50 protein-coding genes and 1 pseudogene (2 of these 51 cut by a window edge) are annotated in these 57,671 nt (G+C 54.7%); 31 read left to right on the forward strand and 20 right to left on the reverse strand.

Features of this window, described 5'->3' with window-relative positions; genetic code table 11:
* On the reverse strand, positions 1 to 1,061 hold the 5' end (the start) of the coding sequence (locus tag GOV87_RS15430) for a DUF3141 domain-containing protein (RefSeq protein WP_171212386.1). The gene continues 1,363 nt to the left of window position 1, outside the view; the window shows 1,061 of its 2,424 coding nt (coding positions 1–1,061); the start codon lies at positions 1,059 to 1,061; its stop codon lies off the left edge, out of view.
* Between the two features lie 517 nt (positions 1,062 to 1,578).
* Between GOV87_RS15430 and GOV87_RS15435 the strand changes: the two genes are divergently transcribed.
* The 4 genes from GOV87_RS15435 to GOV87_RS15450 all read left to right on the forward strand — a co-directional run bounded on the left by GOV87_RS15435 (position 1,579) and on the right by GOV87_RS15450 (position 5,165).
* Entirely contained in the window at positions 1,579 to 1,848 is a 270-nt protein-coding gene (locus GOV87_RS15435; RefSeq protein WP_371808189.1) for a potassium channel family protein, read from the forward strand.
* 173 nt (positions 1,849 to 2,021) lie between these two features.
* Positions 2,022 to 3,101: an AI-2E family transporter gene (locus tag GOV87_RS15440; RefSeq protein WP_171212387.1), complete on the forward strand. Its 1,080-nt coding sequence runs from the start codon at positions 2,022 to 2,024 to the stop codon at positions 3,099 to 3,101.
* On the forward strand, positions 3,098 to 4,162 hold the full coding sequence (locus GOV87_RS15445) for an HlyD family secretion protein (RefSeq protein ID WP_171212388.1): 1,065 nt from the start codon (positions 3,098 to 3,100) through the stop codon (positions 4,160 to 4,162). The genes GOV87_RS15440 and GOV87_RS15445 overlap by 4 nt, the downstream gene beginning before the upstream one ends.
* On the forward strand, positions 4,152 to 5,165 hold the full coding sequence (locus GOV87_RS15450) for a DUF2955 domain-containing protein (RefSeq protein ID WP_171212389.1): 1,014 nt from the start codon (positions 4,152 to 4,154) through the stop codon (positions 5,163 to 5,165). The genes GOV87_RS15445 and GOV87_RS15450 overlap by 11 nt, the downstream gene beginning before the upstream one ends.
* A gap of 54 nt (positions 5,166 to 5,219) precedes the next feature.
* Here the strand turns inward: GOV87_RS15450 and GOV87_RS15455 are convergent, their stop codons facing one another.
* Positions 5,220 to 7,271, reverse strand: a complete 2,052-nt coding sequence (locus GOV87_RS15455) for a beta-propeller fold lactonase family protein (RefSeq protein WP_171212390.1) — start codon at positions 7,269 to 7,271, stop codon at positions 5,220 to 5,222.
* Positions 7,272 to 7,318: 47 nt separating this feature from the next.
* Between GOV87_RS15455 and GOV87_RS15460 the strand changes: the two genes are divergently transcribed.
* Positions 7,319 to 8,899, forward strand: a complete 1,581-nt coding sequence (locus tag GOV87_RS15460) for an ATP-binding cassette domain-containing protein (protein ID WP_254447387.1) — start codon at positions 7,319 to 7,321, stop codon at positions 8,897 to 8,899.
* Positions 8,883 to 10,193: an HlyD family type I secretion periplasmic adaptor subunit gene (locus tag GOV87_RS15465; RefSeq protein WP_171212392.1), complete on the forward strand. Its 1,311-nt coding sequence runs from the start codon at positions 8,883 to 8,885 to the stop codon at positions 10,191 to 10,193. The genes GOV87_RS15460 and GOV87_RS15465 overlap by 17 nt, the downstream gene beginning before the upstream one ends.
* Before the next feature lie 87 nt (positions 10,194 to 10,280).
* Here the strand turns inward: GOV87_RS15465 and GOV87_RS15470 are convergent, their stop codons facing one another.
* The 3 genes from GOV87_RS15470 to GOV87_RS15480 all read right to left on the reverse strand — a co-directional run bounded on the left by GOV87_RS15470 (position 10,281) and on the right by GOV87_RS15480 (position 14,491).
* On the reverse strand, positions 10,281 to 10,982 hold the full coding sequence (locus GOV87_RS15470) for a response regulator transcription factor (protein WP_171212393.1): 702 nt from the start codon (positions 10,980 to 10,982) through the stop codon (positions 10,281 to 10,283).
* A complete protein-coding gene (locus GOV87_RS15475) occupies positions 10,982 to 12,847 on the reverse strand; it encodes a PAS-domain containing protein (protein WP_371813525.1) in 1,866 nt (621 codons plus the stop codon). Before GOV87_RS15475 ends, GOV87_RS15470 begins: the two co-directional genes overlap by 1 nt.
* 111 nt (positions 12,848 to 12,958) lie before the next feature.
* Entirely contained in the window at positions 12,959 to 14,491 is a 1,533-nt protein-coding gene (locus tag GOV87_RS15480; protein WP_171212395.1) for a sulfatase-like hydrolase/transferase, read from the reverse strand.
* A gap of 239 nt (positions 14,492 to 14,730) precedes the next feature.
* Here GOV87_RS15480 and GOV87_RS15485 point away from each other — a divergent pair, with 239 nt between their 5' ends.
* From GOV87_RS15485 to GOV87_RS15500, 4 genes are read left to right on the forward strand one after another with little or no spacing between them, the layout of a single operon-like run.
* Complete coding sequence (locus tag GOV87_RS15485) at positions 14,731 to 15,855, forward strand: ABC transporter permease (protein ID WP_171212396.1); 1,125 nt, start codon at positions 14,731 to 14,733, stop codon at positions 15,853 to 15,855.
* A gap of 1 nt (position 15,856) precedes the next feature.
* Positions 15,857 to 16,672 carry an ABC transporter ATP-binding protein gene (locus GOV87_RS15490; protein WP_171123405.1) on the forward strand — a complete coding sequence of 272 codons (816 nt, stop codon included), beginning with the start codon at positions 15,857 to 15,859 and terminating at the stop codon, positions 16,670 to 16,672.
* 5 nt (positions 16,673 to 16,677) lie between these two features.
* A complete protein-coding gene (locus tag GOV87_RS15495; RefSeq protein ID WP_171212397.1) occupies positions 16,678 to 17,994 on the forward strand; it encodes an MlaD family protein in 1,317 nt (438 codons plus the stop codon).
* Entirely contained in the window at positions 17,991 to 18,641 is a 651-nt protein-coding gene (locus tag GOV87_RS15500) for an ABC-type transport auxiliary lipoprotein family protein (protein ID WP_171123408.1), read from the forward strand. The genes GOV87_RS15495 and GOV87_RS15500 overlap by 4 nt, the downstream gene beginning before the upstream one ends.
* Before the next feature lie 43 nt (positions 18,642 to 18,684).
* Here the strand turns inward: GOV87_RS15500 and GOV87_RS15505 are convergent, their stop codons facing one another.
* The 3 genes from GOV87_RS15505 to GOV87_RS15515 are packed head-to-tail and all read right to left on the reverse strand — an operon-like array spanning position 18,685 to position 22,797.
* Positions 18,685 to 20,622 (reverse strand): VWA domain-containing protein, encoded by a 1,938-nt coding sequence (locus tag GOV87_RS15505; protein WP_171212398.1) that lies wholly within the window; start codon positions 20,620 to 20,622, stop codon positions 18,685 to 18,687.
* Entirely contained in the window at positions 20,612 to 21,157 is a 546-nt protein-coding gene (locus GOV87_RS15510; protein ID WP_171212399.1) for an RNA polymerase sigma factor, read from the reverse strand. The genes GOV87_RS15505 and GOV87_RS15510 overlap by 11 nt, the downstream gene beginning before the upstream one ends.
* A gap of 59 nt (positions 21,158 to 21,216) precedes the next feature.
* On the reverse strand, positions 21,217 to 22,797 hold the full coding sequence (locus GOV87_RS15515; RefSeq protein WP_171212400.1) for an FMN-binding glutamate synthase family protein: 1,581 nt from the start codon (positions 22,795 to 22,797) through the stop codon (positions 21,217 to 21,219).
* A gap of 173 nt (positions 22,798 to 22,970) precedes the next feature.
* Between GOV87_RS15515 and GOV87_RS15520 the strand changes: the two genes are divergently transcribed.
* Both GOV87_RS15520 and GOV87_RS15525 read left to right on the forward strand, forming a co-directional pair.
* Entirely contained in the window at positions 22,971 to 23,384 is a 414-nt protein-coding gene (locus GOV87_RS15520; RefSeq protein ID WP_254447388.1) for a CrcB family protein, read from the forward strand.
* On the forward strand, positions 23,381 to 23,743 hold the full coding sequence (locus GOV87_RS15525; protein WP_171212401.1) for a CrcB family protein: 363 nt from the start codon (positions 23,381 to 23,383) through the stop codon (positions 23,741 to 23,743). The genes GOV87_RS15520 and GOV87_RS15525 overlap by 4 nt, the downstream gene beginning before the upstream one ends.
* Here GOV87_RS15525 and GOV87_RS15530 read toward each other — a convergent pair.
* The 6 genes from GOV87_RS15530 to GOV87_RS15555 are packed head-to-tail and all read right to left on the reverse strand — an operon-like array spanning position 23,740 to position 30,273.
* Positions 23,740 to 25,263, reverse strand: coding sequence for a DHA2 family efflux MFS transporter permease subunit (locus GOV87_RS15530; RefSeq protein WP_171212402.1), 1,524 nt, complete (start codon positions 25,261 to 25,263; stop codon positions 23,740 to 23,742). The genes GOV87_RS15525 and GOV87_RS15530 overlap by 4 nt on opposite strands.
* Positions 25,260 to 26,243, reverse strand: coding sequence for an HlyD family secretion protein (locus GOV87_RS15535; RefSeq protein WP_171212403.1), 984 nt, complete (start codon positions 26,241 to 26,243; stop codon positions 25,260 to 25,262). The genes GOV87_RS15530 and GOV87_RS15535 overlap by 4 nt, the downstream gene beginning before the upstream one ends.
* Before the next feature lie 32 nt (positions 26,244 to 26,275).
* Positions 26,276 to 26,602: a cytochrome o ubiquinol/quinol oxidase subunit IV gene (locus tag GOV87_RS15540; protein ID WP_171125178.1), complete on the reverse strand. Its 327-nt coding sequence runs from the start codon at positions 26,600 to 26,602 to the stop codon at positions 26,276 to 26,278.
* Positions 26,595 to 27,227, reverse strand: a complete 633-nt coding sequence (locus GOV87_RS15545) for a cytochrome c oxidase subunit 3 (RefSeq protein WP_171212404.1) — start codon at positions 27,225 to 27,227, stop codon at positions 26,595 to 26,597. The genes GOV87_RS15540 and GOV87_RS15545 overlap by 8 nt, the downstream gene beginning before the upstream one ends.
* Positions 27,224 to 29,314 (reverse strand): cbb3-type cytochrome c oxidase subunit I, encoded by a 2,091-nt coding sequence (locus tag GOV87_RS15550; RefSeq protein WP_171212405.1) that lies wholly within the window; start codon positions 29,312 to 29,314, stop codon positions 27,224 to 27,226. The genes GOV87_RS15545 and GOV87_RS15550 overlap by 4 nt, the downstream gene beginning before the upstream one ends.
* The gene (locus GOV87_RS15555) at positions 29,311 to 30,273 is read right to left on the reverse strand and encodes a cytochrome ubiquinol oxidase subunit II (protein WP_254447389.1); all 963 of its coding nucleotides are present in this window, start codon (positions 30,271 to 30,273) and stop codon (positions 29,311 to 29,313) included. The genes GOV87_RS15550 and GOV87_RS15555 overlap by 4 nt, the downstream gene beginning before the upstream one ends.
* Before the next feature lie 185 nt (positions 30,274 to 30,458).
* Here GOV87_RS15555 and GOV87_RS15560 point away from each other — a divergent pair, with 185 nt between their 5' ends.
* The 7 genes from GOV87_RS15560 (at position 30,459) to GOV87_RS15590 (ending at position 39,948) form a co-directional block, all read left to right on the forward strand.
* Positions 30,459 to 31,694, forward strand: a complete 1,236-nt coding sequence (locus GOV87_RS15560; RefSeq protein ID WP_254447390.1) for a lytic murein transglycosylase — start codon at positions 30,459 to 30,461, stop codon at positions 31,692 to 31,694.
* Positions 31,695 to 32,093: 399 nt separating this feature from the next.
* Positions 32,094 to 33,722 (forward strand): peptide ABC transporter substrate-binding protein, encoded by a 1,629-nt coding sequence (locus GOV87_RS15565; protein WP_171212407.1) that lies wholly within the window; start codon positions 32,094 to 32,096, stop codon positions 33,720 to 33,722.
* Between the two features lie 66 nt (positions 33,723 to 33,788).
* A complete protein-coding gene (gene oppB / locus GOV87_RS15570; RefSeq protein WP_171212408.1) occupies positions 33,789 to 34,712 on the forward strand; it encodes an oligopeptide ABC transporter permease OppB in 924 nt (307 codons plus the stop codon).
* A gap of 10 nt (positions 34,713 to 34,722) precedes the next feature.
* Complete coding sequence (locus GOV87_RS15575; protein WP_170389022.1) at positions 34,723 to 35,652, forward strand: ABC transporter permease subunit; 930 nt, start codon at positions 34,723 to 34,725, stop codon at positions 35,650 to 35,652.
* 1 nt (position 35,653) lies between these two features.
* The gene (locus GOV87_RS15580) at positions 35,654 to 37,459 is read left to right on the forward strand and encodes an ABC transporter ATP-binding protein (protein ID WP_171212409.1); all 1,806 of its coding nucleotides are present in this window, start codon (positions 35,654 to 35,656) and stop codon (positions 37,457 to 37,459) included.
* 314 nt (positions 37,460 to 37,773) lie between these two features.
* Complete coding sequence (gene galU / locus GOV87_RS15585) at positions 37,774 to 38,667, forward strand: UTP--glucose-1-phosphate uridylyltransferase GalU (protein WP_171212410.1); 894 nt, start codon at positions 37,774 to 37,776, stop codon at positions 38,665 to 38,667.
* 204 nt (positions 38,668 to 38,871) lie between these two features.
* Positions 38,872 to 39,948, forward strand: a complete 1,077-nt coding sequence (locus GOV87_RS15590) for a DUF2793 domain-containing protein (protein ID WP_171212411.1) — start codon at positions 38,872 to 38,874, stop codon at positions 39,946 to 39,948.
* A gap of 35 nt (positions 39,949 to 39,983) precedes the next feature.
* Here GOV87_RS15590 and GOV87_RS15595 read toward each other — a convergent pair whose 3' ends face one another.
* Together GOV87_RS15595 and gmd are read right to left on the reverse strand one after the other, a co-directional pair.
* Complete coding sequence (locus GOV87_RS15595) at positions 39,984 to 40,961, reverse strand: GDP-L-fucose synthase (protein ID WP_171212412.1); 978 nt, start codon at positions 40,959 to 40,961, stop codon at positions 39,984 to 39,986.
* 10 nt (positions 40,962 to 40,971) lie between these two features.
* Entirely contained in the window at positions 40,972 to 42,096 is a 1,125-nt protein-coding gene (gene gmd, locus GOV87_RS15600) for a GDP-mannose 4,6-dehydratase (RefSeq protein WP_171212413.1), read from the reverse strand.
* A 158-nt stretch (positions 42,097 to 42,254) separates the two neighbouring features.
* Between gmd and GOV87_RS15605 the strand changes: the two genes are divergently transcribed.
* A complete protein-coding gene (locus GOV87_RS15605) occupies positions 42,255 to 43,559 on the forward strand; it encodes a UDP-glucose/GDP-mannose dehydrogenase family protein (RefSeq protein ID WP_171212414.1) in 1,305 nt (434 codons plus the stop codon).
* Between the two features lie 7 nt (positions 43,560 to 43,566).
* On the opposite strand, the gene GOV87_RS15610 is transcribed toward GOV87_RS15605, so the two are convergent.
* Positions 43,567 to 44,451: a phytanoyl-CoA dioxygenase family protein gene (locus GOV87_RS15610; RefSeq protein WP_171212415.1), complete on the reverse strand. Its 885-nt coding sequence runs from the start codon at positions 44,449 to 44,451 to the stop codon at positions 43,567 to 43,569.
* 105 nt (positions 44,452 to 44,556) lie between these two features.
* Here GOV87_RS15610 and GOV87_RS15615 point away from each other — a divergent pair, with 105 nt between their 5' ends.
* Positions 44,557 to 45,447, forward strand: a complete 891-nt coding sequence (locus GOV87_RS15615; protein ID WP_171212416.1) for a LysR family transcriptional regulator — start codon at positions 44,557 to 44,559, stop codon at positions 45,445 to 45,447.
* On the opposite strand, the gene GOV87_RS15620 is transcribed toward GOV87_RS15615, so the two are convergent.
* Positions 45,420 to 46,502 (reverse strand): helix-turn-helix domain-containing protein, encoded by a 1,083-nt coding sequence (locus GOV87_RS15620; protein ID WP_171212417.1) that lies wholly within the window; start codon positions 46,500 to 46,502, stop codon positions 45,420 to 45,422. The two genes, GOV87_RS15615 and GOV87_RS15620, sit on opposite strands and share 28 nt — an antisense overlap.
* Positions 46,503 to 46,793: 291 nt before the next feature.
* On the opposite strand from GOV87_RS15620, the gene GOV87_RS15625 reads away from it, so the two are divergent.
* The gene (locus GOV87_RS15625; protein WP_171212418.1) at positions 46,794 to 47,816 is read left to right on the forward strand and encodes an Ldh family oxidoreductase; all 1,023 of its coding nucleotides are present in this window, start codon (positions 46,794 to 46,796) and stop codon (positions 47,814 to 47,816) included.
* Positions 47,817 to 47,880: 64 nt separating this feature from the next.
* Complete coding sequence (locus GOV87_RS15630) at positions 47,881 to 50,187, forward strand: Tex family protein (RefSeq protein ID WP_171212419.1); 2,307 nt, start codon at positions 47,881 to 47,883, stop codon at positions 50,185 to 50,187.
* Positions 50,188 to 50,216: 29 nt separating this feature from the next.
* Here GOV87_RS15630 and GOV87_RS15635 read toward each other — a convergent pair whose 3' ends face one another.
* Positions 50,217 to 51,476 carry a replication initiation protein gene (locus tag GOV87_RS15635; protein ID WP_171212420.1) on the reverse strand — a complete coding sequence of 420 codons (1,260 nt, stop codon included), beginning with the start codon at positions 51,474 to 51,476 and terminating at the stop codon, positions 50,217 to 50,219.
* Between the two features lie 578 nt (positions 51,477 to 52,054).
* Between GOV87_RS15635 and GOV87_RS15640 the strand changes: the two genes are divergently transcribed.
* The 6 genes and pseudogenes from GOV87_RS15640 to GOV87_RS15665 all read left to right on the forward strand — a co-directional run bounded on the left by GOV87_RS15640 (position 52,055) and on the right by GOV87_RS15665 (position 56,578).
* Positions 52,055 to 53,440: an AAA family ATPase gene (locus GOV87_RS15640; protein WP_171212429.1), complete on the forward strand. Its 1,386-nt coding sequence runs from the start codon at positions 52,055 to 52,057 to the stop codon at positions 53,438 to 53,440.
* A complete protein-coding gene (locus GOV87_RS15645; RefSeq protein WP_171212421.1) occupies positions 53,433 to 54,500 on the forward strand; it encodes a ParB/RepB/Spo0J family partition protein in 1,068 nt (355 codons plus the stop codon). The genes GOV87_RS15640 and GOV87_RS15645 overlap by 8 nt, the downstream gene beginning before the upstream one ends.
* A gap of 467 nt (positions 54,501 to 54,967) precedes the next feature.
* A pseudogene (locus GOV87_RS15650) lies at positions 54,968 to 55,057 on the forward strand (IS5/IS1182 family transposase); the annotation flags it as partial.
* Positions 55,058 to 55,199: 142 nt separating this feature from the next.
* Positions 55,200 to 55,451, forward strand: a complete 252-nt coding sequence (locus GOV87_RS15655; RefSeq protein ID WP_171123507.1) for a type II toxin-antitoxin system Phd/YefM family antitoxin — start codon at positions 55,200 to 55,202, stop codon at positions 55,449 to 55,451.
* Entirely contained in the window at positions 55,448 to 55,714 is a 267-nt protein-coding gene (locus tag GOV87_RS15660) for a Txe/YoeB family addiction module toxin (protein ID WP_171123509.1), read from the forward strand. Before GOV87_RS15655 ends, GOV87_RS15660 begins: the two co-directional genes overlap by 4 nt.
* Before the next feature lie 162 nt (positions 55,715 to 55,876).
* On the forward strand, positions 55,877 to 56,578 hold the full coding sequence (locus GOV87_RS15665; RefSeq protein ID WP_171212422.1) for an IS6 family transposase: 702 nt from the start codon (positions 55,877 to 55,879) through the stop codon (positions 56,576 to 56,578).
* A 336-nt stretch (positions 56,579 to 56,914) separates the two neighbouring features.
* Here the strand turns inward: GOV87_RS15665 and GOV87_RS15670 are convergent, their stop codons facing one another.
* Positions 56,915 to 57,139 (reverse strand): hypothetical protein, encoded by a 225-nt coding sequence (locus GOV87_RS15670; RefSeq protein WP_170560188.1) that lies wholly within the window; start codon positions 57,137 to 57,139, stop codon positions 56,915 to 56,917.
* Positions 57,140 to 57,356: 217 nt separating this feature from the next.
* On the opposite strand from GOV87_RS15670, the gene GOV87_RS15675 reads away from it, so the two are divergent.
* Positions 57,357 to 57,614, forward strand: a complete 258-nt coding sequence (locus GOV87_RS15675) for a type II toxin-antitoxin system ParD family antitoxin (protein ID WP_170418358.1) — start codon at positions 57,357 to 57,359, stop codon at positions 57,612 to 57,614.
* Positions 57,604 to 57,671, forward strand: the start of a protein-coding gene (locus tag GOV87_RS20460; RefSeq protein WP_170709393.1) for a type II toxin-antitoxin system RelE/ParE family toxin. 277 nt of this gene lie beyond the right edge of the window; the window shows 68 of its 345 coding nt (coding positions 1–68); its start codon is at positions 57,604 to 57,606; its stop codon lies beyond the right edge, outside the window. Before GOV87_RS15675 ends, GOV87_RS20460 begins: the two co-directional genes overlap by 11 nt.

Below are 57,671 nucleotides of genomic sequence, written 5' to 3' on the forward strand. Positions count from 1 at the left end.
TTCAGGATGAAATATCCGCCCCACCAGCGTTCGAAATCTATAAAGCGCTGTCGACCCCCGTCAGGATCCCTGTAGAGATCGAAGTATTTGCCAAAGTAGTTTCGGCTGGGATTTAGCTGCTCAAAGTTCATAACCAGATTGGCGCCGTCAAATTGACCTGCCCCCAAGTCCGACCAGAACATCGGCTGCCACGTCCCACCCAGAACCCCGGCATTATAGCGCATCGGGTTTTCCCCAACCGCCCCAGCCCAAGGCGCAACAGGCGCGCCGTTCAGAACCAACGGACCGTTTAAATCGGGATTGCACGCAGCCATTAGCAACGTCGCCCACCCGCCCTGACAATTTCCGGTGACAACAGGGTGCGGGCTGTTTGGATGGCGTGCACGCACGGTTCGAACAAACCCTGCCTCGGCATGCATGACATCCGCCAGAGTCTGACCGGGAACAGGATCGCGCCCAAAGCTGACGAAATAGACCGGGTGGCCCTTGGCCAGAGCAACACCAACCTGACTGTCATGCTTGAAGCCGCCGATGCCGCCGCCATGACCCGCGCGTGGGTCGATGATGATATATGGGCGCTTGTTATCTTCAACGGTAACACCCTCAGGCGGAAGGACGCGCAACAACTGATAGTTGCAGGGCCGTTTCAGGTGCCTACCGTCGGTGATTACCTCGTAATCATAGATAAGAACGGGCGGGCAGCCTGCAGCTTCGTGCTCGAGGAAGACATCTCCGCGTTCGCGCAAGGCATCCATGGTCAGGGCAACCCGTTGGCCTGCGTCTTTCAGGTATTCCCCCCAGTCTTTGACAATTGATCGGGATGCCACAAGCCGTTCGGAACATTCTGCCATTTTCTGAACCAACTGACGGGTCCGGTCCGTGTGGTCCTGCACGATCCTGCTGGACTGCAGCGCCATTGATTTTGACAGCAAGTTCCACTGAACTCTGGACTGTTCCAACGCGTTAGCTACGGCCCCGACAGTCCGTTCATTCACGGCAACCGCGTCCCTGGCCATATCAGAGCCAAACTGCAGGGATTTCGAATGAGCATTCGTAATCATGTGAATATCCTCTTTCAGACGGTGCTGAATCTGCCGACGGCAGAGCATGAACCAAGACATCCCTAGCCAGGTGAAACCCCTCGACAGATGTAACGACATCTCGCTGGTGCAAACCTTTCTTTGCGGCAAGAGCAACGATAGGACGAGTGTTTCCAACTGCCCCAGATTGTTGGCTGATCGTTAGCAATACCGGCAACCAGCGATTTCGCGCCTTCCAAACGGAACACGGTCGATTCTCTCGCATCTTTCTGCGGTGCAGCATAGCCTGTTTTGTTGTTTACCACAAACTTTCCACGGCGATATGAAACTTTGACGAAATCGCGCGCCCTTGTTGGGTGATCGGGAAAGGAGATTGGGCCTAGGCAATAAAGAAACCGGCGAAACAGCAGCAAATAGGGACTTTTTGAAATATTCAAAAATCTGATTACTATGCCGGCACAAAACACATAACGAGGGCACAATGAACTCACTTACCAGAATAACTCGGGGAATTGGCGTCGCATTCAAAGATGGCAGAGTGAAGGGTATATTGGCCTTCACGGTTGGCATGATCCTTTGGGCTTCGGTTTTTTATCACTTCGTCGAAGGCTGGAGCTGGCTTGATTCCATCTACTTTTCGGTCGTGACCATCTCGACCGTTGGGTTTGGGGATTTTTCGCCGGAAACAGCCGCAGGAAAAATATTCACGATGGCGTATATCATCGTCGGCTTGGGTGTCTTCGTTACCGCAGCGACCACAGTGGCAGACACAATTCTTTCACAGGACGACGACGAAAAAGACGGGTAGACAGCCGGAATCCTCTTCATTGAATTCAACGCAATCTCAGCCCGGGCGCCACTCGCGACCCGAATTTTTGATTTTTCAATCAAGCCGATACAGCACCTCCAGAACTAAAAAAGTGTACATATCCAGTTTTTTGAGGCTAATATCCAGATAAAAAAATATTTGGGAGGGATGGAATGGAAAAGACTCAAGACGCCAAGATCGTCGATCTGGCAATCCGCCTGCTGTTCTTAGGACTGTTTCTATATAGCGCACTGATAATGGTAGCCCCGCTTGCAAGCGTTGTGATCTGGGCGGCAATTCTATGCGTTGCGCTCTATCCTGTTTTTGACTGGCTCCAAGGCAAATTGGGCGGAAGAAAGTCGCTAGCGGCTACAATCTTGGTTCTGTTGGGTCTGTTGTTGACCCTGGGGCCTGTCGCCACCGCCGTTTCAGGGGCGGCTGAACTTGGCTCCGACTTCGCTGAACAAGCAGACCGCGGAGAACTTAAAATTCCACCTGCTCCCGAAGGCATCAAGGAATTGCCCTTGATCGGAAACAAGCTTGGCGAAGTCTGGACCATGTTTGAGCGAAACCTGGATGGCGCACTTGCCAAATACGGTGCTCAAATCCTTGAAGTCACAAAGTCCCTGTTTGGAAAGGTTCTGGGTATCGGCATTGGCCTTCTGGGACTTGCACTTTCAGTCATCATCATGGGGGCGCTATTCAAGCCGGGGCCGCAAATGGTTGAGGGGCTTCAACGGTTCGCCAACCGTGTCTTTGCCCCACGTGGTGGCGAGTTTGTCACCCTGGCGGGGGCAACGATCCGAAATGTAACCAAAGGAGTTATCGGAGTCGCCGCGATTCAGGCGATTGTTGTGTGGGTACTTTTGGCTGTCTTCGGGATTTCTTCGGCGGCAACTCTGGCCTTCGTGAGCCTTATCCTGTCGATCATTCAGATCGGCCCGGGCCTGGTTCTACTGCCCGTGATCATTTACGCTTGGAGTTCCATGTCAGGCGGCGCTGCATTGATCTTCACGATTCTCGCCATTCCGGTCAGTATCATGGACAGTTTCCTTCGCCCGGTCTTTATCTCGAAGGGGTTGGAAACCCCGATGCTGGTTATTTTGATCGGCGTTCTGGGTGGCATGATGGCTTATGGCTTGATCGGAATTTTCATGGGGCCCGTCCTGTTTGCGGTTTTCTATGAACTGTTCAAGGTCTGGATAGATGCGTCGCCAGAAACCTCGGATTCGACCGAAGGTGCGGCGGAATGAGGAAAACGATTTGGACAACGATTGCGGTTATTCTTCTGTTTCTGGTCTGGTATCTGGTCGCTGATCGCCAAACTCCGTTTACCGGCAATGCCAGGGTCAAGGCCGTTGCAACCCAGATTGTTCCTCAGGTCACCGGAACGGTGACCGAGGTTCTGGTGGAAAACGGACAGGTCGTTTCAGCCGGGGACGTTCTGGTACGCATTGATCGCAGGCCGTATGAAATCGAACGGGCCAAGGCCGAAGCCGATCTGGAAGCGGCCACTCAGGAAGTGGGCGCATCGTCGGCTGAAGTCAGCGCGGCACAGGCAAAATTGGCGCGGGCCCAGAGCGACCTTGATACGATGCGCATTCAGACAGAGCGCGTCTTTGCCTTGGAAAAAAAAGGGCTGATTGCTGTCTCGCGCGCCGACGATGCGCGCGGCCAATTGGCCGAGTCCGAAGCCAATCTGGAAAATGCCAAGGCTGATCTGGAAAAAGCCAAGCAACGTCTTGGGGATGAAGGGCTGGAGAACCCTAAAATTCAACGTGCACTTGCTGCTTTGGCCGATGCAGAGCTGAATCTGGAATGGACAGAATTGCGCGCACCTGCAACGGGCGTGATTTCGAACTTGCTTATTGCCCCCGGGACATATGCCCGCTCGGGTCAGGATCTTTTGACGTTCCTTGATGCAACCGATGTCTGGATCGAAGCTTATTTCACCGAAAACAACCTTGGCCGCGCCGTTGTCGGTTCTCCTGTCGAGGTTGTTCTGGACATGCATCCCGGTCAGATCGTGTCAGGCAAGGTCGAAAGCTTTAGCGCGGCTGTTTCCCTAAGCGGCGCTGATGAACCCGGCCAGCTTGCTAGCCCACCCAGTACCAAGGGATTCCTGCGCGAACCCGAACGGTTCCCGGTTCGGATCGTGTTGCCGGGCTATGAGGCCGGAAACGCCGAAGATGACCTTCGGTTCCAGCTCAATGGGCAAGCGGATGTGATCATGTACCTCAGCGACAATGCGCCTCTGAACTTGGTGGGTCGTACTTATATCCGCTTGGTTTCGATCCTGTCTTATGCGTATTGAAGACAAACACGCAGTACTCCGTCTGGCGCTTGGGGTAACGGGCGTTTTCGCCCTAGGTTTGTTTCTTGGATGGCCGCTGGCGGTTGTCGGCGCGGTGTTCACAGCTCTGTTCCTGCAAGCACCCGCAGCTTTGCCATTGGCCGCGTTTGGGAAGCTCTTCGTGTTTTCCATTGGACTGATGTTCATCTCGTTTTTACTGTCGTCAGTCTTTGCGCCTTATCCGGTTGTTTTCTTGGTCTTAATGGCGATCGGAATCATACTGTCCTTTACGTGGTCTGTTTCCGGGGCCGGGGTATTGCCGGGTGTCATCGCGCTAATGGGAGCGTTGATGATCCCAAATCTTGTTCTTCAGTCGCAGGATCTGGCTCTGGTATTGGTGTTTTGGATTCCCATGAACCTGTTTTTTGCGGGATTCGTATCCACCCTGATGTTCGTACTTATCCCAGCCGCCCCACCCGCCGAGGCGCAAAAGAAAGCTGTTGCTGATCAGGATTTTGATCCAAACCGGCGCATTTTTAGAATGTCTCTGGTGACAGTGCCGTTTGCGATTGCTTTCTTCCTTTACGGAGCGTCGGCGCTGCTTGTTCTGTTCTTTGTCGCGCTTCTCAGCCAACAGCTAGCAGCGATGCCTGCGGCCGGGAAAACCGTTGCCAAGGCGATGCTGACCGCGAACCTGCTGGGCGCGGCAGTTTCCATCATTTGCTATGAGATCAACGTTATCGCGCCCGTCATTCTGACACCTGTACTGCTGTGCTTTTTCTTTTGCATTGTTCTCGGGGCTCTTGGAAAATCGCAAACTCCGCTGGCTGCGGCAGCAGGATCGGCGATCACAACTGCCTTGATCGTCTACGGTGGATCAGTCGCCCCATTTTCGGATGAAGCGGATGTCAAAAGCATCACGCGCGTTCTGCAGGTCGCAAGTGCCGCATTCTTCGTTATCACAGCGTATGTGGTAGTGGATGAATTCTGGCCCGAACGAAAACAGCGCAACGCGCTTGGTTAGAACGGCTGCACGAAGTCGGGACAGCATTTTGACTTGCCTTAGCGTTACGACTGTTCAAACAGGCTCCAGATTACCAAGCAAGATAGATGTCATATCCGTCACGAAACCGCCGCCATCAATCATGACACCCACGCCTGTCTCGTAGTCGACATTCGATCTGGTAATACCCGAAAGGTCCGCGTCATCATCCAGAAACACCCATTGAGGCTTGTGCTGGGACGTTTGACCAACGGCTGTTTGCAAAATGGCCAGGGCATCTAGCGCATTGACTGTTCCATCCCGGGTTATGTCGGCAGCAATGATGTTTTCCGGTGCTGGAGCTCCCCATGTCGGGTTCAACCCGACGGACATTCGCAAGACCTGCAATGCGTCCAACGCATTAATATCTGAACTCGCCGTGGAATAGGTCTTTACGATATCCAGGTCGCCCGAGAACACTCCAGGCGGCAAACCCAAATCAAACCGTCCATCCTCATCCGTGCGCACACTGACCGTGCCGCCGCCATCCAGAGAAAACCTGACTTCAGCCTGTCCCAATGCGGGGTTTTCGGTTTGGGAATTAATGGTGACGGACCCCAGAACACCGTCCGAGCTTCCGGGGTCTAGACCGCCGAAATCTCCGAAATCGACTGGTATGTGGTCAGGCCCGCCAAAGCCCGCACCAAAGACTTGATCCGCTGTCAATCCGCCCCCCGACGCAGAGATCAACTCGACCTTTTCGTTAAGGTAACCGATCCTGGCGCCATGATGCGTAGAAGTGAACGTCAGTTGCCCCGGAGTTCGAAGAAGTGGGAAATCGTACATATCAAGACGATCAAGACCAGCTTGAAAATCGGTAATTGTCGTGGGATCGCTTCCGAATTGCATGACAAAGATATCCGCACCTGACCCGCCGGTCATGGTCGTCGATCCGGTGCCCGCTATCAGAATGTCGTCTCCCGCGCCCCCCAACAATTCTGTGTCCAGAATGCCGCCGCTCAGCTTGTCCGCCCCGGCTGTGCCATGGACGGTTCCAAACCCTTTGCGCACCGCACCCAAATCCGGCAGATCAACGGACAGTTGTGTTAACCCAGCATCCTGTTGCGAAGAGACAAGCACCTGCAACTCATCCCCGACATGCGCAAGACTCAACGCTTCGACATTTTGCAGACCGCTTTCTACCGTATCCGCAAAGCTGTCCAGATAGACAAATTGCCCGTTCGGAATCAGGGTGAATAACGAGACCCCGTCATCCCCACCCCCTGCCACGACAAACACGTGCCCATCTACATTGACAACGGAAATGTCCTGAACAGTTTCGAACCGCGTGTGCCGGGAATCCAAGACATGGTCTGTAGGGCCTAGGCGTCCATCGCTGGTCAGCTTCATCACACTCAGCGAGTTGCTCTCCGACCCAGCCACGATCACCCAGGACTGGTTATAGGCCTGAACGACCTCGATCTTAGTCGGTACTGCAATTCCCAGTGTCGCCAAGACCTCGCTATTGTCGACTGCACTGAGACCACCGGTCGTGTCATCCACGCTAAATGTCTTTACGGAACTTGAGGTTGAATCGGACGCGACGACAACGTGGTTTGCCCCAATCGTGACCGTCTGCATCGAATCTGCGGCGGCTGAGACCATTTGAACAAGTTGCAAATCCCCTTGCGCATCAACTGAGTACGTCGCGACTTGCCCAATGTCTTTCTGTGCCAAAACCAAGACGTCGCCAAAAGACGTCGGCACCTGCGCGACTGCAGACAGGTTGCCACCGCCAACAATGCCACTGCTTTCATGTAACTGTCCCAGCGTTCCATTCGGGTTCATCGCATAACCAACCAGACCGGATGCGTATCTGACGCTCAGGATCAATTGATCCTCTCCGGCCAAGGAAACAGGGAACCCCATACGCCCCGCGGTCGTAACCAAAGCTCCGCTGAAATAAACAGTGTCTGTCAGTTGCGGAATAATGCCCTCCGACAGCTTCCAGACAGCAACACCGCCGCCGGAACCGGTAACGCTGTACAGGTACGTGTCACCGTTAAATGTTTTTAAAGCCGTATCGCCGATACCTGAATCGAGCGCTGCGCTCCCCGTTGCAACCACTCTTTCGAACTGAAGCATCATACCAAATCACCCTGTGCCACTACTGGCGCCAACACCAGGATGACCTGATGCCCCGCCCCAAACCAAAGCGGGATTGTGGTGAAAACGCGGAGTTCGGTTTCAGTTTGCTTGGCTTTGACTTTTGTCTGAAAATTTTAAGAGCCGGATTTATTGATAGGGCCGGAAAAAAGGCCGATCTTCTCATAGGGCGGCGCGTCTTCGATCAGTTGCTGAACATTCGCATGAAGTCCCGCACTGGTTCTTCAGGCGCCATGGCAAATACCGTCAGAGAATTCGAAACACTGCGAGAGTTCTTTACGTCCGCCACTCTTGTTGCCGTCGTCGATCTGCCATTTATCGTCTTGTTTATCTTCGTCATCCACGCGATTGGCGGCCCACTTGCCATTATTCCAGCTCTGGCGGTCCCCGTTGTGCTGGCTACTGGACTGGTGGTACAACCGTTGCTGGCGCGGCTGGCCAAAAAAAGTTTTGCCGACGGGCAATCAAAGCAATCGGTTCTGATCGAAACGGTTTCCGGGCTCGAAACCATCAAAACGACGGCCGCAGCAAGACAGATGCGATCACGATGGGACGCTGCCATGGACAGGCAATCCACCCATGGGATGCGCAGTCGAACGATTACGCAATTCGCTTTGAACTTAACGGGTTTCACACAACAAGCCGCTCAAGTGTTGATCGTCTTTTATGGCGTTTTCCTAATTACCGACGGTCAAACCAGCATGGGCGCGTTAGTTGCATGTGTGATGTTGACGGGGCGGGCGCTTGCGCCACTTGGCCAACTCGCTCAGACTTTGACCCGCGCAAACCAGGCGAGAAGTGCGTATCGCAGTCTGAAGACTTTGATGGATGCGGAAAGCGAACGCCCCATGGGGCATGGTTGGATCAGCCGTCCCGATATCCAAGGTCGCATTTCGTTTAAGGGTGTAAGATTTTCGTATTCTGATCAACTGGATGAGACACTGTCAGGCATTTCATTTGATGTCCAACCCGGAGAAAAGGTTGCCATTCTCGGCCCAATAGGGTCCGGAAAAAGCACGATCGCGCGCCTGATGCTAGGGCTTTATCAACCTAGCTCTGGCTCGGTATCATTAGACGGCGTGGACATCCGTCAGATTGACCCTGGCGATCTCAGAAGGAACATAGGGTCTGTTCTACAAGACATCTGGCTGTTTTCTGGATCAATACGCGACAACATAGCTGCTGGCGCAAACAGGGCTCGTGATCAGGAAATAGTCGAGGCCGGGCGGATCGCGGGAGTAGACGATTTTGCCGCCCGAACTGCTGCGGGCTACGACATGCAACTTTCCGAACGCGGTGAAGGATTGTCTGGTGGTCAACGGCAGGCCATAGCCCTTGCGCGCGCGTTGATTGGGCGACCACCGGTTCTTCTGTTCGACGAACCGACAAGCGCCATGGACGTAAAGACAGAGTCCGAAGTCATTGAACGCCTGAAACAAGAAACGGCGGATACGACCATGGTGATCGTCACGCATCGCACCAGTCTTCTCGCTCTTGTTGATCGCGTGATTGTAATCGAAAACGGACGGATTTCAGCCGATGGCCCCAAAAGCATCCTGACCCAACACCTGCGTCCAACCGGAAGGAAACTGAATGCCGCGGCATCCTGACCTCGCAACACTGGCCATGGAAATGCGCGGACGGGCACCTTTGCGTAGTTCAATGTTGCTGTTGCTCATCGTGGCGTGTCTCGTCACAGCGGGGCTGTGGGCGTACCTGACAGAACTGGATGACGTGACTAGGGTAGATGGGCGGATCGTGCCTTCGGGTGACGTCCAGAGAATTGAGGCGACGGAGACAGGTGTTCTCAGGTCACTGCACGTTCTGGAAGGCCAAGTGGTAGAAAAAGACACCCTATTGATGGAGTTTGACACCACACAGATTGACAGCGAACTCAAACAGGAACAGCAGCGTGCCTTTGGTCTGATTGCACGCGCTCACAGGTTGCAAGTTGAAATCGACGGGGGAGATCTGGTCTTTGCCACGAACCTGATCGAGGGCGCGCCGGACGTGGTTAAATCTGAGACAGCTCTCTATCACGGTCGCCAAACCGAACTTCGTTCCGAAATTGCCATTCTTGAACGGCAGCGATTGCAGCGACAGCGGGAATTCGAAGAGGGCCTTGTCGATCAAGTCACCGCAGAAGAAACGCTCAGGGTATTGGCCGAAGAACGTGCCATCATGACACCGTTGGTGAAAAGGAAAATGGAGCCAGCGACTACTCTGTTGACCCTTAGGCGCAGCGAGGCGGAATGGTCGGGCAGAAAAACCCGTGCGGAGGCTGTAACAAATCGGTTGCAGACCGGTCTTGAAGAAATCGACGATCGAATTCGCGCAACGCGAATTCGGTTCCGCAGCGCCGCTTTGACAGACCTTGCGGTCACCACGGCAGAACTTGCGGCTTTGAAACCCGTCATTCCAGCCCTTGAAGACCGTGCAGACCGCGCGCAGATAAAATCTCCTGTTCGAGGAATCGTGAACCGAGTGCACCGCACGACAATTGGCGGCCTAGCGCGCGGTGGGGAAGAGCTTATTGAAATTGTTCCATTGGACGACACGCTTCTTGTTGAAGCTTATGTACCCCCAAAAGACATTGCATTTCTATACGCCGGGCAACCCGTAAAGGTTAAGATTACCGCTTATGATTTCGCTCGATACGGCGCTTTGGACGGAAACATAACCAGGATCGGCGCCAGCACTATTTCCCGGTCTGAACGGGATGACGAAGAAGTCTTCGTTGTTGAAATTAAAACGCGGCAGTCGTTTTTGGATGCAAACGGAGTGTCGATTGAGATCATTCCCGGTATGATTGCAGAAGTTGACATCCTTTTAGGGAAAAAGACCGTTTGGGAATATATTGTTCAGCCCGTGATCAAGATCAGGGATCAGGCTCTGCGCGAGTGAGCAATCCCAAACCAGGCCGATTTTACGGTGACATACGCAGCAAGACGATTGGTCTTTCTGCAAGTTTCAAGACCATCGCCCGCCGCGCTACAGCCAATCCACATCCCCAAGGAATATGTAGCCGGCACCATAGATTGTCTTGATCAGGCGAGGGTTTTTTGGGTCTTCACCCAACTTTGTACGCAAACGGGAAATTCTGACATCCATCGCCCTGTCAAAACTTTCACCCGCCGCTCCGCCTAACGCTTCTTGCATTTGGGCGCGGCTTATCAGCCTTTTTGGGCTTTCCAGAAACAGCCGCAAAACCTCACCCTCGGCGTGACTGAACGGTGTCTCTTGCCCGGCCTTATTCTCAAGGATGTAGCGGTCGAAATAAGCCGTCCATCCGTTAAACCGTGCTGCGTCCGACTGTGTGACTTGGGACCGTGGCGACCGCAGCCTTGCCCGGACGCGTGCAACGACTTCTGCCGGATCAAAGGGCTTGGTGATATAGTCATCCGCGCCAAGCTCCAGCCCTGTTACCCGGTCCTGCACTTGCGCACGGCCGGAAATGATAATCACCGCCGCACCCTGTTCCAGCGCAAGCCTGTGAACCAACGCAAGGCCATCGGTATCGGGCAAGGACAAATCCACAAGACAGACATCCGGCGTGACACGCTTCAGCGATGCCTCAAATTCGCGGGCCCGTGAAAAACTTTGTGTCTTGAATCCCGCATCTTCGAGCGCATCAGTTAAAATCCGGCGGATTTCAGGTTCGTCATCGACGATGGTTACCAAAGGTTGAGTCATCACGCAGCCTCCGCGCGGATCAGGGCGGACAATTGAGCCCTCGTAAAGGGTTTACGCAGAACCGGCGCAAGCGTCAGCGCCTTTCGATGCAAGGGGTCGGAGTAAGGTAAGGACGTCATCAGGATACATGGCAACTTGGCCTTTAACCGATCCAGAAAATCCAACCCGGTGCCTTCCCCTTCAAGACGGATATCAGAAAGCACCAGCACGATATCCTCGATATCTGACGCAAGCGCCAGGGCTTCATCCACCGATGTCGCCTCGATCACCGAAAAACCAAGATCAACCAGCATGTCACGGAACTGACTGCGCAGGTCGTCACTGTCTTCGACCAAAAGAACCATACCTTCCTGAACAGGTGGCGCCGGTCGATAGGGCAATCGCAAAACAACCGAAGCCCCCGACGGAGTATTGCGCAAGTTCAGATCACCACCGGCCAGTTTCACCGTGTCATACACCATCGGCAAACCCAGGCCTGACCCTTCGCTGCCCTTGGTGGTAAAAAACGGGTTCAATGCTTTCTTCAAGGCATCGGCAGAGAACCCCGGACCAGTGTCCGACACTGTGACTTCGACCCAAATCGAACCCACTGTATGGGCGCTGATCGTAATCTGACCCGTTTCGCCACACGCATCTCTAGCATTGAGAACAAGATTCAGTAGCGCATCCTGCAGCATTCCGGGATCCAGCATCAAAGCTTCGTCCGGAAGAGTGTTTACCACCGACAAACCGACCCCTCGCGGCAAAGAAGGTGACGCCAGAATGCGCAGGTCTTCCAGCAAACCACGCATATCGGTCGCCTTTGGCTGAGGTGTCCGGCTACCCGTCATATCGGCGATACGGTTGAGCAGTTGCCCACCCCGCCGGGCAGTCTGTTGTGTCGCTGCCACCAATTCGCGCGCAGGTTCCGGCAGATCCATCTTGTCCAACCGGGATTGCATTCCAAGGATGATTGTCAACAGGTTGGAAAAGTCATGCGCCAGCCCGCTTGTCATTTGTGCGGCCATGGCCCGTCTGCGTGTCTGCTGCAGAGCAACCCGCGCCTGTGTCTCTTCGGTAATGTCGACTGACATGACATAGACGCCGCCCACACTGTCTGGCGTAAAGGACACGCGGATACGTCTGGATCCCTGATCTTCGGTGAATTCAAAAACCGAGGTTTCACCCTCATAGGCTTTTTTCAGGTGCGGCTGGACACGCGCGTAAGAGGCCGCGCCCAATGCCCGTTCGATATGCATTCCCAAAATCTCGGATGGGCGTCCGGGCATGACGGAATTAAGCCGTCGGTTGGAATAATCGTACCGCCCCTCGGCATCCAAATGCGCGATATGAGCTGGCATCATCTCGGTCGTCATGCGCGTGCGGGCTTCGATCTCGGTCAACTGACGCTTGGCCTCTTCCAAAGCTGCGTTTGTCGCCGCCAGTTTTCGATTGGTTGCGGACAGCTCTTCGGCGCGGTCCAGAAGCTGACTGGACAGCTCAACCGATCGGGCACGCAGCAATGCCTCAGCCTGTTTAGTATTGGTTATGTCTGTATAAACGGCCACCCAGCCGCCATTTGGCAATGGGGCGCCTTCAACGGAAATAACCTGACCGTTAGAACGTACCCGCTCCAGGTAATGCGGCTCGAATGTCAGGGCCTGAGCGACGCGCGTTTCGACAATTTCCACGACACTGGCGTCATCTCCATACTCGCCGTTTTTAGCAAGGTATTGGATTGTATCGCGAAACAGCGAACCGGGTTCGACAAGGTGATCAGGCAGGTTAAACATGGCCTGGAACGGGCGATTGCTGACAACCAGCCGTAACTGATTGTCATAAATAGACAAACCCTGCCCAATCAGGTTAAGGCCCGCGGTTGTCATAGTCTTGATCTGTTCTTCAGTAATGTTCAAATCCGCCCTCCGCACCCCTCATGCGTAACACCGGAATTATCGCAGGTGTAGGGGGGTTCGGCGTGACAGGTTGGGTGAACTTCAAAACCGGTCTTTCGACATAGGCCCATCTGGCGTGATCGAGTGAAGGGACAAAGTATGGTCCATATTTCGCATCCGATGGCGCAACATAAGGCGCGTCAGGCGTGCAAGTTCAGTCCCGTATTCTGGCTTTTCAGCGACGTTCTCCATCTCTCCCTGAGCAGCGTGATCAAACAGCATGGGCGCCACGTCCGCGGCGAATTCAACCAGTGTAAACCGGGCGTCGCGCAGTATTCCAAGGCATGAGTCGCTGTGGCCGGTTCCCAGTTCTCTCTGCCAGATGGTTGGTCTTTCTGGTTGGGAAAAATCCAATTCGCTGAACGTATAGCTGCGCCAATCATCCGGGACCTGCCCGTGCAGGACCGGCATAAGGGATCGCCCGTCCATCGAGTTTGGGATCGTTTGTCCAACCCATTCCAGAATGGTTGGGGTGATATCTATGGACTCGGTTGGTTCTGATACAACCGCGCCTGCCCGAGCCTGATTTCCAGGTAAGCGGATCATCAGAGGCGTGTGGTAGGCCGCATCATAGACAGTCATTTTGCCCCAACTATGTCGGTCCCCCAGCATCTCACCGTGATCGGCAGTGATGACTACCAAAGTGTCGTCGTACTGGCCGCTGTCCTTGAGAAACCGGAGAACACGACCCACGTGATGATCCACCTCGGTAGCCAGCCCCAGGTACACGGCTCTTAGCGTCTGGATGTTCTCGGGTGTCGGGTCAACCTGGTCAAAACCCAAAACAAAATCGGCAGGCGTCTGTTTGGCCATCGTCGGCCCAAAGAAAGGATGCAAAGCCCGCTCGCTGTCTGCGTCGGCAAAGCCAACAGGCCGGGGCAAAGCCGTCGGATCATACATGTCGTTATAAGGCGCGGGGGCCACCAGCGGCGGATGTGGTCGGATATAGGTCAAGTGTGCGAACCAACCCTCACCTACGCGCGACGCCATGCTGTTCAGGAATACGTCTGTCAGGAATGCAGTATCGCTGTCTTGGGCCGCGTACATGGCTGGGTCATTAAGGCGGGCTTTGCTTGCGTCTGGGGCTACGGGTTTATGGACGTCCCAGTAATCGTCGAATTCATATCCCTTTTGCAAAAGATGGGATCGCCAAGGGTAAGATTCCTCCAACCGCATTTCGACAACTTCTTCGAACCCGGACATCGGGTTTTCATAGGATCGCAAGATCGGGTCATTGGGGTCGTGAACCCTTGGGTCTGCCGTAGTGTCGGTATAGCCGAACAGCAACGGCACGTACCCAGCCTTTCGCACCTCGGTGGCAATGTTTGATGTGTCATGCCGCAAAGGCGTTCCATTGCGCACTGAACGATGGTTCATCGCGTATTGGCCTGTCAAAATCGACGCTCTGGACGGTCCGCACGGATTCGTCACGGAATAATGGCGGTCAAATGTAACGGCATCCGTCATGAACTCCCGCAGGTTCGGCAAGTCGACATGCGCGGCCAACGCTCCGTTCAGACAATCGGCCCGCAATTGATCTATGATGATGAACAGGACATTTCCCGCGCGCCGCATTCCATTCTCCATGATTCCGTAGACGTGGGTCCGGGCAAACTCTGTCTTGGTTCGCGGTCGCGGGCAACAAGATTGTCGCGCGGAGATCCAAACGCCCCTTGCCCGGCCCTAAGCAAGCTCATGGCCCTGACAAACAAGGCCAAAGGAACCGACGCGAACGCGCTGTTGTTAAGCCACATTCCCCGGATGGCCTGCAAAAATGCATTGCAGCGCAACGCGGTTTCACATCACATACGCCCATGACACAACCAGCGATTCAATCTGACTGGAACGCCGACGGCGTTTACCTCAAGGTATCAGGTGAATTGGTGACGCAGTCACTCAGCAGCGTTGAAAACGCTTTTTCTTCTTTCAAACCTGACGGGACCTCGGTCGTACTGGATTTGACGAATGTGCAGGCCCTGGACACCGGCGGCGCCTGGCTTGTCGCCGACCTTGCGCGCCGTGTTCAGGCAACGGGGGCAGATGTTCAGTTTCAGGGTGTGACACCTGCATATTCCGACCTGATTGACACGGTTTCCAAAAACATCCCCGACGAACCGGGTGTCGCAGCACATCATCGCACCTTTGCGGACTGGGTTGAGAGTATTGGCAAACGCACTGTTGGAGGCTGGAACGACAGCCTGTCGATTCTGGGGTTTCTGGGCCTGACCTTACATCGGCTGTTCAGAACTGTCCTGATGCCGCGCCGGCTGCGCCGTGCCGCATTGGTGTCGCAGATGGAGGAGGTCGGATTCAAGGCGATCCCGATTGTGGCCTTGATGGGTTTTCTGATCGGCGTTGTTCTGGCTTTTCAAGGCGCAACGCAGCTCAAGCAGTTTGGCGCCGAAATTTTTGTCGTCGAACTGATCTCAATCTCAGTCCTGCGGGAATTGGGCATTCTGCTGACGGCCATTATTGTGGCGGGTCGGTCTGGATCGGCATTCACGGCCTCGATAGGTTCGATGAAAGTGCAGGAAGAGATTGACGCGATGCGAACCTTGGGGTTGGATCCCATCGAAGTACTGGTGATCCCTCGCGTTGTCGCCCTACTGATCATGCTGCCGATCCTGGGCTTCATAGCTGACATGGCCGCCCTGTTTGGCGGAGGGTTGATGAGCTGGATCGACCTTGACGTCAGCCCAGGGATGTTTGCGACCCGGCTGAAGGAGAACACCGGCATCTGGCACTTTGCCATTGGGATGATCAAAGCGCCATTCTTTGCGCTGGTCATCGGTGTCGTCGCCTGTTGGCAGGCAATGCAGGTCAAAGGCTCGGCCCAGAGCGTTGGGCAGCGCACGACCGCTTCGGTCGTTCAATCCATCTTCATGGTCATTGCGCTGGACGCCCTGTTTTCAATCTTTTTCTCTGTCATGGGGGTCTGAAATGGACGGGACACCCCTTGAGAATACCGCAAAGACCGACACAAAACGCGAGGCCGTAATTCGCGTTCGCAATCTGACCAATCAATTCGGCCCGCAAGTTGTACATCAGGATCTAAACCTAGATGTCTGGCGCGGCGAGGTTCTGGGCATCGTCGGAGGCTCTGGCACGGGCAAATCGGTTCTGTTGCGTACAATCGTCGGGCTGAACAAACCGGCAGCCGGCAGCATCGACGTGCTGGGGGTCGACGTTTTGAACGGCCCCGAACAGGAACGACAGCGTATCGAACAACGTTGGGGGGTGGCGTTTCAGGACGGCGCGCTCTTTTCGTCGCTGACCGTCCTTCAAAACGTGATGGCCCCGATGCGAGAACATACAGGGCTGAGCGAAAGCCTGATGACCGCGCTTGGTGGGCTAAAAATCAGTCTGGTAGGGCTGCCGCAATTGAGCTGCGGCAAATTTCCGTCCGAACTGTCGGGGGGGATGCGTAAACGCGCTGCACTTGCACGAGCGCTCGCGCTGGACCCGGAAATCGTTTTTCTTGATGAACCGACAGCCGGTCTGGATCCCATTGGTGCCGCGGCCTATGACGAATTGATCGGCGAATTGCAACACGCGCTCGGCTTAACGGTATTTATGGTCACACATGATCTGGACAGCCTCTATGCCATTTGCGATCGCGTCGCAGTTCTTGCAGAAAAACGCGTGCTTGTTGAAGGCCCGATTGAAGAAATGACCAAAGTCGATCATCCTTGGGTTCAGGAATACTTTACGGGCCCCCGCGCGCGTGCTGCGCAAGAGAAGGGGCAAGACAGGTAGACGTTATGGAAACCCGAGCGAACTATATCCTGATCGGCGCATTTACCCTTGCGGGTATTCTCGGAGCGTTTGGGTTCTTCCTGTGGCTGGCAAAATTCGAAGTGTCGCGCCAATACGCCTACTACGACGTGCTATTCGACAACGTATCGGGCCTGTCGGCGGCCGGCGGGGTCAGTTTCAATGGTCTTCCCGTAGGTCAGGTGATCTCGTTGGATCTGGATGAAGAAGACCCATCCAAAGTGCGGGTCCGCATTGAAATTGACGCAGAAATCCCTGTCACGAACGAAACAATTGCGCAACTTCAGTCGCTGGGAGTCACAGGAGTCAGTTACGTGGAACTAACGGGGGGCTCTCCGACTGCAGAACATCTTCCGCAAGACAGCCTGATCAAAAGCAAGCGAAGTGCGATTCAATCCTTGTTCGAAGGCGCGCCGCTGCTGCTGGAAAAAGCGATCACACTGCTTGAGGACGTCAACAAGATCGTGGATGAGAAAAACCGTGCGGCCGTATCGGATATTCTGGAAAACGTGGCACAGGCAACGGGCCGGTTGGACAAGACACTTTCAGACTTTGAATCACTTTCCTCGGACCTTGGTGGCGCCGCCAAAGAAATTTCGGCATTCTCGAAACGTCTGGATGAACTCGCCGATACTGCGGAAACCACTCTGACGACGGGAACGGATACGCTTAACAGCGTGAAAACCGCGTCTGAATCGGCAACTGAGACCCTGCAAAGCGCGAAAACCACCATCGAGTCCGCTGACCGGGTCATTCAACAGGACCTCAAACCGTTTCTTGACCGGGCGTCGACCCTGGCCGAAAATCTGACCGGTCTTTCTAACGAAGGCTCTGTGGCGCTGGCGACGGTGACGGAAACATTCCTCAACGCGAACGAGACACTGGGCTCCGTTACGGGTGCGATGGATACCGCTCAGAAAACTCTGACCTCGGCGGAACGCGCATTTGACTCGGCCAATCGCATAATTGACGAGGATGTCGGTCAGGTGATGGCAGATATCCGAAATGCGGCCAATCAGGTGGCTTCGACCGTTACCAACGTCACCGAGCGTTTGGACGAAATCTCAGACGATATCTTAAGTGCGTCACAATCCGCCTCGGAACTTTTAGGAACCATCGACGGAATCGTGCAGGACAACCGGCGTCAACTGTCCGACTTTTTGCGAGTTGGCTTGCCCCAATTCACGCGCTTCATCGAAGAGTCTCAGCGTTTGGTCGTCAGCTTGGATCGGTTGGTGGACAGGGTCGAACGGGACCCCGCTCGCTTCTTACTGGGGACCCAAGCATCGGAGTTTCGCCAATGATCAGGTCATTTCTTACCGCTCTGGCGATCGTTTCGTTGGCCGGTTGCACCGGGCTGGGCACGCTTCAGCAGGCATCCAAGCCAAACGATCTTTATCTTTTGACACCAAAAAGCACCTTTTCCTCGTCCCTGCCGCGCGTCCAAAGGCAGATCGTTGTCGAAGAGCCTTCGGCGACTGCCGCAGTCAACACGGATCAGATCGCAATTCAGCCCACCCCCTTGCAGGTGCAGTACTTATCTAGGGCCCGATGGGTAGATCGCGCGCCGCTGATCGTTCAAACTTTGTTAGTTGAGAGTTTTGAAAACAGCGGCAAAGTGGCCGCCGTCGGCAGATCAACTGTTGGCCTAAGAGCAGACTATGTTGTTGTTCCCGACCTGCGCGAATTCCAAGGTATAGTCGTAAGCGAGACCGACAATTCCTCGACCGTGCGGGTCGAGGTTCGGATGAACATCAAGATCATCGATGAGTTTGAGGACAAGATCATCGCATCCAGCTCGTTCCAGGAAAACGTCGTTGCCGCCAGTGATCAAACTGAAGACTTGGTCACAGCTTTCGATGTCGCCCTGGGCAAGACCATGCGTGACGCGGTCGAGTGGAGTATCCGTAAGATTCACACCCACGCCGCAAACAATCCAAGGTCGTTCTAGACGCGATCGAAAATGGGAGCTGTCTGACAGCGCCCGTCCCAGTTCACCGACCCAATGATTGTGCAAGGCGCATCAGCGTAACGGCTTCGGCTCTGTAGCCAAAAGGGTCTTCGCCGCGCGCAGTATTGGCCAGGCGGATTGCATCATCAAAGGTCCAACCCCCAAGATACGCCCCAGCCCTCAGCAATTGTCCAAAGCCAGCAATTGCGTATGAGAACCGCACATCGTCCGTGATCTCTCCCTGCTCAGAAAGAATGGGCTGTTCGATCCAACGGCTTTGTTGCGCACCGGGTTCTTTGTAGCGCATCTGGAAGAACCCAATTTCTTCTGACCCGTTGGAAACAGCTTGCTCGCCATACCGCAACGGGCCGTTCCGGATCGCGTCAGAGCCCACCGGGGTGACTTCGTAGATCGCGGTCACGCTGTGGCCTGCGCCAATATCACCGGCATCTACCTTGTCATTCGAAAAATCCTCACGCCGCAAAGCGCGGGTTTCATACCCGATCAGGCGGTATTCGGCGATTTGCGCGGGGTTGAATTCAACCTGAATTTTCACGTCATTTGCAATCGGGAATAATGCGCCGGTCAACTGATCAACCAGAACCTTCTGCGCCTCACCCAATGTATCTATGTAAACCGCCTGCCCGTTGCCGTTTTGCGCCAATGCCTGCATCGTTGCATCATCCAGATTTCCTCTGCCAAAACCCAAAACGCTGAGATATGTGCCGCTGTCGCGCTTGCGGGCAATAAAATCCTTCAGTGCTTCGGGATCGGACAAACCGACATTGAAATCGCCATCCGTGGCCAAGAGAACGCGCGTAACCTCGCCCTCTGAACCCATGGTTTCAGCAACTTGGTAAGCCTGCTGTAATCCTGCCTGCCCCGCGGTTGATCCACCTGCCTGAAGCCTGTCCAACGCGTTCAGAATTTTAGATTTCTCTGTTGCGCTGGTCGGCTCAAGAACCTGCCCCGCACTGCCTGCATAAGTGACGATCGAGACCTGGTCTTCGGGCCGCAATTCCGCCAGCAACAGACGGAACGATTGCTTCAGCAAAGGCAGCTTGTTAGGATCCTGCATCGAACCCGATGTGTCGATCAGAAAGACCAAATTCAGAGGGGGACGATCAGCAATTTCGGGCAATGCCCCCTGGATACCGATATGAACCAATTGCGTCGCCTCGTTCCAAGGTGTCGGGCTGACGGTAATGGACGGACGAAATGGGGCGTCCCCTTTTGGCAAAGGATAGCTATACGGGAAATAATTCACCATTTCTTCGACCCGAACGGCCTCGGGCGGCGGCAGGTGACCATTCAGAAGCGACGAGCGCACAATCGAATAGGAGGCCGTATCGACGTCGATCGAAAACGTGGAAACAGGATCTTCCAACGTAACCTTAAGTGGATTTGTCTCCCCGTTCGAAAACGCTTCGGTGTTCTGTTCAATCCGGGTACTGAGCGAGCGCTCTGCCGGCACAGCGACGATTGCTGGCGCTTCCATCACCGCACCCCTACCGATCCTGATGGTCGACTGGTCTGCTTGCGACAAAGCAGTTTCCTGTCGTTTGCTTTTCGCGACAGGTTCGGATGCTTCATCTAACAAGACTTCTGGTGATTGCGACGGAGCGACTTCTTCGCGATCCAATTCGGCGACAGGTTGCGGTAGGTGGTCTTCAACCCGAAAACTGGGCTGGACGACAGTGTCCCGCGTCTGGGGCAGGATGACGACCAATGCGACAGCGGCGATGGCCGATGTCGCCGTTAGAACTCCACGGTGAGACAGGGCATTCAACATCAATTTGGCTCCTTCTGACAGGCGGACCAACGGGCCTCGCTTGACAGTGGGACGTTTCGAGGCGCCCGTTCCTTGGGCTGCCACGAAGTTTTCCTGAGCCAAAGCCACATTTGCGGCCCGCCGATTGGCGTCGGGCGTTGGGGTGGCCGCATCCATCATGGATATCAGCTTGTCCAAATCATCTGTCATCGGCCAGCTCCTCATCTCGCATGGCGCGGAGACGTCTTCGGATTTCAGACATCCGCCAGGACACAGTGCCTTCAGAGACACCCAGCACATCAGCGGCCTGAGCATGGGTCAGTTCGTCTTCCAGCGTTAACGCCAAAGTGTCTTGTAACTCCGTCGGCAACGCCCGCATTGCGCGCTGCAACCAGTCGACGGCCTCTGCGGTCTCGGCTGCCTCGGCTCGTCGCATCTGTTCGACATCCCCCCAGCCATCTGCAGCGCGGCTACGGCTGGCACGCTTTCGCCGCGCGTCTTCAGCAGCGTTTACGACCACCCGATAGAGCCAAGTCGTAAATCGCGCATCCCCGCGAAATCCCATAATCTTGGCTGGTAGTGTCAGGCAGATGTCCTGCGTCAAATCCTCGGCTTGGTCGGCGCGTCCGGACAGGCGAAACGCCAGCCGGAATATCCGGTCGTAATGGCGCTCTAACAGGGCGGCAAACGCGTAAGCGTCACCGTTGGCGGCGGCCATTGCCAGATCCTCATCCGAAGTACTCATGCGCATCACGAATGGTAAGACGGATCACAAAGGTCAATCCTTGGCGGTTCTTGAAAAAATCAGAACCGGGATGCCTGTGCCAAGTCCCAATCAGCCTTGAACTCGGCAGGGATCGACTCCGTCAGCAGCGCCCCCTCCTCCAGAAATGTGTAGAGTTCCCCATACGAATGCTCTCGCTCATCTGCGGTTCGGCGTCGAATGTCCGACGGGCGCAATTCTGACACCGTGCTTTTGCCCATGGCGCCCAACAGCTCACGGAAGCTTTCGAGCGTGGCGTCATGATACCTGTGCACGCGTTGGCGTTTCTGAGGAACATTCACCGCACGCCCCCGCACCGGATCCTGCGTTGCCACACCGGACGGGCAGCGATTGGTATTACAGTGCAGGGCCTGAATGCATCCGACTGCAAACATCATTGCACGGGCGGCGTTGCACATGTCTGCTCCGAGAGCGAATTTTTCCACCATATCATACCCGGTGGCCACTTTGCCCGAGCAGATAATCCGTATTTTATCTCGCAATCCGACGCCGCGCAGGCAGTTGTTCACGAAGATCAGCGCTTCGTTCAACGGCATCCCCAACCTGTTGGTAAACTCAACAGGGGCCGCGCCCGTACCCCCCTCGGACCCGTCAATCGTTATAAAATCCGGTAGGATTTCAGTTTCCAGCATCGCTTTGCAAATCGCCATGAACTCAGATGGGCGACCAATGCATAGCTTGAACCCGATAGGCTTGCCATCCGACATGTCCCGCAGGTGCTTAACAAACTCCAGCAGCCCGGTCGGTCCGTCAAAGGCAGAATGAATGGGCGGAGAGATTACGTCCTGATGCAGCGGAACGCCGCGAATATCAGCGATTTCCTGATCTACTTTTGCCGCAGGCAATACGCCGCCGTGCGACGGCTTCGCCCCCTGAGACAGCTTGATCTCAATCGCTTTGACAACGGGATTTCGGGCCTTTTCAGAGAATTTGTCCTTGTCGAAAGCACCCTCATGAGTCCGGCACCCAAAATAGCCAGTGCCGATCTGCCAGATGATGTCTCCACCTTCGGCCAAGTGATGCGGCGACAACCCCCCTTCACCCGTGTTATGAGCGAACCCACCGTCCTTGGCACCGCCATTCAGTGCCCGAATTGCATTCGCACTAAGCGCCCCGAAACTCATGGCCGAGACATTCAGACGGGACGCACTATAAGGTTGTTTGCATTGCGGACCGCCCAATGTAACGCGCTCTTCGCTTTCCGGTACGTCTTTGGGGGCCAGAGAATGATTTGCCCGGTGATAACCGACGGTCATGATGTCATATTGGGTGCCGAAGGCCTGAGTATCGACCTGACCTTTCGCCCGTGAATACACCAGACCCCGGATAATTCGGTTGAAGGGTCGACCGCTTTCATTGGTCTCAACAAAATACTGGCGGATTTCAGGGCTTACAAATTCCAACATGTAACGGAAGTGGCCCAGAACGGGGTAATTGTTCAGGACGTTGTGCTTGGTAGTCAGCATGTCGTAAAGCCCGATCACCGCATAAGGCACCAGTATCACCAGCAACCAATAGGCAGGCGGCCAGAAGTAACCCCAGAGCAGAGTTAACGGCAAGCAAACATAGCTGAGGATGTAATAGAGTCTGCGTACAATCATCTTGCTCTCCGATACCGCCATAGTCTTACCCAATCGTTGAGCAGATCCACGTTTGCTTGCAAGAGTTTACGCCGCACTTCACAAAAAAGGGCTTCATTGTGAAGTCGGGTCTTCTGTTGATCAGGTTGTTTGCTGTCTGTATCTGGAAAGACAGGTAAATTTGGGCGGGATCATTGGCTGTAAAAAAGACGCGACCAGCGTTTCAGACCTGGGCCCTTATGTTTTTGGCCGTATTTGTCGGCGGGGCCGCTGGTTCGCTGTTGCGAGAAAGCCTTTCAACGACGATTCCGGGTGCCCCGGTTTTTACCGCGACCTTCGGGATCAATGTCGCGGCGTGTTTCGTTCTGGGTTGGCTTTATTCGATCCGACATCGCGTTCATGCTCATGTCCTGCATTTTGGCGCCGTCGGGTTCTGCGGCGGGTTGTCCACCTTCTCGTCTTTTGTTCAGGAGCTCGAGCGTCTGGCGCAAACCAGCGTCGTGAACGCAGCAACCGCAGCCGCACTAGAAGTCGTCATCGGTATCGCAGCGGCCATCCTTGGCGAATGGATCGGACGGCATGCCCTTGGCCAAAGGTCAGGCGAATGAACGACCTGTTCCTTCACGCGATGTTTGGTCTGGGCGGAGGGCTGGGCGCTGTTTTGCGCCATGCAATCGCATTGATGATCCGGCACGATCTTCCAGTTTCGACGCTGATCGTCAATGTGCTGGGAAGCCTAATTTTGGGTTTGTGGATCGGCTATCTTGGGGGTCCCGCCGATATGGGCGAACACGAAAGGCGATTGGTCTTTGGCTTTTGTGGCGGGTTCACGACGTTTTCCAGTTTCGCCTATCAATCACTGGAACTGAGACGAGAGCGCACGATTGCATTGGCCGCAGGCAACATCTTCCTAAGCATCATACTGTGTTGGTCAGCCCTTTGGCTGGGGCTTGTCATCACTCGCTAATGGGCGTGCACAGCGGCCCGCGCCCCCGGCTTGAGAGCCCTGCAGAACAACAGCAATGGTATCGTCGCCAACGCCAACAAACCCAAATTGTTGAATACGGTCAGATAAGAAATCAACTCGGCCCGCCGAGAAACCTCCTGACCGAGAATTGCCGCGCCCTCTGTGCTGTCCGGCGTCAAACCAAGCGGTTCCAGATAGTTTTGCGCAGCAGTACTGTACGGCGTTACGTTTTGGCCCAGCACCGATGTATTGGTCTGCAATCCGCGAACGACCCATGTTCCAACCAAAGAAATTCCGACCGATGATCCAAGCTGTCGTGTGACATTGAACAGACCCGAAGCCTCGTCTTGGCGCGCTTGCGAAATGCTCTCAAACGCCAGAATAGACATGGGGACAAACACAAGACCCATGCCCAACCCGCTTACCGCGCCTGGCCAGGCCAACTGCCAGAAACCCGCGTCCAGATTAAGCGCACCAAGCATGAAATTCCCAATAGCGGTCAAGAGCATACCAAGCCCGGCCAGAACACGTGGATCGAACCGGGATGACAAAACCGCGCCCGTCAAAACCATTGAAACGCCCGCCGCAATGCCTCGGGGGATGAACAGGTGGCCGGACTCGATAACCGGATAATCCAACAAGTTCTGTACAAAGGTTGGCAATATGGCAATGCCACCAAACAGCGAGATAGCAAATCCTGCGATTACCAAATTGCAAAGGGCAAAGTTCCGGTCTGCAAAAAGGCGAAGGTCGACAACCGGCGTTTTCGAGGACAGGCCGTGAACAAGGAACCCAAGCGCGCCCAGAACCGAAGCAATCAGTGCAATCTGAATAACGCGCGAGGACAGCCAGCCCTTGGTTTCCCCCTGATCCAGAACAAATTGCAAGCAACCGATCCCAATCGCCAACAACGCCAGACCTTTCCAATCGATCCGCACATCTTCGGTTTCGTCGTCAGGCAATTCTCCGGCCAAAAGCAACAACGCCATCGCCGCAACCGGCAGATTTACGAAAAACACCATTCGCCACGAGAAATACTCGGTCAATATCGCGCCAATCGTTGGACCAAGTACCGGTGCAACGACAACCCCAAGCCCAAAGACGGCCATGGCCTGTCCTCGTTTCTCGCGCGGGAAGGCATCGAACAAGATGGACTGCGACAAGGGAATTAGGAAAGCCCCGAACATGCCTTCTGCCAACCGGAAGGCCACAATCGTTTCCAAGCTCCAGGACAGCCCACACATGACCGACATGGAGGCAAAACCGATCACAGCCGACAGTATCAATCGCCGCCGTCCTACCCTGCGGGCTACGAACCCAGTCAGGGGCATGACAATAACGGCCGAGACAATATAGCTGGTCAGAATCCACGTTGCCTGATCGGTGGTTGCGCCGAAAGCTGCTTGAATATGAGGCAGCGCGACATTGACGATCGTGCTGTCCAACACCTCGAGAATGGCGCTCAGCACCACGGCGACGACGATCACCCGATTGACGTGGCCTGCGGTCGAAGGCGTCATTCCTCGACCTGATCCGAAGTCGTATCTACCGTGACCTTTGTGCTGCCTCCTGCGCGCAAGGGGGCCTCTGTTGGATCAAGTTTGACCCGCACTGGAAAGCGGCGCGTGACCTTGACCCAGTTACCAGTGGCATTCTCGGAAGGCAGTAATGAAAACGTATCTCCAGATCCACGGCCAATGGATTCAACTGTCCCGCTAAGTGTCACCCCCGGCAGCATGTCGATTTGAATTTTTACAGGCTGTCCGGACTTGATACGTGACAGAGACGTTTCCTTGAAATTCGCGTCCACCCACCATTCTGAGGATTCAACAATCGAAAACTGAGGCGCGTTTGCGGGAACGGCGGAGCCGGGGCGCAATGTCAGGTTCGCGATCCATCCATCCGCAGTTGCAAAAACTTTGGTCCAAGCAAGATTGGCCTCGTCAATCTCCAACTGAGCCCGAGCGGACAGAACATCGTCCTGTTTGGCCTGCAAACCGCTTTGCAATGCCAACAGACTTGATTGACTGGTTGTCAGCCGGGCAGAGACTTGCGCGAAATCCGATGTCGCCTGATCCAAGGACGCCTGCGCCAGATCGCCGGTCGCAAAAAGAGCCTTGGAACGTTCAAGATTTTTCTTGGATGTTTCAAAGGCCGACTGTGCAGACGCAACCAAAGCTTCGGCTGCAACGATCTGAGTGGCGTAGGATTCCGCCTGTTGTTCGGCGCTGCCAAGATTTGCCCTAGATTGATCCACCGACGCGCTGAACTGGGTGTCGTCAATTGTAAACAGCAAGTCGCCGACCTTGACTGCTTGATTTTCTACGACCGCAACCTCGTCCACCCGCCCCGTGACCTGAGCGGCCACATTGACGATATTGGCCCCCACATAGGCATCCTTGGTTGACGGGTACCGTTCTTGATGGCGCCAGAACAGTAGCAGGCCAACGCCCACTGCAATCAGCATTGCCACCGCCGCGACAGCTTTAAAGGATTTCATTTTGACGGTCTCCGTTTTTGATCGCGGTTTGGTCACATCGGAATGGTATGCATACGGACCGCCAGGTTGCCCATGATCCAGACTGTTCCAACGATGATGATCAGAAGGACCAGCGTTGAAAACAGCACCAGGTCAAGATCTTCGCGGCTACTGCGCCGACGGTCGATATGAAGGAAATAAACCAGTTGAACGACAAGTTGCGCCAGCCCAAGAAGGCCGATTGCCAGATAGACCCCTTTTGTTTCAATCCCAAAGACATAGGCGATAGAAAAGACGGCTATCGTCAGAAAAAGGGAACCGCCGTAACCAATGACATAACGCCGCCGCTCGCGCCGGTGCATTTCGCTGCGTCTATCCATAGGTCAGACCTCCGAAATAAACGATCGTAATGATCCCGATCCAGATCAGATCAAGGAAATGCCAAAACAGCGCCAGCCGAACTACGCGCGACATCAGCAAATCTGTCAGTCCCATCAGTCGCAATTGGATGCCCAAAACAATCAGCCACAGACACCCGGCGGCGACGTGCAGACCGTGCAGCGGTACAAGACCATAAAACGCGGACAGAAACCCGCTGCGCTGCGGGATGCCGCCTTTTTCCGCCATGGCGACAAAGTCCCGGATTTCCAGCACCAGAAAGCCGAGCCCCAGAGCCAAGGTCACGCCAAACCACAGCACGATGCGTGAACGCGGCAGGTTGTATTTCAGTGCCAACATTGCCAGCCCGACCGTCAGGCTGCTGGTCAGCAGGATCAGGGTCTGCGCAAAGATGCTTTTGAGATCGAACAGTTCGTGTGGCCCCGGCCCGCCCGCCTGCGCGTCGATCATGGTGATATATATGGCGAACATCAGCCCGAAATAGACCAGATCGCTCATCAGGAAGACCCAAAAACCGAAGGTGACAACTTCGCTGGCCTTGTCGGCACCCGGATGCCGACGACCAAGGTTCAGGCCGGGATAACTGTGTGTTGGTGCGCGCTTCATGTGGCGACCTCCAGGTCCGGACCAGCACGCCCCCGATTTTCCGAAGAGATTTCAAAGTCGCGATTGATGGGGGCAGAGGCGTGGACAAGATCCAGCCAGGCCTCATGCTCCTGTTGAACCTGCGCGGCTGGAATAACCTCTTCGATGTCCGTTTTGAACGTCCACGCAACGAAAGACAACAACATCAGAATGGTGACCAACGCCGCTAACCACCAGATCCACCAAACCAAGGCAAACATCCAAACGCCGCTGAGAACGCAGAGTATGAATCCGATCCGTGTATTGCGTGAAAGGGTGATGTCCTCATAAGCTTCCGGCGCCGGATAAGCCGTGCCCCTTTCCTTTGCGGCGGCAAAGTCATCGCGGTCGGTGACATGCGGAATAATGGCAAAGTTGTATGGCGGAGGGGGTGCGGGAATTGACCATTCCAGCGTGCGGGCATCCCACGGGTCGCCAACTGGGACGCGGGTTTTCTCGCGGTCCCGAATGCTGACCCACAATTGAACCACCACAGCAATCAGGGCGGACAAAATAACCAGAGACCCCAAAACGGCCACGATCATATATGGGTGAAAACTCGGGTCTTCCCAACTGAAAGACCGACGCGGCATTCCCATCAGGCCGACAAAGTAAAGGGGCAGGAACGTCAGCATGAAGCCAACTGTCCACAGGACAACCGTGATACGACCCCAGGTTTCGTTCAGGCGGAACCCGAAGGCTTTGGGGAACCAGTAATTGTACCCTGCCAGCAGGCCAAACAGAACCCCGGGCAGCAGGACGTTGTGGAAATGGGCAACCAGAAACAGGGTGTTGTGAACCTGATAATCCACGGTCGGGTTTGCAAGGATCACGCCTGAAAGCCCCCCGATGACAAAGAGCATAAGGAACGCCAAACCATAGAGCATCGGCACCGAAAACCGAATACGGCCCCGGAACAGGGTCGCCATCCAGTCATACACTTTTACCCCGGTGGGGATAGCGATCAGCATGGTCGCAATACCAAAGACCGCATTGATCAGCGCACTTTGACCCATTGTGAAAAAGTGGTGTAGCCAGACGGTGAAGGACAGCACCGCAATGGACATCGTCGCGATGACCAAGGAATTGTAGCCGTAAAGCCGCTTGGCCGAGAATGTCGCGAATACCTCGGAATAAATTCCGTATGCGGGAAGAACCAGCAAATAAACCTCGGGGTGCCCGAACAGCCAGAACAGGTTGGCATAGTTCATCATATTGCCGCCAAGGTCATTGGTGAAGAAATGAAAATCCAGATAACGGTCGGCGGCCAGCATCAAGGCCGCGACACCCAGTGGCGGCATCGCAAAAACGATCAGGATCGAGCTACAGATAATCGTCCAGCAATACATCGGCAAACGCATGAATTTCATGCCCGGCGCACGCAGTTTGTAAATTGTCACCGCGAAATTGATCCCGGTCAGCGTCGTCCCGATCCCGGAAACAACGATTGCCCAAATCCAGTAGTCCGGCCCAACTCCGGGATTGAAAGCGGCACCCGTATAGGGCGGGTAAGCCGTCCAGCCCCCGGTCGAGAATTCACCGACAAGCAAAGAAACCATCAGCATCATCCCGGCCGAGACCGTCAGGCCAAGACTGATCTGGTTCATTACAGGAAATGCGACGTCACGCGCACCAATCATCAGGGGAACCAGAAAGTTCGCCAATCCAAAGACAAAGGGCACCGCCACGAAAAAGATCATGATGGTGCCATGCGTGCTGAACAATTCGGCAAAGTGTTCGGCTTCAAGAAACCCGTCGCCCGGACCCGCTGCTTGTTGCGCGCGCATGACCACGCCTTCAAGGACCCCGCGCGCCAGCATCACGATCGCGAAGACAATATACATGATGCCGATTTTCTTGTGGTCTGCGCTTGTCAGCCAATCGCGCCAAAGCGGTCCCCAAAGGCGGAACCATGTCAGGGCGCCGACAACAACCAGAATACCGACGATCACAACACCCGCAGCGGCATTGGCGACGATTTCGTTCGCGTTCGGAGTCTGAATAAGGCCCGCCAGAGGGAACGACTCCCAGCTTAGCCGGCCAAAGAAACCCGTATCCGCAGAACTCATTGCTGCGCCTCCTGCCCATATTCTGCCGTTCCCGGCTGTTGATCTGCGGGCAACGGTTCTCCGTGGTGGTATCGGTGCAAGATTGTCTGAAACAAATCCGCGCCTTCTGTGGTGAAATACAGCGCATTATCCGGCATGTCAGATGTACCCAAAGCGGCCTGCACCTCATCTCGGTCCGTGCGCATGGCCAATTTTCGGTATGTGTCTGCGGTCAGGGGAATTCCGTTGGCCCGGACAGTGTCCACCCAATCGGAGAATGCGTCTGGCTGCATGGCCAGGGTCTGAAACTTCTGCTTGGTGAAGCCCCGGCCATTATATTGCGTATTTTCACCCTGCATGGTCGCCGGGGCGTCCGCCACAACATGCAGTTTGGTCGTCATTCCCGGCATGGCATAGATCTGGCCTGCCAGAGCGGGGATCATGAAAGATTGCATCACAGTGTCCGTGGTCAACGTCATCGCAATCTGCTGTTTGACGGGTATCCCCATCTCGCCGACGCTGGCGATGCCTAAGTCCGGGTAGATGAACAGCCATTTCCAATCCAATCCCACGACCTGCACATTTAAGGCAGGTGTTTCACCAAAGGGCGCGGTGTACGGATCCAAGCGATGGGTGGCTTTCCAAAGATAGAAGGACAATACGGCCACGATCAGAACCGGAATACCCCACATGACGAATTCAAGAGGGGACGAGAAGTCCCAGTTTGGCCGATACGCGGCGGCACCTTCTTTGCGTCGCCGGTAACGCACGGCAATCAAGGGTACCAGAACCAGAACAGGCAAAACCGCCAGCATGATCAGGACCGTCGCGCGCAGCAGGTGGAGCCTCTGAACCTCGGCGATTGGGCCACGTGGATTCAGGAAACTGTCACTCGCCCAGGCTGCGTGCGTGCAAAGAGCGGTCACTGCGATTGCGATCCCAAGTATCTGCCACACGAATGAGAACCTAATAGTGGCCACTCCTGACTGTCCTTCCCTGCCCCTGTTTACAGGCAACTATCTGCAGACTTACGAGTTTTCTCAAGGTTTTTCGTAACCGGGGATTGTCTTGCGCCCGGTATGATCAACCGCGGAATTACGCGCAGACAATTGCCGTCAGACGTCAGTGTTGACTTGCCGCAGTCCTCGGGCGAGACCTTATGCACATGCGTTGGCTTATCGTGATATTTGGCCTCTGGTGTCTTCCCACAAACGCAACCGCACTGGACCGCGGAGCGGTCGAGCAGCAATTCCAGACGTGGTTATGGGAAACCGTTTGGCCGCAAGCCAAAGCCAAAGGTGTTTCCCGACGCACAATGGAGCGCGCCTTTAACGGCGTCACTCTTAATTGGAAGCTGCCGGATCTGGTCCCTCCGGGTGGGACACAAAAAGTACCTAAACAGCAGAAACAGGCCGAGTTCGGCTCACCTGCACGGTATTTCAAGGCCAACACGGTGCAGGGCGCAACATCCGTTGGCCGAAAGATGGCACAGCGCCACTCGACAACCCTTGCCCAGATTGAGGACAGAACCGGCGTTCCATCACACATAATTCTGGCCATCTGGGGGCGGGAAAGCGGATATGGTCAGGTCCCGATCCGGCACAACGTCTTTGAAGTGCTAGGAACAAAGGGGTTCATGAGTACCAGGTCAGAATACTTCGCGGGCGAGCTCATCTCGGCATTGCAAATCGCCGAAGTAGGGCATGCGCCGCCGGGTGAAATGAAAAGCAGTTGGGCCGGTGCGCTGGGGCAACCACAGTTCATGCCGTCAAGCTTTTTGACCTTTGCGGCGGACGGCAATGGCGACGGACGATCCGATATTTGGACATCGCCCGAGGATACGATGGCATCTATTGCGAACTATCTGGCGCAACATGGCTGGGTGTCCGGCCGCGACTGGGGATTCGAGGTTTCTGTGCCAAAGTCCATATCCTGCGCCCTCGAAGGACCGGATCAGGGACGCCCGATCAAGGTCTGGGCAGAAATGGGGGTTTCCAGAGTTTCGGGCAAACCTTTCCCGCAACATGAGCTTTCTGGCGAAGGATTCCTGATGATGCCCGCAGGACGAAGTGGCCCGGCATTTCTGGTGACGCCGAATTTCTATGTTCTGAAGGAATACAACAAAAGCGATCTTTATGCCCTTTTCGTCGGCCATGTCGGGGACCGGATTGAATACGGCGTCGGCAACTTCCAAGGTCAGTGGGGCAAAGTGGGTGATCTCTATCGTTCGGACATCGCAGCAATGCAGCGCGCCCTAGAACATAAGGGGCATGACGTTGGTGGTGCGGACGGCCTTGCGGGATTCAAAACCCGTCGTTCGATCGGGCGCTGGCAGGAAGAGACCGGTCAGGTGCCCACCTGTTTCCCTGCTGCACATATGAAAACAACCCTAAGCCGTTAGCGATTCGCGATTTGAGAGGCTGTTTGCTAAAAGGCTTACGCCACGTCAGGCGTCACCCTGCGCTGCCACCGTTCACGAAAATGTTAAGAACGCATCTAGTTTCATCATAATATTTCCGGCGCCACGCCGTTTCCTTCACAATTCGCATACAACTGCCTAATTTGCGGGCAGAGGCTTTAACCTTTTTTTAAATAATGCCAACGTCGGCTTCAGTGAAAGGCGACTTTTGCAACCACGTTCCCGACTGAAAACCGAAAGACTGCGGCGCAGCCCATTTTGCGAACCAATTCAGCAATTTTCGGACTCGTACCACATGCTTTCGCAGTCGGACAAACAAGGCGGCTCTCTGCCATCTTGTTGGGATGGCCAACAATGCCGCCAAAAAACGGGAGTAAAAATATGAACAAACATATTCGGACAACGCTGGCGGGGCTGCTGACCTCAACCATGATCACCGGCGCGGCACTGGCCGCCGGAACGCACCCTGAAACCGGCGAAGCATTGGCGGATGATCAGACATTCACCTATCGTATTCTGGACGAACACAGCTCGGTCGACCCGCAGGTCGTCGAGGACGTATCGGGTGCCGAGATTGTGCGCGACCTTTTTGAAGGGCTGATGAACCAGGACGAAGACGGTAATCTGGTTCCTGGCGTCGCCACCGAATTCACCACCAACGATACCAAAGACGTCTATACGTTTACCCTTCGCGATGACGCCAAGTGGTCCAACGGCGACCCGGTAACCGCTGGCGACTTTGTCTTCGCGTGGAAACGCGCTGTTGATCCAGCGCTGTCGTCGCCCTACGCCTGGTTCATGGAACTGATGTCGATTGAAAACGCGGCTGAAATCATTGCAGGCGATAAACCTGTGGATGAGCTGGGCGTCACCGCAATTGACGACCACACGCTTGAGGTCAAACTGAGCGCCCCTCTGCCTTATTTCGCGCAGATGACCACGCATTCAACGACCTTCCCTGCCCCGCAGAAAGTCATCGAAGAGTTTGGCGACGCGTGGACCAAGCCTGAAAACATCGTCTCGAACGGTGCTTATGTTCTGACCGAACACCTGCCGCAGGAACGCTCGGTTCGTGAGCGTAACGAGATGTACTGGGACAACGACAACACCATCGTCGACAAGGTTGTCGCATTGGTCATCAACGACGAAAACGTCGCCCTGACCCGTTATCTGGCTGGTGAACTGGACCGCACCGAGGTTCCCGCAGGTCAGTTCCCACGCCTGCAGAAAGAGCACCCGGACGAAGCCATCAGCTTCCCGCGCCTGTGCAACTATTACTACACGTTCAACCTGTCCGACGGCGGCCCCGAAGCGTTCAAAGACCCGAACGTCCGCCAAGCGCTGTCGCTGGCGGTAGATCGCAAGATCATCACGGAAAACATCATGGCAGGTGGCCAGCCGCAGGCTTACACTTTTGCCCCTGAGGCGACCGCCGGGTTCACGGTTCCCGAAGTTGAAATGGCTTCTATGTCTCAGCAGGAACGCGACGAATTGGCCAAGGAATTGCTGGCTGCCGCAGGTTACGGTCCTGACAATCCACTGAGCTTTGAGATGGTCTACAACACCTCGGAAGCTCATAAGAAGGTCGCGGTGGCGCTGAGCCAGATGTGGAAGCAGAAACTGGGTGTAAACGCCGAACTCGCCAACATGGAATGGAAGATCTTCCTGGAAGAGCGCGGCAACCAGAACTTCGATCTGGCCCGTGGCGCTTGGTGTGGCGACTATAACGAAGCCTCAACCTTCCTGGACCTGCTGCAATCGGACTCAGGCTACAACGACGGCAAGTATAACAATGCCAAAGTTGACGAGCTTTTGGCCCAAGCCAAAACATCGGACGATGCCGCGCCTCTGTACACCGAGGTCGAGCGGATCATCGCACAAGAGACCCCTGTAATCCCGATCTATCACTATGCTGGCGTCTACATGATGGACAGCGATGTCGGGAACTGGCCGGTCAATAACGTAGAGCAGAACTGGTACTCCAAGAACCTCTACAAAATCGCTGAATAATCATCTGTTGATCACGCTTTGCCCCGGAGAGTTCTTTGGGGCAAAGCCAATAATTGGGGGCATGAAATGCTTGCCTATATCGTCCGGCGGTTGCTGATCGCCGTCCCAACGATCCTTTTGCTGATCGTTGCAAGTTTCTTTTTGATGCACTTCGCACCCGGCGGACCCTTCACGTCAGAGCGGCCCCTGCCGCCGGCGGTTCTGGCTAATATCGAGGCGCGGTACGGACTGGACCAGCCGTTGTGGAAACAGCTTTGGGACTATCTGTACAACATCGTCGTACATTTCGATTTCGGCCCGTCCTTCAAGTTCAAGGACCGCGACGTGAATGACATCATCGCTCAGGGCTTTCCGATTTCGTTGACCTATGGCTCGCTGTCTTTCCTTGTCGCGACGGCCGTGGGTGTCAGCCTTGGGATCGCTGCTGCGATCAAACACAACAGTTGGATCGACTATTTCGCAGTTGGTCTGGGGATCGCGGCACAGGCGCTGCCGAACTTCATCATGGGGCCGATCCTGATCCTGACATTCACCCTTTGGCTGGGTTGGTTGCCCGGGGGCGGATGGAACGGCGGGCAATGGCCTTACCTGATCATGCCGGTGATCGCTCTGGCGACCTCTTACATGGGGTCGATCGCCCGGATCACCCGGTCTTCAATGCTGGAAGTTCTGAACTCGAACTTTATCCGCACCGCGCGCGCCAAGGGCTTGCCGACAAGAACCGTCATTTGGCGGCACGCTCTGAAACCCACGCTTCTACCGGTCGTATCCTATCTTGGGCCAGTTTTTGTTTACGTTCTGACCGGTTCGGTCTTTGTCGACATCTACTTTTCAACCGGTGGGTTGGGACAAGCCTATGTGGGGTCCGCCCTATCACGAGACTATGCCGTGCTTCTGGGCGTCACGATCCTGTATGGCGTTCTGACCGTGCTGGTGAACCTGCTGACCGACCTGGCCTACGCCTGGTTCGATCCGAAAATTCGTTACTGAGGGGCCGGCAATGCTTGGAAAATCACAAAAAGCCGCGCATCTGGCCGAGGATATCACCGACTATACGGTCATTCAGGGCCGCTCGCTCTGGCAGGACGCGCGTATGCGGTTTGTCCGGAACAAGGCTGCAATGGCCAGTCTGTTCATTCTGGGTCTGATCGTTTTGTTCACTCTTATCGGGCCTTATTTTGCCGTGTGGAACAACGAAGAAATCGACTGGAATGTCATGGGTGACGTCCGGGGCATGGGGATGCCTTCGGTCGAGACCGGGCATTTCTTTGGCGTCGATGATCTGGGGCGCGACCTGTACAGCCGTGTCATTCAGGCGACCACCACGTCGCTGTTGGTGGGGCTGATCGGGGCCGCGACCGCGCTGATCGTAGGAACCTGCTATGGGATTGCGGCTGGGTATATCGGTGGCCGCACCGACGGCATCATGATGCGCTTCGTTGACATCTTGCTGGCGATCCCGGCCACGCTTGTCATCATCCTGCTTCTGGTTGTGGCGGGCCGGTCGTTCTTTATGTTGTTCATCGCCCTTGGCGCGGTGGGGTGGTTGACAATGGCGCGGATCGTTCGCGGGCAGACGCTAACCCTGAAAAACCGCGAATTCATTGAGGCCGCACGCGCCGCTGGCGTTAGTGAGTTCACCATCATGTATCGCCACATCCTGCCGAACCTGTTGGGTGTTGTGATTGTCTACGCCTCGTTGCTGGTGCCCGAGATGATCCTGACCGAAAGCTTTATCTCGTTCCTGGGTTTGGGAATTTCGGAACCCTACACTTCACTCGGCCGTCTGATCGCCGAGGGTGCTGGTACTATGGGCTATGGAACCCTCTGGCAATTGATGTTCCCCCTGACATTTTACGTCGCCATCATCATCACGATGTTCTTCATCGGCGATGGCCTGCGTGACGCTCTGGACCCGAAGGATCGCTGATATGAGTCTGTTTTCTGTAAAGGACCTGAGCGTGCAATTCGATACACCGGATGGTGTTGTCGAAGCCGTCAAGGGCATCAGCTTTGACATCAATCCAGGCGAGTGTCTGGGCATCGTTGGCGAAAGCGGATCGGGTAAAAGCCAGACGTTTATGGCTGCGATGGGGCTGCTGCCTCCGGCCGGGCGCGCCAGCGGGTCGGCTTTGCTGAATGGCAAGGAAATCCTGAACCTGCCCGTGAACAAGCTGAACCAGATCCGGGGCGACGACGTTGGCATGATCTTTCAGGATCCGCTGACCGCATTGACTCCGCATTTGCGGATCGGCCAGCAAATGCGCGAAGTGCTACAGGTTCACGAAGGCTTGCAAGGAAATGCAGCCCGTGCCCGGTGTCTTGAATGGCTGGATCGTGTTCGCATCCCCGAGGCAAAGCGACGTCTGGACCAATACCCGCATGAACTGTCGGGCGGCATGCGTCAGCGTGTCATGATCGCAATGTCGATGCTGTGTAGTCCCAAACTGCTGATCGCGGATGAACCGACAACGGCACTGGATGTAACGGTTCAGGCGGACATTTTGGACCTGATGGTCCGCCTGCAGAAGGACGAAGGCACGGCCATCGCCCTGATCACGCATGATATGGGTGTTGTTGCGCGTATGTGCGACCGTATTCAGGTGATGCGTCTGGGACAGTTTGTCGAAGCTGGCGACACGCGCGAAATCTTTCGCGCACCGCAGCACGAATACACACGTACCCTGCTGGAAGCGATGCCGCGCATTGATGCTGGGGACGCACCCAAGGCGCTTGGTAAAACCGAAGAACCTTTGCTTACGGTCGATGACGTCAAGGTACACTTCCCAATCCATGTCTCTGGCGGCCTGTTCGGACGCAAGGTACCTCTGAAAGCCGTTGATGGTGTGACCTTCGACATCCGCAAGGGCGAAACCTTGGGAGTCGTAGGTGAGTCGGGCTGCGGCAAGTCGACATTGGCGCGCGCCGTACTACAGCTTATAGAACCCAGCGGCGGTAATGTCAGTTGGCTGGGTCATCCCATCGTTGGACTAAAGCGGGCGGAACTGAACAAATACCGCAAGGATTTGCAGATCGTGTTCCAAGACCCGCTGGCCAGTCTGGATCCCAGAATGACAATCTCAGCTTCGATCGCTGAACCACTTAAGACCTATCGCCCCGACCTGACAGAGCGGGAGCGTAAGAAGATGGTTGCCGAGATGATGGAGAGGGTTGGCCTGAAAGCAAACATGATCAACCGCTATCCGCATGAACTATCCGGCGGCCAAAACCAAAGGGTCGGTATCGCGCGGGCGATGATCAACAAGCCCAAGCTGATCATTTGTGATGAGGCCGTATCCGCGCTGGATGTTTCGATTCAGGCCCAGATTGTCGAATTGTTGCGCGAACTCCAGCAGGAGTTTGGCCTGTCGATGATCTTCATCAGCCACGACTTGTCCGTGGTTCGTGCCGTATCAAACCGGATCATGGTTCTGTATCTCGGCCGGATCGTCGAATTGGGTGATGGTGAGGCCATTTGTTCCGAACCTATTCACCCGTACACCAAGTCCTTGATCTCGGCGGTGCCAATCCCGGACCCGGATGTCGAGCGTAGCCGCCAGAGGCTTAAACTGCCGGGTGAACTTCCTTCACCAATGGATCCGAAAGCGGCGTTGAGGTTCCTGCCCAGCCGTTTGTCTGCAGGGCAGACAGACTATGTGCCTCAATTAAACGAGGTGAAGCCCGATCATTTCGTGGCTGAACACGATCCACTTGAGTCAATCATGGCCAACGCGTAAGCGAAGACGCCCGACACCTGTCTACAGGCTTCGGGCGTTTTTCAATTCCGCCTAGGGATTGAACAAATCAATCAGATAGTAGGCAAACAATATTCCACTATTCGATATTATTGCTTCCATTTTGGCATAAATACTCAGCTTTCCCGCTGCATGTTGCCGCAGTTCATTTTGACTCCCAATCTTCGTGATGGCACCATTTCCCATGACGCAGCATCCTGCATCAAACGGCGTTGATCATTCTGCGCGCACAGCCTAAGACGAAGCCACGAGAGCAAAGCGATTTTCGGGCAAATTTTTTTAACTTGAGAGGTAACATGGCACGCAAGATCACCAAGGCGATTTTTCCAGTTGCGGGTCTGGGTACACGCTTTTTGCCGGCAACTAAGTCCGTCCCCAAAGAGATCATGACGCTGGTCGACCGACCACTTGTACAATATGCAATTGACGAGGCGCGTGCAGCCGGTATCACCGAGTTTATTTTCGTAACTTCGCGAGGAAAATCCGCGCTAGAAGACTATTTCGACCACAACCACATCCTTGAGCAAGAACTAAAGGCCAAAGGCAAGACGGACCTTCTTGAAACACTCAATGCCACCAACATGGAAAGCGGAGCGATTGCCTATATCCGCCAGCACAAGGCGCTGGGTCTTGGGCACGCCGTGTGGTGCGCGCGCCGCCTGATCGGGGACGAGCCTTTTGCCGTTATGCTGCCAGACGACGTGATCGCCGCCGACAAGCCCTGTTTGCAGCAGATGGTCGAAGCCTACCAAGAAACCGGCGGCAATATGGTTGCGGCCATGGAAGTTCCGCATGAAAAAACCCAATCTTATGGTGTGCTGGATGTTGGTGAGAATATCGGATCCGTCGTGCGCACCCGGGGCATGGTGGAAAAACCCAAATCAGAGGACGCGCCGTCCAACCTGGCCGTGATCGGGCGCTATATCCTGGGACCATCTGTTCTGTATAACCTGAACCAGAAGAAAAAAGGCAGCGGTGGCGAAATCCAGCTTACCGATGCGATCGCCGAAGATATCGGAAACGGTGTTCCGGTTTTTGGCTACAAGTTCGAAGGTCAGCGTTTTGACTGCGGCTCGAAGTCCGGCTTCCTGCAGGCAACGGTCGCATATGCACTGTCTCGCGAAGATCTGCGTGACGACCTGCGTGAATACATTCACGAAGTGATCTCTTCGGACAAGGCGGCTCAGTAACGGCCGCCTAACGTACACGGTTACCTATGTCCAAGCGCCGGGCTGGTGGCAGAAACTGAAACCTGCCCCGTGCCGACCGGGTCCAATCCCCAAGAATTAACGATTCTTTTCTGATGCGTTCGTGCAAGTCGGGAAGGATTCACATCTCTGCACTCACTGTGGCCCGCATTGCGTATGTCATTTCGACAGCCATAGGAGGACCCCGTGTCACAAAACTCACCCCGACTGGACTTGCCATTTATTCAACAGTCGCAAGCGCAGAAACACGTCACGCATAATGAAGCACTCAGGAAACTGGACGTCATCGTACAGTTGAGCGTCGCCTCGGCAGGCGCAATCAATCCTCCGCCCGCACCGGATCAGGGAGAAGTTCACGCTCTGGGGGCGGCGCCTACGGGAGACTGGGCAGGGCAAGCTGGCAAACTGGCCGCGTGGCTGGACAATGCGTGGCATTTCGTAAGCCCCGTATCAGGATGGCGCGCATGGGATGAAAACCAATCCCGGCTGATCGTCTGGGACGGGTCAGATTGGGTGGATGCCCCTATTGCAACCCAAAACCTGAAAGGGATTGGTATTTCCGCGACATATGACGAGACAAACCGGCTGTCCGTTCGGTCTGCCGCGTCGTTGCTCAGCCATGATGGGCTAGGTCATCAGTTGAAGATCAACAAGGCCAACGCGGCCGAAACTGCATCTTTGCTGTTTCAATCGAATTGGACAGGGCACGCAGAAATGGGGCTGTCCGGCAGCACAGGATTTTCCATCAAGGTCTCACCAGACGGAAGCAACTGGACCGACGCGCTCAGCTTTGACCCAGCCTCTGCCATTGCAAGCGGTGCAGCCGTTCAAAACAGTTCAGATGATACAACGCCGGGTCGCCTGATGCGCGCAGACTTCGGCTACGGCCCCGGCAACCTGTTGGGCACAGTATCTACAAATGGCGGCGTACCGACCGGAGCGGTCATTGAACGCGGAACAACACCTGACGGGGACTATGTTCGGTTTGCAGACGGCACGCAAATCTGCACCGCGACACTGAACCCGACTGCCTGCACAGCCTCACACGGTTCTCTGTTCGCCAGCGCGCCCGACGTCTGGTCGTTTCCGATTGCATTTGCAGCGGGCTCCACTCCGGTTATCAGCGGTAGTGGCAGCACCACCACCCGCTTTCTAGGGATTGATGCACCGTCGGACTTGCAGGTGGCTTACAAAGTCTTTTCAGTCACATCTGATCCAGGTTTGCACGCGCCTGCGCTTATTGCCATTGGCCGCTGGCGGTAACGCCAGCAATGCCGCCCGGACGCTGGTTTGGGCGGTTACTTGGCCCGAAGGTCAGCATCGCCCTGTTCAAGAAACCACGCATAGGTTTCGCGTATTCCCTCTTCGAGGTTGACCTGCGCGCGCCACCCCATGTCGGCAAGCCGGGACACATCCATCAGTTTGCGCATTGTCCCATCTGGTTTGCTGGCATCCTGCGTGATCCGCCCGGTGAATCCGACCGTCTTGGCAACCATTGCTGCCAGTTCAGCGATCGAGATATCTTCTCCGCACCCTACGTTTATGTGGCTCAGCATGGGTTGCGTATTCTCTTCATAAACATCGCGGGGCAGGTCGAGTACAAACAGCGATGCCTCGGCCATGTCATCCACATGCAAAAACTCTCGACGCGGTTTACCAGTACCCCAGATAACCACCCCGTCCAACCCGTCCCGATGCGCCTCGTGGAAACGGCGGATCAAAGCAGGCAGCACGTGGCTATTTTCCGGGTGAAAGTTATCACCGGGCCCATACAGGTTTGTCGGCATGACCGAGCGATAATCGACCCCGTGCTGTCGATTATAGCTTTCGCAAAGTTTTATTCCGGCGATTTTTGCTACTGCGTAAGGTTCATTGGTCGGCTCCAATACGCCAGTCAGCAGGGCGTCTTCGCGCATGGGCTGTGCGACAGCACGCGGATAGATGCACGAGCTACCCAGTTGCAGCAATGAGGTAACGCCTGCGGCAAATGCCTGATGGATGACATTACACTCGATCATCAGGTTTTCATAAATGAAGTCGGCAGGGTACGTATTATTCGCGTGAATTCCGCCCACTTTGGCCGCAGCGAGAATGACCACATCGGGACGTTCCGTTTGCATGAAGTCCCGCACAGCAGACTGGTTGGTCAGGTCCAGTTCGGCGTGGGTGCGCGTGATCAGCGACAGCGCTTCACCCGCCGCTTGGCGATTTTTTAGACGGCGCAGGATCGCGCCTCCGACCATACCGCGATGCCCGGCAACATAGATTTTACGCATATGCCCCTCCTCAGCCATTTTCCAGACTGACAGGCAGATCGAACCCATGCTCTTTCAACAGGGCGTGGCGTCTGGCTGTTTTGAGGTCTTCCGACACCATTTCGGCGCACATTTCCTGAACGGTCAGTTCCGGCTCCCACCCCAGTTTGTTTTTGGCATTTGACGGGTCACCCAAAAGGGTTTCAACTTCGGCAGGGCGGAAATACTGAGGATCGATCCGCATAACTACGTCGCCCTGTTTCAGCGCCGGTGCCTTATCGCCGCGCACGGATTTGACAGTGGCGATCTCATCCACACCGTCGCCTGTGAACTCAAGTGAGATACCCAGTTCGTCAGCCGACCATTCAATAAATTGCCGAACGGAATACTGAACACCGGTCGCGATCACGAAGTCTTCGGGTCGATCCTGTTGCAACATCAGCCACTGCATCCGCACATAATCCTTGGCGTGGCCCCAATCCCGCAGGCTATCGATATTGCCCATATACAGGCAGTCCTCGAGGCCCTGCGCAATATTCGCAAGACCGCGGGTGATCTTGCGTGTCACAAAGGTTTCGCCCCGGCGCGGGCTTTCATGATTGAACAAGATACCGTTGCACGCATACATTCCATAGGCTTCGCGGTAGTTCACCGTGATCCAGTAAGAATACAGTTTGGCCACCGCATAGGGTGATCGCGGATGGAACGGCGTGGTTTCACGCTGTGGGGTTTCCTGAACCAGACCATACAATTCGGATGTCGACGCCTGATAGAACCGTGTTTTCTTTTCCAGACCCAGAAACCGGATGGCTTCCAGCAAGCGCAACGTGCCGATCGCATCCACGTCGGCCGTGTATTCAGGCGATTCAAAGCTAACCGCCACATGAGATTGCGCACCAAGGTTATAAACCTCGTCCGGCTGAACCTCCTGAATGATTCGGGTCAGGTTGGACGTATCGCTCAGGTCACCGTAATGCAGGTGCAAACGCGGGTTGGGGACGTGAGGATCCTGGTAGATATGATCTATGCGCTGCGTATTGAACGAAGACGCCCGGCGCTTGATACCGTGAACTTCATAGCCTTTTTCCAGCAAAAACTCGGCCAGATATGATCCATCCTGCCCTGTAATACCGGTTATAAGTGCAGTTTTTGTCATCGTCGCGTTCCACAAAACTCAATCTGGCTGATTGCACTCTCAGAAACAGCAAGATACCCCGGATTGCAAGCCAAGGCCGTCAGCAAGCGTTGAAAGCGGCGGAACTTTCCTGCGTGAAAACGCGCCAGGTCCGTCTTTTCGGAGAAAGGAAACGAAAGATGCGTATAGCGATGATCGGAACCGGATATGTCGGTTTGGTATCGGGCGTGTGTTTCTCGGATTTTGGCCATGACGTGATTTGCGTCGATAAAGCCGCCCAGAAGATCGAAATGCTGCAGGCAGGTAAAGTTCCCATCTATGAGCCCGGGCTTGACGCGCTGATGGCAAAAAACGTGGCCTCAGGCCGCCTGAGCTTTACCACCGACCTTACCGCTGCGGTCGATGGTGCTGACGCAGTCTTTATCGCGGTCGGAACTCCGACCCGCCGGGGCGATGGCCAAGCCGATCTGACATATGTCATGGCCGCAGCAGAAGAGATTGCTCAGGCCGTAACGGGCTATACCGTCATTGTCACGAAATCGACAGTTCCGGTCGGGACGAACCGCCAAGTTCATGCGGTTGTTTCAGGCGCCAATCCCAGTGCTGATTTTGACGTCGCCTCAAATCCCGAATTCCTGCGTGAGGGGGCGGCGATTGACGATTTCATGCGACCCGATCGGGTTGTCGTGGGCGTCGAAAGTGAACGCGCTGCCGAAGTCATGGCCGAGATTTATCGCCCGCTTTACCTACGGGATTTCCCAATTCTGACAACGGATCTGGAAAGCGCCGAGATGATAAAATATGCAGCGAATGCATTTCTGGCCACAAAGATCACCTTCATCAATGAAATCGCAGGACTGTGCGAGCGCGTGAATGCCGACGTCAAAGAAGTTGCCCGCGGCATCGGTCTGGATGGTCGGATTGGCAACAAATTCCTACATGCAGGACCCGGCTATGGAGGTTCGTGTTTTCCCAAGGACACCGCCGCTCTGGCCCGGATCGGGCAGGAACATGCATATCCCATGCAAATCACCGAAACGGTTATTCGTGTGAATGACGGGGTCAAAAAGCGGATGATCGAGAAGATCCGCGACGCGTGTAATGACAGCTTCAATCAAAAAACCGTTGCTGTCCTAGGCGTGACCTTCAAACCAAACACAGACGATATGCGTGATGCCCCGTCGCTGGCGATCATACCGGCCCTGATCGGCGGCGGCGCGACGGTTCGCGTGGTCGATCCGCAAGGCCGCGCCGAGGGCGAAGCCTTGCTTCCCGGTGTTGAATGGTGTGACGATCCCTACTCTGCTGCTGAAGGCGCAGATGTTGTCGTTCTGCTGACCGAGTGGAACGAATTCCGCGCGCTTAACCTGCCGGAACTTGCAGCGGCGATGAAGTCGCCGAAGATGGTCGATCTGCGCAACATCTATTCCAAACGGGTCGCCCTAAAAGCCGGGTTTCAAAGCTACGTCGGCGTTGGCCGGTAAACACCGCTTAGGTCGCCGCATAAAGCGGAACCGAATTGTCAGCGCCTTGCGCCAGTGCCTTGCTTTGATCCTGTCGTACTTTTTCATAGAGGGCGAGCGCCTCTTTCGAGAACAGTGCTTTTGGGGGCCCGACGTGCAGAAAATTACTTTGTGCGTCCCTTCCCCGCGCCGGCATCGCGTAATCACGTTCGGCAACAAGCTGCCTTGCATTTGGGTTCAGATACCGGATCGCCAGACCAATTCGCCGATCGTCTGACCGGTTCGGGCCCGAACCATGTATCGTCAACCCGTGGTGCAAGGACATTTGTCCGGGCGTCAATTCGATGTGGGTCTTGTCTTCTTCGGCAACTTCGACAGCGATCTCTTGTCCGCGCGACAGCAGGTTGGTTTCCGAATATGTATCGTTATGCGGCAGAATCGGATTCTTGTGGCTTGCTCGCACGAAATCCATGCATCCGCTTTCTACGGTTGCGGGCGACAGAGCGATCCACGCAGTCACCTGATCCGGTGTTTCGCCCATACCCCAATATGTCAGGTCCTGATGCATCCCGACCGTGTGCTTGGTCCCAGGTTCTTTAACAAAAAACTCGGCGGACCAGATCATGATGTCCGGCCCCAATACACCCTGAACCACATCCAGAACACGTGCATCCAGCGCAATGCGCGCGGCCATCGGCATGACCAGATGTGCGTTCACCCGTTTGTAGGTATTCAACGGCAGCGGAAGATCCGCGTCTTGCCAATCTCGTTCAATCCCTTCGAACTCGGCCCGTATCTCAGACGCTTCTTGCTCGGAAAATACACTCAGAGGAAACAGGAAGCCGTCTTCCCAATAGCGGGCCGATTGCGTTTGGGTCAGCGTGGACTGATGTTTGGCGCTTTGATCGGCCATGCGTGTTCCTCCCCGATGCATGATTGGAAAAGGATAAGACAGAGTTTGAATTTCACAGAACGCGAACTCTTGCCCGTCAGGCTAAGTTCAGCTTAGCCTATTCACATGGCGACCCGTATCCCGTCCTTGAATTGGTTGCGCGTGTTCGAGGCGGCCGCACGAACCGAGAGTTTCTCCCGCGCGGCCGCACAGTTGAACATGTCAGCCGCAGCCGTCAGCCAACAGGTCAAGGCGCTGGAAACGCAGCTTGGGACACCCTTGTTCCATCGCCATGCCCATTCCGTCACCCTAACCGAAGCTGGTCGTGCTTATTTGCCGTCGGTTCAGCAATCGCTTTTGATGCTTGAAACTGCGACGACCGGACTGTTTGGGGAAACAAGGGAACAACGGCTTTATGTTCAATCTGTGCTGTTGTTCGCGCATGGGATCCTGGCTGCAGGTTTGCCGGATTTTCACACGTCATATCCGCAGATCAACTTGTCACTGACCACCGGAAACGTGACCTCGGACTTTTCCAACCGGTTTACCGACCTTCAGATCGTTTTTGGAAACCCGTCCCTGTTTGGAACCGAGGGCGATGAGTTGCTTCGCGAACATCTTTACCCAGTTGCGCCCCCGGACGTGGCGGCCCAGATAAGTCAGCCACAAGACCTGTTCAAGTTTACTCTGATCGAAGTGTCTACGCACCGCGCAAGCTGGCCACACCTTTTCGAAGCCCTTCGATTGCCCGCAGGACAAGCCCGGTACTTCTTCGCTGATAATTCAATCATGGCCGCAGAACTGTCCGCCAGCGGAGGCGGCATCGCGCTGGCCCGCGCCCCGGCGTCAGATCGGATCATGTCGTTGTCTGGTCTGGTGCCATGTCTGGACGGGGTCACAGTCCCAGGCCAAGAGGCGTATCACCTGATATACCAGTCACACGCAGCCTTGCGGCCTTCGGCTCGCGCCTTTCGCGAGTGGATCATGGACTACAGCGCCGCAGTCCAGACCCTATAACGTCCCTGCCCCGTCACTTCGCGAATCAAACCCCGATCCGTAAAGCGATCTATGTTGCGCTGAACCGCCGCACGAGAAGCTTGTGTCAGCTCTTGTGCCAATGGCGCTGAAACCATGGGCCATGACCTGAGAACATCAATCAACAAGGGCGGCGTGCGCCCGCTCAGGTCGTGTATGGCGTCACGGGCACGGTCCTCCCACGCGTTCACGCGATCAAGGTGCAATAGACCCGCCAGAACCGCCTGCCCTGCCCCGTTGATCCACGCCGAGAGCTTTTCATCCGTCGCCCCCACCCCGCGCAAGGCTCCGGGCCCAGACAGCGCCAGTGGCATGAACATCGCTCCGCCCCGGCCCATAGTCGCGCCATGCCGGGCGGCGATGATTGCGGCTTCGGTGTCCTGCCCAACCCTTTGAGACAGCGCTCGCCAAGCATGAAACCCGATTGCAGCCTGCGTGACCGGATGCAGGCCCTCGGCGTTCTCCATCACTTCGGCTAGATCGGCAACCGCTTCGGGAACCTCTTCGATCCCCTGAGCCAGTCGATCCAGAAACGCAGTCAGACCCGAGGCCCATCCCCCTTCCGACGGACCCGCCCCCGAGGTTAGTCGTCGGACAGCCCAGCCTGCGCGAAACAGCGCCTGCACATCGTCTCCGGTCGCCCCAATGCGCAAACCCGTCCATAAAGCCAGCCGATCGACACTGATGCGATCACCGGTCCACCACCCCAGATCCGACACATCCATAAGAGCCAACCGATGTGTCCAACCTGTTGGGCCGGCCCTCAGACGCTCGTCCAACGCGCCAAACGTGGCGGCCAGATCTGCCAGCTCGAAAGAAAGTTCGGCCTGCGCCGCACGCCAATCGCGTGGATCAAACAGCAGGCGACGATCGGCCTTAGGTCCCGGTAGCAAGAAATCTTCTTCTACCTCTCCATCACCATCGTCAGGCAGAAACCAAAGGTCATCCTCTTCCGACGGGTCGGCATCATAGATGCTTGGAGGTCCGAGCGTAGTGTCGTCCTCATCCTGGTCCGGCCTGACAGGGTCTGATGTCATGGCCGCTATATTTCTGTTAATTGCGATCCTTCACAAGGCGTTTTCGAACACCGAAAGAAATCAGCTTCTGAAAGTCTGGGTGTAAAGTTCCAGCAGACATTACAGATCGGCCTGTTCGTCAGTGATGATAGGCATAAACCCACGCCGTTTCCGCGATCCGGTGGCGTTGGTCATCTGTAATGTTTTCGCAAAACTGCAATCAAAAACGCAGGGGTGATCGCTAAATCCGGTTCCCTTTGGCCGACTTGCCGCGCTATCTCTTTCGCATCGCAAGTCGAGGAGATGCAGCGCATGAGCGAGACGGTCAAACTAAACCTGGAAGACATCCAAACCCTGTGTCAGACCGTGTTGGCCAAGTCAGGTTTCGGGCCTGATCATGCACAGGCCATCACCGAGACATTGGCCACTTGCCAGTTTGACGATTGCCAGTCTCATGGGCTTTTCCGGCTTTTTATGTGCGTCGAAACGATGAAGTCCGGAAAGATCGACGGGCAGGCCGCGCCTGTTGTGACCCCCTCCGACAACGCAATTGTCCGCGTAGATGCCCAAGGCGGAATATCCCTGCTGGCATTCCAAAGCGCCCTGCCGGTTCTGATCGAAAAAACCCGTACCCACGGTATCGCAGCAATGGTCATAAACCGATGCTATCATTTCTCTGCATTGTGGCCGGAAGTCGAGCGCTTATCCTCGGCTGGCCTTGCGGCAATGGCCATGGTGCCCAGCCATTCATGGGTAGCCCCGGCAGGCGGCACCCGGGGCAGCTTGGGGACAAACCCGCTGGCATTCAGTTGGCCTCGTTCCGGCAAAGATCCATTTACCTTCGATTTCGCCACAAGCGCATTTGCGCGTGGAGAGATTGAGTTGTACCGCCGGGCCGGAAAACCATTGCCGGAAGGCGTGGCCATAGACAAGGACGGAAACCCGACAACAGACCCGCAGGCTGCAATGGAAGGGGCGATGTTGACGTTCGGCAGCTACAAGGGATCAGCCCTTTCGATCATGATCGAGTTGCTGGCCGGGCCTTTGATCGACGATCTTACCAGTCTTGAAAGTATGGAATTCGCCGAAGGTGAAGGCGGGGCCCCCTATCACGGCGAGATCATCTTGGCCTTTGACCCTGCCCAGTTCAGCGGCGGTCGCGTGTCGGAAAATGACGCACGGGCCGAGCGGCTGTTTTCGGACATTACCGATCAGGGGGCACGCCTGCCATCCCAGCGCCGCTATGCTGCCCGCAGTCGGAATGTGGCCCGAGGCTTTGTAGAGGTTTCGAAATCGCTTTACGACGATCTACAAGTCCTTGCCCAACAAGTCTGACGCCCCTTCCCCTTGGTGATGCGGCTGGCTAAGAAGGTTCTCCAATCAATTTCAGGAGACCCAATTGGACCGCATCGCTCGCACCATAGCCACCGAAATCAGCGCACGGCCCGAACAAGTCGAAGCAGCGGTCAAATTATTGGACGAAGGCGCCACTGTCCCGTTTGTAGCGCGCTATCGCAAAGAGGCGACAGGCGGGCTGGACGACACACAATTGCGCGCGCTTTCCGACCGCCTGACATATCTGCGAGAATTGCAGGCGCGTCGCGATACGATCCTGAATTCGATCAAGGATCAGGGCAAACTGACTGACGATCTTGCTAAGTCGATTATACAGGCCGAAACCAAGGCACAGTTGGAAGACATCTACCTGCCCTATAAGCCCAAACGCCGCACCAAGGCGATGATTGCCCGAGAAAACGGGCTTGAGCCGCTTGCAGACGCCATTCTTGCAGACAGGACCGCAGACCCGGACGTGTTGGCATTGGGATACCTAACTGAAACGATTGTAACGACAAAGGACGCATTGAACGGTGCTCGTGACATCATCACCGAGCGGTTGACTGAAAATGCCGTATTACTGGGTGAGCTTCGAGCATTCATGCACCAAGAGGCATTACTGTCAGCCAAAGTGATCGAAGGCAAACAACAAGAAGGCGCAAAGTTCAGCGGCTATTTTGATCATTCCGAACTATGGGCGAACACCCCCTCGCACAGGGCACTAGCCATGTTGCGCGCGTCCAAGGAAGATATTGTGACACTGGATATCGCGCCGAACTCCGAAGATGGGGCTGCGCGGGTGGAAGCCATCGTAGCTGCGCATCTCCATACGCGTACTGATGCGCCTGGCGACGTCTGGCTGCGCAAGGTCGCTGGCTGGACCTGGCGCGTCAAACTATCCTTGTCGATGATGGTAGAGATGATGGCGGAGCTGCGCAGTCGCGCGCAAGATGAGGCAATTCTTGTTTTTTCTCGCAATCTCAAAGACTTACTGTTTTCCGCGCCTGCCGGAACCAAGGCGACGCTGGGTTTGGACCCCGGAATTCGCACCGGAGTAAAGGCGGCAGTCGTCGATGCAACTGGAAAAGTGCTTGAGACAGAAACACTTTACCCGTTTCAGCCCAAGAATGACCTTGAGGGCGCGAAACACACGATCCTGAGTCTTGTGCAAACGCACAAAATTGAGCTGATCGCCATTGGTAACGGAACCGCAAGCCGGGAAACCGAAAGGCTTGTTTCTGATGCGCTGAAGCACATTCCAAAGACTGAAAATACGCCGACTAAGGTCGTCGTGTCCGAAGCTGGTGCTTCTGTCTATTCGGCCTCTGAACTTGCCGCGCGTGAGTTCCCGGATCTGGACGTGTCATTGCGAGGCGCTGTTTCGATAGCACGCAGGTTGCAGGATCCCCTGGCTGAACTGGTGAAGATCGAACCAAAGTCGATTGGGGTCGGACAATATCAGCACGACGTCGATCAGCATCGGTTGTCACAGTCTCTGGACTCGGTCATCGAGGACGTCGTGAACGCAGTCGGCGTTGATCTGAATACGGCCTCAGCTCCCTTGCTCTCACGTGTCTCTGGTTTGGGGCCTGTTTTGGCGGACTCAATCGTTGCCCATCGTGATGTGCATGGCGCATTTAAATCTAGAAACGACTTGTTGAACGTCGCGCGCCTAGGCCCCCGAGCCTTTGAACAATGTGCAGGCTTCCTTCGCATTTTAGATGGGTCCGAGCCGCTGGATGCGTCTTCGGTACATCCAGAAGCCTATGACGTTGCTCGACGGGTCGTCACTGCCTGTGGACGGGATATTCGTCAGATCATGGGGCAAGAAGGTGCCTTGAAAAACCTGCAAGCCGAGCGTTTTACCGATGACAAGTTCGGCCTTCCCACTGTTCAGGACATTTTCGCGGAACTTGAAAAGCCTGGGCGCGACCCTCGACCAAGTTTTGTCACGGCTTCGTTCAAAGACGGGGTCGAGGAAATTTCAGACCTTAGACCCGGAATGAAGTTGGAGGGGACGGTTACAAATGTCGCGGCCTTTGGGGCGTTTGTCGACATCGGCGTTCATCAGGATGGATTGGTTCATGTGAGCCAACTGGCGGATCGGTTTGTCAAAGACCCTCACGAAATAGTTCAGGCGGGCCAAGTCGTAAAAGTCACCGTCGTCGACATTGATGCCAATCGAAAGCGAATTGGCCTGAGCATGCGCAAAACCAGAACGGCGTCGGACAATCAAAAACACGACGACAAGAGAACATCGAGGCAATCCCGAAAATCTAGGCTGAACGAAAAGCAACGCGCAAAAAATGACAATAATGCACATCACAGCGCACTTGGCGATGCGCTTCGATCGGCCCTGAAGAAACAGTGAGGTCTGTGGCCTTCAATAATTCTCCTCTTCTATTCGAAAGCCTCTGGCTCTAGCTCCTCCCAAAAAGAAAAAATCCTAGTGGCGTTCAGGCCTGAGCGCCACCCATGCGAACGGAAATGTTCGCGATCGAGGTCATTGTCCAGACCTGCCATGAACAGTCTTTTGTCAGCGTCGCGTTGCGTTGGGTTTCGCCGCGAAACCAGCTCTTCTACCACGGAGAGTTTTCTGGACCTTTCGGTGCGTTCCGCAGCACGGGCGGCATAGGCCTTTTCTTCCTGAACTTTTTCTTCCTGCCTCAGTCGCGCGGATTCAATCGCTTCGGGACTTGGGGCAACCTGCGTTTCTTCGATTGGCGGCTTGTAGTCATCACGCAAGGCAGCGGACAGGTACCCGAGAGTAGACTTCACACCCCCCTGCCCTGTTACATAATCCAATTTTTGCTGAACATATTTTTCACCATGTTCAGCGATCCACTGCCGCGCCAGCCGGTCTGAGACCCCTTGCTTACGAAGCGTTTTGTAAACCGCCAGATTTCGCACACCATCACTATCGTCGATTTCGAACATGGCTTTCTGTGGGTTTCCTTTGATCCGAAACCTGATGTCCGTGACGGATCGCCCCTTTTTTTGAAACTCAGGCTCAATAAGTATATCTGAGCTTTTATTTACTTCATTGACGGCTGGTTTGATTATCTTTGCGTTTAGGTGTTTGAAGCTGCTGTAGTAGTCGCTGCCGTCAACACCCATGAGTTTTCTAAACACATCCAAGGACCACCATCCTGTGGATCCGGTTCTTACAAAACGATAACAGTTTTCATAAAGCGCCAACCCATGACCGGAACTGAAGTTGCGTTGGATTTGCACATTGATCAAAGCATAGATCTTTGGGTCGTAAAGTTTCTGCGCCAGCGCGGGCGAGTAGGCATATTCACAAACACCACTTTTTAGCTTTGCAAAGCTAAGCAGCGAAGAAACGCCCCACTCTTGCCGGCCTTGCTCATCCAACATGTCCCATTCTGCGACGGTTTCCGCCAAAGCACGCAAACTTGCACGCAATGTATCAAAATCATTGGAGTTATAACCAACCATCATGGCAAGCGTGCGCGCATCTATCGTGTGGGTAGATGCAGAAGTCAGCGCATCATATGCATTGAGTAGCAGCACGTTAGAAAGCTTGCGTTGAAGCAGCGTGAGCTTACCGCTGATATGTATCGCGGCCACATTCTTTTTTACCGTCTCCCGACGCAAGGCGCCTGAAAGGTGGTCCATGTCCAATTGTGTTTCCGGCATGATTCTGCCTGACTGCTCGTTTCAGTATTTGTGGCACGAAGGGTACCCAAAGATCAATCACCTTTAGGTACCCAAATACAGTATGGGACAGTTCCTGCAAACGGGTACCTTATTGTGGTGCTCAGAAAGTTATCCCCAGAAAAAGACCTCAGGCGACTCTCAACGCAATCGTACACTCTAACCGGCGGTAAGAAATGCACATGAATAGGGTCTGAAACTCAAGAAAATCAGCCAACCCGAGAATCGGTGCATGTCGTACCGAGTCCTGCCACCCGTGATCCCGTAACTTGGTACCTTTTAGCCTGTGAATTGGCACCCATTAACCTGTAAACAGGCACCAAGTAGATAGTAAGTTGCTGTTTTTACTTGTTTTCTTTTCCGCAAACTAATTTAACTATCTAAAAAATAGAAACTATTTGTTGTGCTCATTTTAAATATTTCGAAAGTTTCGCCGCGAAACTCAATCAATTCTTGATTTTCTGTGGACAACTTCAGGACCAAGGATAGCTTTTGTGGAAAATGTGCGCTACCTTGCGCTATATACGCCGCTAAGGCGAACATTTCCTGAGGCTCAGACAGTGAACAAATCCAACCCTCCTCAACTACCGCCCTATTTGAATCTCGATCCGAAAGTAGCAGCAAGTAAGTTACCGGATCCTATAGGGACTTCTCGATTCGCAAAAGCCGCAGCATTCTGCACGAAAGGCCGAGAGGATTTGGCTCGTAGAGGTTACGCTCCGGACGGTGAAAAACGACTTCGCCGTTTTTCAATCTGGGAGATAACAAAATACCTTATTCCAGTCGCACCAGCGCACCTACGGCGAGTCCTGAAGGCGAACCCAGACCTTCCACAGGGTGAAGGTGAAACGGGTTCCAAATGGTTTTCTTTGGAAGAGGTTCTGACGCTGCGAAAACACTTTGCGGCGGAAGGTGTTAGCACCAAGGAATATTTGCCATATCGACCTGGGGGGTTGCCTGCAAAGGTTGTTGCAGTCGCAAATTTTAAAGGGGGTGTCGGGAAAACATCCACTGCAGCACACCTAGCCATGTCCGCCGCCTTGGATGGATACCGTGTTCTAGTGATTGATCTCGACAGCCAGGGGTCGATGACGTCTATCTTGGGGGGTAACGTCGCAGACGAGTGGCAGACTGTGTTTCCACTGATCGCAAAAGATTACGCACAGGCCGTCCAGCAGGAAAACCGGGTTAGGCAAGCGGCTGGACAGTCGGAAATCCCACTGGATGAGACGTTGAATGAAGCTCTTAAGACCGGTCCAGGCGACGTTATTCAGAAAACCCATTGGCCCAATATCGATCTTATTGGCGCTCAGCTTAATTTGTACTGGGCAGAATTCCAGATACCGGTCTGGCGAATGGGTTTGCGGAGCTGGCCTCTGTGGGATGGCTTGACCAACTTCCTGCATCAAGACGGTGTATTGGATGACTATGACATAGTGTTCCTAGATACTCCTCCTGCACTTGGGTACCTAACGATCAACGCTCTGGCTGCGGCGGATATTTTGTTGGTGCCCCTTGGGGCTTCATTCCTGGAGTTTGATTCGACCGGTCGATTTTTCGACATGCTATATACGACCTTCGCGAGTATAGAGGATGGAGAAAACGCCGCTCAGCGTGCAGCAGGGCTTCCAGAGCTTAAATTCGAATGGGACGTTGTCAGGGCCATCATTACTCGGTTTGACGCCAGCCAACAGACCGATATGGCAAATGTGATCCAGGCCTATTTCGGGGATTTCATGAACGCCTATAGACAGGACTACACCGCTTTGGTCGGGCAAGCCGGTGAGCAGGTCAATGGCATTTACGAAGCGGATTACCGGGACTTCAATCGCGATACTTATGTGAGGGGTCGCGAAACCTTTGACAGGACTTATGCGGAATTTAAAGAGGTTCTGATCGGGTGTTGGTGGCGAGATACCCATATGGGAGATAAGGCAGATGGCTAAACGCAGAAGATTGTCCGCTCCGGACACAACAGAGTTAGAGCAGATGGAGGCAGGTTTCGCGGCGAAACCCTCACTCAATCCATTTGAGGCAAAAGGGGCTACACCCCCGATTGCAAAAGTTGCTGCCGAAGCCGCCACATTAAACAGCATGGCATCCGTTACGGATAGGGTGGCACTGGCACAGGACCAGGGAGATGCAGCGCGTTGGCGTGATGCTCAGGAAACTGGGCTCGTTGCGGAAATGATCCCGGTAGATCAGATAGATGCAGACTTCATCCGCAGGGACCGTATGGTCGAAGACGATGAGGCCATGAGCGAATTGTTGGATTCATTGCGTTCGCACGGCCTGAGAGCGCCGGTCGAGGTAACAAAGAGCGGTGATGGTTTTGGGCTCATCTCAGGATACCGAAGGCTCAAAGCGTTCCGACTGCTTGCCGATACGGAGAGCTCCTTTTCATCGATTCCGGCCTTTGTGCGTGAGGCGGGCTCGGGGCAGGGCGCCTATATTTCAATGGTGGAAGAAAACGAGATACGGTCCAACCTGAGCCCGTATGAACGTGGGCGAGTAGCTGTTTTGGCGGCAGGGCAGGGGGTTTTCGACTCCACTGAGGCCGCAGTTGATGCGCTTTTTGGGGCGGCTTCTAAGGCAAAGCGATCCAAAGTTAGAAGTTTTGCGATCGTTCATGAAGCGCTGGGTGATCTCCTGCAGCATCCAGTTAGTCTTACGGAAAAAGCCGGTTTGAAATTAGCCGCGGCGCTTCGATCCGGCGCGCAGCCAAAGTTGCGCCAAGTGCTGGCGGACGCCGGCACGCTTGAAATGCGCGAAGAGTGGGCGCTGCTGGAAGAAGCCTTGAAATCAGAGCCGAAGCCGACAAAGGAGAAAGCGCGTGGTGGACGTCCGCGACAAGTCTTGCATCTGAAACCTGTGCAGCTTCCTGGAGGCGGAAAAGTCTCAGCAGAGCTTTCCTCGACGGAAGTGCGGATCAAAATCAGTTTGCAGGATGTCTCAGTTGACGAGGCCGAAGAACTAGTGAAGCAAATAGCGGAACACCTTAGTTAGTTTGGTGGGGAGCCTCATCTACAGTAACCACCCGTTCTGCAATTTCACTCAGGAGCGTCGATTTGGGTCATTGCCAGGTGGTGCGCAAAAGTGGATAATAAAGATTATTATGTATTGAGCGGGTAATGTGGCTTAAGATTGAAAAACGGATATGTCCTAGACGACAGCTTGTTGATGCTGCTTCCACATACCGGTGAATTACATCCGGAATTTATTAACCACAAATATGTTCATGATTTCGTTCAAAGACGCCCAATATCCTGAAGATGTAATACCTTAGGCTGTGTTCTTTTGCGCCAGAAACAACGTGCCCTAACCGTGATCAGCAAGAGGTTACGGCAGAACACCGCTCCATTTTCCAGCGGCTTATTTTGTGGACATCATGCAAACCAGTGAATTCGGCGTGAGAAGTCGACAATGTGGGATTCGGGCCAAACCCAGAACGAATACCAGACTACCCGGGGTGCAAGGACTGGAGGCGCGTGTCGATACATAATGATCGCTGTCCCAGAGTCTTCCACTCCGTAATCGCCCTCGCGGCAACCGTCATCTATTAGTTGTATGTCCCGACCCTAACTCACAGTGGTGTAGACATACTACAGGAATGGAAGCGCAATCTTGTGCCTGTAGATTTGCCGTTGCCTTGACAAAATACCTTAGCTGTACGATATATTGTACAACTGAAGGGAAGAAAAAATCATGGATGTTCTGACGTACACTGATGCTCGGAAAGAGTTGAAGGGTGTCATGGATCGTGTGATCCGTGATTCTGAAGAGATCATTGTTACACGCAAAAACCGCGAATCCGTGGTGATGGTTTCGCTGGATACCTGGAATTCTATTCAGGAAACAATGCACCTTTTGTCGACGCCCAACAACGCGTCGCGCTTGCGTGCATCTATCGCTCAATTGGATGCTGGAATTGGTGACGAGCGAGATCTCATCGAGTGAAGTTAGTTTTCTCGGACCAAGCCTGGGAAGACTATCTTCACTGGCAGGTGGCTGATCCTAAGAATCATAAGCGTATCAACGAGATGATCAAACAGACAATGCGAACGCCATTCCAAGGCGTTGGTAAGCCTGAACCGCTAAAAGGTGACCTTAGTGGCTGGTGGTCTCGTAGGATCACGAAAGAAGATCGAATGGTCTACAGGGTTTCCGGCAAAGGAGATGCCCAGGCTTTGGAACTCGCACAGCTACGATTCCACTACTGATTATGCAGGTCTTGTTTAACCGATGAAGGCACGGCTGCCCTGATGTTTTGAAACCCCACGCACTCGGTGATTTCTAGAAAGTACCACTCACGGCAGCAATGGTGTTGTCACGTTAACCGTCGTTCGGTTGCTCATGCTTGGATTTGGACATAGGTGACATCGATGAATTCATCGTCGATCAGCTACAAGCACCACCGATTTCCTCCTCAGATCATCGCTCACGCGGTGTGGCTTTATGTTCGCTTCAATTTGAGCCTACGGGAAGTTGAAGAGATGCTTCTACAACGTGGGATCGATGTTTCTTACGAGACCGTCCGCCGTTGGGTCTTCAAATTCGGGCCGGCGATAGCTCAAAACTTGCGGCAGAGACAGGGCTGCCCAGGTGATGTCTGGCATCTGGATGAAGTTGCCGTGAGAATCTCAGGTCGCAAGTATTGGCTTTGGCGCGAGGTCGATCAACATGGCATCGTGCTGGACGAAATACTCCAACCGAAACGGGACAAACGGGCTGCAAAACGGCTGTTACGCCGCCTGGTAAAGCGTTTTGGTATTCTTCCCAAGCGGATCATCACGGACAAACTGCGCTCATATGGCGCCGCCAAGCGAGAAGTCGCGCCGGGGTTGGATCATTGGTCACACAAGGGTTTGAACAATCGAGCCGAAAACAGCCACCTGCCATTCCGTAAGCGGGAACGAACGATGCAGGGGTTTCGGTCCCCAGGAGGTTTGCAGAGGTTCGTGACAACCCATTCAGCCGTTCGGAATTGCTTCTGTGCCCCCGCACGCCGTCGCTCAGCCTTAACAATTCGATATCACCGCCTCGAAGCATTTGACGCCTGGAATGCCGCCACTCGAGCTGCTTGAAGTCCGGGCATCAGCATTCCTTGGTGGGTCGGAAGTTAACGTGACAACACCCCAAGAAGCAATGCCAAACACCGAGATTAGGATTTTTGCTATGATCAGAACGCAAGGTATGGTCGAAGACATCGAGACGGTTCTTGATCCGTCTGTTGGGACGATTACGGGCTATCTCTCCGGAAAGTCATTTCGCGACCCCTGACTCAACATAATTTCACTTCTGCGTTTTAGTATGACTTCATAACCATAGTTGTCCGTACCCCAGATGGCGAACATGCGCTTGGCCTTACCAGGTGATACGTACCGGCAGTATCCCCAGACCATCGAGGCCTCTTTGTTTATTTAATTGTGAAGCCGGTGTGCGATCATCGAAGGGTAAGAAAAGCTGTTACCCTTGCGCGGGAAGACGACTTTGTTGTCAAGACGCGGCTCGACTTCTACGGTCAGGACAATCGTTTGTTGTTCACCTTCAACGGAATATCTTTCAAACGGCTCTAGCGGGGTGCCCGCACCCAAACGTAAGCGAGACTGGGTCAGATAGCATTGCTCCGATAGGGTGCTGGACAAAAGCTCATCCTCGAACCGAAGAAATTGGGCTCAACCGATATCAATGCGCGGGGATCAGATTCCTTTGAACGGCGTTGGCGTGCCAATACGATGTAGCGGGATATGCAGGGAAGTTTGTTTCTGGATAGTAATGGCAATAAAACACGTTCGTTCGCGCCCAATATTGACTGTTGTTTGCAGCAGCTTATACTACTCAGTAGTATACATGAGGCTTGATATGAGCGTTAAAGCATCAATATCCCTGACTGAGTCACAAGACGCCTACGCGCGGAATCTTGTCGCCCAAGGTCATTACGCCAGCCTGTCTGCCGTGCTTCAGCATGGGCTTGAACTGATGCGTGAGCAATCGCAAAACACTGACGCACTGCGAGAGCTGCTGGATCAGCGTCGAAACGGAACCTTCACTACTCTCGAAGAGGGCAAGGAGCGTACCAAAGACATGATCGCACGCAAGCGGGCTGCGCGTGGTCTATAAAGTCGTTCGCGCCGAAGAAGAAACCTCAGATCTCGATCTCATTTTTGACTATCTTGT

Origin of the sequence: Ruegeria sp. HKCCA5426, from assembly GCF_013034585.1 — a bacterium.
In the GTDB taxonomy this organism is placed as follows: domain Bacteria; phylum Pseudomonadota; class Alphaproteobacteria; order Rhodobacterales; family Rhodobacteraceae; genus Ruegeria.

Bases quoted from the DNA above. Each gene is read 5' to 3' on its own strand.
- GOV87_RS15440 (WP_171212387.1), top strand. From the start codon at position 2,022: ATGGAAAAGACTCAAGACGCCAAGATCGTCGATCTGGCAATCCGCCTG.
- GOV87_RS15445 (WP_171212388.1), top strand. From the start codon at position 3,098: ATGAGGAAAACGATTTGGACAACGATTGCGGTTATTCTTCTGTTTCTG.
- GOV87_RS15450 (WP_171212389.1), top strand. From the start codon at position 4,152: ATGCGTATTGAAGACAAACACGCAGTACTCCGTCTGGCGCTTGGGGTA.
- GOV87_RS15455 (WP_171212390.1), bottom strand. From the start codon at position 7,271: ATGATGCTTCAGTTCGAAAGAGTGGTTGCAACGGGGAGCGCAGCGCTC.
- GOV87_RS15460 (WP_254447387.1), top strand. From the start codon at position 7,319: ATGCCCCGCCCCAAACCAAAGCGGGATTGTGGTGAAAACGCGGAGTTC.
- GOV87_RS15465 (WP_171212392.1), top strand. From the start codon at position 8,883: ATGCCGCGGCATCCTGACCTCGCAACACTGGCCATGGAAATGCGCGGA.
- GOV87_RS15470 (WP_171212393.1), bottom strand. From the start codon at position 10,982: ATGACTCAACCTTTGGTAACCATCGTCGATGACGAACCTGAAATCCGC.
- GOV87_RS15475 (WP_371813525.1), bottom strand. From the start codon at position 12,847: ATGACAACCGCGGGCCTTAACCTGATTGGGCAGGGTTTGTCTATTTAT.
- GOV87_RS15480 (WP_171212395.1), bottom strand. From the start codon at position 14,491: ATGCGGCGCGCGGGAAATGTCCTGTTCATCATCATAGATCAATTGCGG.
- GOV87_RS15485 (WP_171212396.1), top strand. From the start codon at position 14,731: ATGACACAACCAGCGATTCAATCTGACTGGAACGCCGACGGCGTTTAC.
- GOV87_RS15490 (WP_171123405.1), top strand. From the start codon at position 15,857: ATGGACGGGACACCCCTTGAGAATACCGCAAAGACCGACACAAAACGC.
- GOV87_RS15495 (WP_171212397.1), top strand. From the start codon at position 16,678: ATGGAAACCCGAGCGAACTATATCCTGATCGGCGCATTTACCCTTGCG.
- GOV87_RS15500 (WP_171123408.1), top strand. From the start codon at position 17,991: ATGATCAGGTCATTTCTTACCGCTCTGGCGATCGTTTCGTTGGCCGGT.
- GOV87_RS15505 (WP_171212398.1), bottom strand. From the start codon at position 20,622: ATGACAGATGATTTGGACAAGCTGATATCCATGATGGATGCGGCCACC.
- GOV87_RS15510 (WP_171212399.1), bottom strand. From the start codon at position 21,157: ATGAGTACTTCGGATGAGGATCTGGCAATGGCCGCCGCCAACGGTGAC.
- GOV87_RS15515 (WP_171212400.1), bottom strand. From the start codon at position 22,797: ATGATTGTACGCAGACTCTATTACATCCTCAGCTATGTTTGCTTGCCG.
- GOV87_RS15525 (WP_171212401.1), top strand. From the start codon at position 23,381: ATGAACGACCTGTTCCTTCACGCGATGTTTGGTCTGGGCGGAGGGCTG.
- GOV87_RS15530 (WP_171212402.1), bottom strand. From the start codon at position 25,263: ATGACGCCTTCGACCGCAGGCCACGTCAATCGGGTGATCGTCGTCGCC.
- GOV87_RS15535 (WP_171212403.1), bottom strand. From the start codon at position 26,243: ATGAAATCCTTTAAAGCTGTCGCGGCGGTGGCAATGCTGATTGCAGTG.
- GOV87_RS15540 (WP_171125178.1), bottom strand. From the start codon at position 26,602: ATGGATAGACGCAGCGAAATGCACCGGCGCGAGCGGCGGCGTTATGTC.
- GOV87_RS15545 (WP_171212404.1), bottom strand. From the start codon at position 27,227: ATGAAGCGCGCACCAACACACAGTTATCCCGGCCTGAACCTTGGTCGT.
- GOV87_RS15550 (WP_171212405.1), bottom strand. From the start codon at position 29,314: ATGAGTTCTGCGGATACGGGTTTCTTTGGCCGGCTAAGCTGGGAGTCG.
- GOV87_RS15560 (WP_254447390.1), top strand. From the start codon at position 30,459: ATGCGTTGGCTTATCGTGATATTTGGCCTCTGGTGTCTTCCCACAAAC.
- GOV87_RS15565 (WP_171212407.1), top strand. From the start codon at position 32,094: ATGAACAAACATATTCGGACAACGCTGGCGGGGCTGCTGACCTCAACC.
- oppB (WP_171212408.1), top strand. From the start codon at position 33,789: ATGCTTGCCTATATCGTCCGGCGGTTGCTGATCGCCGTCCCAACGATC.
- GOV87_RS15575 (WP_170389022.1), top strand. From the start codon at position 34,723: ATGCTTGGAAAATCACAAAAAGCCGCGCATCTGGCCGAGGATATCACC.
- GOV87_RS15580 (WP_171212409.1), top strand. From the start codon at position 35,654: ATGAGTCTGTTTTCTGTAAAGGACCTGAGCGTGCAATTCGATACACCG.
- galU (WP_171212410.1), top strand. From the start codon at position 37,774: ATGGCACGCAAGATCACCAAGGCGATTTTTCCAGTTGCGGGTCTGGGT.
- GOV87_RS15595 (WP_171212412.1), bottom strand. From the start codon at position 40,961: ATGCGTAAAATCTATGTTGCCGGGCATCGCGGTATGGTCGGAGGCGCG.
- gmd (WP_171212413.1), bottom strand. From the start codon at position 42,096: ATGACAAAAACTGCACTTATAACCGGTATTACAGGGCAGGATGGATCA.
- GOV87_RS15605 (WP_171212414.1), top strand. From the start codon at position 42,255: ATGCGTATAGCGATGATCGGAACCGGATATGTCGGTTTGGTATCGGGC.
- GOV87_RS15610 (WP_171212415.1), bottom strand. From the start codon at position 44,451: ATGGCCGATCAAAGCGCCAAACATCAGTCCACGCTGACCCAAACGCAA.
- GOV87_RS15615 (WP_171212416.1), top strand. From the start codon at position 44,557: ATGGCGACCCGTATCCCGTCCTTGAATTGGTTGCGCGTGTTCGAGGCG.
- GOV87_RS15620 (WP_171212417.1), bottom strand. From the start codon at position 46,502: ATGACATCAGACCCTGTCAGGCCGGACCAGGATGAGGACGACACTACG.
- GOV87_RS15625 (WP_171212418.1), top strand. From the start codon at position 46,794: ATGAGCGAGACGGTCAAACTAAACCTGGAAGACATCCAAACCCTGTGT.
- GOV87_RS15635 (WP_171212420.1), bottom strand. From the start codon at position 51,476: ATGCCGGAAACACAATTGGACATGGACCACCTTTCAGGCGCCTTGCGT.
- GOV87_RS15645 (WP_171212421.1), top strand. From the start codon at position 53,433: ATGGCTAAACGCAGAAGATTGTCCGCTCCGGACACAACAGAGTTAGAG.
- GOV87_RS15655 (WP_171123507.1), top strand. From the start codon at position 55,200: ATGGATGTTCTGACGTACACTGATGCTCGGAAAGAGTTGAAGGGTGTC.
- GOV87_RS15665 (WP_171212422.1), top strand. From the start codon at position 55,877: ATGAATTCATCGTCGATCAGCTACAAGCACCACCGATTTCCTCCTCAG.
- GOV87_RS15675 (WP_170418358.1), top strand. From the start codon at position 57,357: ATGAGCGTTAAAGCATCAATATCCCTGACTGAGTCACAAGACGCCTAC.